Source organism: Brenneria sp. hezel4-2-4 (assembly GCF_013155275.1).
Classification (GTDB): Bacteria; Pseudomonadota; Gammaproteobacteria; order Enterobacterales; family Enterobacteriaceae; genus Brenneria.
This window is the reverse complement of sequence record NZ_JABJXS010000002.1, coordinates 403,223-460,893: the sequence shown is the minus strand read 5'-3', so window position 1 is coordinate 460,893 and position 57,671 is coordinate 403,223. Positions and strand designations below refer to the sequence as shown.

Annotated in this window: 41 protein-coding genes and 1 tRNA gene (2 of these 42 running past the window's edge); 21 read left to right on the top strand and 21 right to left on the bottom strand. The window is 53.8% G+C overall.

Annotation, left to right across the window (positions count from 1 at the left end):
* Together HOY33_RS06035 and HOY33_RS06030 are read right to left on the bottom strand one after the other, a co-directional pair.
* Positions 1-6,058, bottom strand: partial view of a non-ribosomal peptide synthetase gene (locus tag HOY33_RS06035; RefSeq protein ID WP_172289297.1) — the 5' portion only. Its footprint begins 3,503 nt before the window's first position; 6,058 of the gene's 9,561 nt are visible here — the first part of the coding sequence; its start codon is at positions 6,056-6,058; its stop codon lies beyond the left edge, outside the window.
* Positions 6,059-6,919: 861 nt separating this feature from the next.
* Positions 6,920-8,470: an EAL domain-containing protein gene (locus tag HOY33_RS06030; protein ID WP_172289296.1), complete on the bottom strand. Its 1,551-nt coding sequence runs from the start codon at positions 8,468-8,470 to the stop codon at positions 6,920-6,922.
* Between the two features lie 307 nt (positions 8,471-8,777).
* On the opposite strand from HOY33_RS06030, the gene HOY33_RS06025 reads away from it, so the two are divergent.
* The 5 genes from HOY33_RS06025 (at position 8,778) to HOY33_RS06005 (ending at position 15,491) form a co-directional block, all read left to right on the top strand.
* Entirely contained in the window at positions 8,778-10,469 is a 1,692-nt protein-coding gene (locus tag HOY33_RS06025; protein WP_172289295.1) for an ABC transporter ATP-binding protein, read from the top strand.
* Positions 10,462-12,162 carry an ABC transporter substrate-binding protein gene (locus HOY33_RS06020; RefSeq protein ID WP_172289294.1) on the top strand — a complete coding sequence of 567 codons (1,701 nt, stop codon included), beginning with the start codon at positions 10,462-10,464 and terminating at the stop codon, positions 12,160-12,162. The genes HOY33_RS06025 and HOY33_RS06020 overlap by 8 nt, the downstream gene beginning before the upstream one ends.
* A gap of 25 nt (positions 12,163-12,187) precedes the next feature.
* On the top strand, positions 12,188-13,168 hold the full coding sequence (locus HOY33_RS06015; RefSeq protein WP_172289293.1) for an ABC transporter permease: 981 nt from the start codon (positions 12,188-12,190) through the stop codon (positions 13,166-13,168).
* 27 nt (positions 13,169-13,195) lie between these two features.
* Positions 13,196-14,035, top strand: coding sequence for an ABC transporter permease (locus HOY33_RS06010; RefSeq protein WP_172289292.1), 840 nt, complete (start codon positions 13,196-13,198; stop codon positions 14,033-14,035).
* A gap of 127 nt (positions 14,036-14,162) precedes the next feature.
* Positions 14,163-15,491 (top strand): aminotransferase class III-fold pyridoxal phosphate-dependent enzyme, encoded by a 1,329-nt coding sequence (locus HOY33_RS06005; protein ID WP_172289291.1) that lies wholly within the window; start codon positions 14,163-14,165, stop codon positions 15,489-15,491.
* A gap of 39 nt (positions 15,492-15,530) precedes the next feature.
* Here the strand turns inward: HOY33_RS06005 and HOY33_RS06000 are convergent, their stop codons facing one another.
* The 3 genes from HOY33_RS06000 to HOY33_RS05990 are packed head-to-tail and all read right to left on the bottom strand — an operon-like array spanning position 15,531 to position 21,723.
* Positions 15,531-19,367, bottom strand: a complete 3,837-nt coding sequence (locus HOY33_RS06000; RefSeq protein WP_172289290.1) for a response regulator — start codon at positions 19,365-19,367, stop codon at positions 15,531-15,533.
* A 5-nt stretch (positions 19,368-19,372) separates the two neighbouring features.
* The gene (locus HOY33_RS05995; RefSeq protein ID WP_172289289.1) at positions 19,373-19,750 is read right to left on the bottom strand and encodes a response regulator; all 378 of its coding nucleotides are present in this window, start codon (positions 19,748-19,750) and stop codon (positions 19,373-19,375) included.
* Positions 19,750-21,723: a methyl-accepting chemotaxis protein gene (locus HOY33_RS05990; protein WP_172289288.1), complete on the bottom strand. Its 1,974-nt coding sequence runs from the start codon at positions 21,721-21,723 to the stop codon at positions 19,750-19,752. The genes HOY33_RS05995 and HOY33_RS05990 overlap by 1 nt, the downstream gene beginning before the upstream one ends.
* A 325-nt stretch (positions 21,724-22,048) precedes the next feature.
* Between HOY33_RS05990 and HOY33_RS05985 the strand changes: the two genes are divergently transcribed.
* The 9 genes from HOY33_RS05985 (at position 22,049) to HOY33_RS05945 (ending at position 30,108) form a co-directional block, all read left to right on the top strand.
* Positions 22,049-22,125: transfer RNA gene (locus HOY33_RS05985), tRNA-Val, on the top strand.
* 482 nt (positions 22,126-22,607) lie between these two features.
* Complete coding sequence (locus HOY33_RS05980) at positions 22,608-23,426, top strand: UDP-2,3-diacylglucosamine diphosphatase (RefSeq protein ID WP_172289287.1); 819 nt, start codon at positions 22,608-22,610, stop codon at positions 23,424-23,426.
* Positions 23,357-24,568 (top strand): ceramide glucosyltransferase, encoded by a 1,212-nt coding sequence (locus tag HOY33_RS05975; protein WP_253906935.1) that lies wholly within the window; start codon positions 23,357-23,359, stop codon positions 24,566-24,568. Before HOY33_RS05980 ends, HOY33_RS05975 begins: the two co-directional genes overlap by 70 nt.
* A 17-nt stretch (positions 24,569-24,585) precedes the next feature.
* Positions 24,586-25,155, top strand: a complete 570-nt coding sequence (locus HOY33_RS05970; RefSeq protein ID WP_172289285.1) for a DedA family protein — start codon at positions 24,586-24,588, stop codon at positions 25,153-25,155.
* The gene (locus tag HOY33_RS05965) at positions 25,152-25,829 is read left to right on the top strand and encodes a glycosyltransferase (protein WP_172289284.1); all 678 of its coding nucleotides are present in this window, start codon (positions 25,152-25,154) and stop codon (positions 25,827-25,829) included. Before HOY33_RS05970 ends, HOY33_RS05965 begins: the two co-directional genes overlap by 4 nt.
* On the top strand, positions 25,817-25,957 hold the full coding sequence (locus HOY33_RS05960; protein WP_172289283.1) for a hypothetical protein: 141 nt from the start codon (positions 25,817-25,819) through the stop codon (positions 25,955-25,957). The genes HOY33_RS05965 and HOY33_RS05960 overlap by 13 nt, the downstream gene beginning before the upstream one ends.
* Positions 25,958-26,150: 193 nt before the next feature.
* A complete protein-coding gene (locus HOY33_RS05955) occupies positions 26,151-27,056 on the top strand; it encodes a LysR family transcriptional regulator (protein ID WP_172289282.1) in 906 nt (301 codons plus the stop codon).
* 312 nt (positions 27,057-27,368) lie between these two features.
* Positions 27,369-28,502 carry a mandelate racemase/muconate lactonizing enzyme family protein gene (locus HOY33_RS05950; protein ID WP_172289281.1) on the top strand — a complete coding sequence of 378 codons (1,134 nt, stop codon included), beginning with the start codon at positions 27,369-27,371 and terminating at the stop codon, positions 28,500-28,502.
* Between the two features lie 268 nt (positions 28,503-28,770).
* Entirely contained in the window at positions 28,771-30,108 is a 1,338-nt protein-coding gene (locus HOY33_RS05945) for an MFS transporter (protein ID WP_172289280.1), read from the top strand.
* A 150-nt stretch (positions 30,109-30,258) separates the two neighbouring features.
* Here HOY33_RS05945 and HOY33_RS05940 read toward each other — a convergent pair whose 3' ends face one another.
* The 7 genes from HOY33_RS05940 to licT all read right to left on the bottom strand — a co-directional run bounded on the left by HOY33_RS05940 (position 30,259) and on the right by licT (position 40,667).
* On the bottom strand, positions 30,259-31,293 hold the full coding sequence (locus tag HOY33_RS05940; RefSeq protein WP_172289279.1) for a nucleoside hydrolase: 1,035 nt from the start codon (positions 31,291-31,293) through the stop codon (positions 30,259-30,261).
* A gap of 146 nt (positions 31,294-31,439) precedes the next feature.
* Positions 31,440-32,624: an alpha/beta hydrolase-fold protein gene (locus HOY33_RS05935; protein ID WP_172289278.1), complete on the bottom strand. Its 1,185-nt coding sequence runs from the start codon at positions 32,622-32,624 to the stop codon at positions 31,440-31,442.
* Between the two features lie 60 nt (positions 32,625-32,684).
* The gene (locus HOY33_RS05930) at positions 32,685-34,304 is read right to left on the bottom strand and encodes a carbohydrate porin (RefSeq protein WP_172289277.1); all 1,620 of its coding nucleotides are present in this window, start codon (positions 34,302-34,304) and stop codon (positions 32,685-32,687) included.
* A 128-nt stretch (positions 34,305-34,432) separates the two neighbouring features.
* Entirely contained in the window at positions 34,433-36,115 is a 1,683-nt protein-coding gene (locus HOY33_RS05925; protein ID WP_216660412.1) for a sugar hydrolase, read from the bottom strand.
* An 80-nt stretch (positions 36,116-36,195) separates the two neighbouring features.
* Positions 36,196-37,599 carry a glycoside hydrolase family 1 protein gene (locus tag HOY33_RS05920; RefSeq protein WP_172289276.1) on the bottom strand — a complete coding sequence of 468 codons (1,404 nt, stop codon included), beginning with the start codon at positions 37,597-37,599 and terminating at the stop codon, positions 36,196-36,198.
* Positions 37,600-37,640: 41 nt separating this feature from the next.
* Positions 37,641-39,524 carry a PTS beta-glucoside transporter subunit IIABC gene (gene bglF, locus HOY33_RS05915; protein ID WP_172289275.1) on the bottom strand — a complete coding sequence of 628 codons (1,884 nt, stop codon included), beginning with the start codon at positions 39,522-39,524 and terminating at the stop codon, positions 37,641-37,643.
* 297 nt (positions 39,525-39,821) lie between these two features.
* Positions 39,822-40,667 carry a BglG family transcription antiterminator LicT gene (gene licT / locus HOY33_RS05910; protein WP_172289465.1) on the bottom strand — a complete coding sequence of 282 codons (846 nt, stop codon included), beginning with the start codon at positions 40,665-40,667 and terminating at the stop codon, positions 39,822-39,824.
* 608 nt (positions 40,668-41,275) lie between these two features.
* On the opposite strand from licT, the gene HOY33_RS05905 reads away from it, so the two are divergent.
* The 6 genes from HOY33_RS05905 (at position 41,276) to HOY33_RS05880 (ending at position 48,144) form a co-directional block, all read left to right on the top strand.
* Entirely contained in the window at positions 41,276-42,550 is a 1,275-nt protein-coding gene (locus HOY33_RS05905) for an HlyD family secretion protein (protein ID WP_172289274.1), read from the top strand.
* Positions 42,543-44,654 carry a peptidase domain-containing ABC transporter gene (locus HOY33_RS05900; protein WP_172289273.1) on the top strand — a complete coding sequence of 704 codons (2,112 nt, stop codon included), beginning with the start codon at positions 42,543-42,545 and terminating at the stop codon, positions 44,652-44,654. The genes HOY33_RS05905 and HOY33_RS05900 overlap by 8 nt, the downstream gene beginning before the upstream one ends.
* A gap of 243 nt (positions 44,655-44,897) precedes the next feature.
* Positions 44,898-45,038, top strand: coding sequence for a hypothetical protein (locus HOY33_RS05895; protein ID WP_172289272.1), 141 nt, complete (start codon positions 44,898-44,900; stop codon positions 45,036-45,038).
* 184 nt (positions 45,039-45,222) lie between these two features.
* Positions 45,223-45,369, top strand: coding sequence for a hypothetical protein (locus HOY33_RS05890; protein WP_172289271.1), 147 nt, complete (start codon positions 45,223-45,225; stop codon positions 45,367-45,369).
* 806 nt (positions 45,370-46,175) lie between these two features.
* Entirely contained in the window at positions 46,176-47,588 is a 1,413-nt protein-coding gene (gene pykF, locus HOY33_RS05885) for a pyruvate kinase PykF (RefSeq protein ID WP_172289270.1), read from the top strand.
* A 319-nt stretch (positions 47,589-47,907) separates the two neighbouring features.
* Positions 47,908-48,144 (top strand): major outer membrane lipoprotein, encoded by a 237-nt coding sequence (locus HOY33_RS05880; protein ID WP_005970385.1) that lies wholly within the window; start codon positions 47,908-47,910, stop codon positions 48,142-48,144.
* Positions 48,145-48,271: 127 nt separating this feature from the next.
* On the opposite strand, the gene HOY33_RS05875 is transcribed toward HOY33_RS05880, so the two are convergent.
* The 7 genes from HOY33_RS05875 to sufA all read right to left on the bottom strand — a co-directional run bounded on the left by HOY33_RS05875 (position 48,272) and on the right by sufA (position 55,314).
* Positions 48,272-49,324 carry a L,D-transpeptidase family protein gene (locus HOY33_RS05875; protein WP_172289269.1) on the bottom strand — a complete coding sequence of 351 codons (1,053 nt, stop codon included), beginning with the start codon at positions 49,322-49,324 and terminating at the stop codon, positions 48,272-48,274.
* Between the two features lie 303 nt (positions 49,325-49,627).
* Complete coding sequence (gene sufE / locus HOY33_RS05870; RefSeq protein ID WP_172289268.1) at positions 49,628-50,044, bottom strand: cysteine desulfuration protein SufE; 417 nt, start codon at positions 50,042-50,044, stop codon at positions 49,628-49,630.
* A gap of 29 nt (positions 50,045-50,073) precedes the next feature.
* Positions 50,074-51,297: a cysteine desulfurase SufS gene (gene sufS, locus HOY33_RS05865; RefSeq protein ID WP_172289267.1), complete on the bottom strand. Its 1,224-nt coding sequence runs from the start codon at positions 51,295-51,297 to the stop codon at positions 50,074-50,076.
* Complete coding sequence (sufD, locus tag HOY33_RS05860; RefSeq protein ID WP_172289266.1) at positions 51,294-52,634, bottom strand: Fe-S cluster assembly protein SufD; 1,341 nt, start codon at positions 52,632-52,634, stop codon at positions 51,294-51,296. Before sufD ends, sufS begins: the two co-directional genes overlap by 4 nt.
* Entirely contained in the window at positions 52,609-53,355 is a 747-nt protein-coding gene (sufC, locus tag HOY33_RS05855; RefSeq protein ID WP_172289265.1) for a Fe-S cluster assembly ATPase SufC, read from the bottom strand. Before sufC ends, sufD begins: the two co-directional genes overlap by 26 nt.
* Before the next feature lie 78 nt (positions 53,356-53,433).
* A complete protein-coding gene (gene sufB / locus HOY33_RS05850; RefSeq protein ID WP_172289264.1) occupies positions 53,434-54,930 on the bottom strand; it encodes a Fe-S cluster assembly protein SufB in 1,497 nt (498 codons plus the stop codon).
* Between the two features lie 12 nt (positions 54,931-54,942).
* Positions 54,943-55,314 (bottom strand): Fe-S cluster assembly scaffold SufA, encoded by a 372-nt coding sequence (gene sufA / locus HOY33_RS05845; RefSeq protein ID WP_172289263.1) that lies wholly within the window; start codon positions 55,312-55,314, stop codon positions 54,943-54,945.
* 549 nt (positions 55,315-55,863) lie between these two features.
* Between sufA and HOY33_RS05840 the strand changes: the two genes are divergently transcribed.
* Positions 55,864-56,265, top strand: coding sequence for a hypothetical protein (locus HOY33_RS05840; protein ID WP_172289262.1), 402 nt, complete (start codon positions 55,864-55,866; stop codon positions 56,263-56,265).
* Between the two features lie 126 nt (positions 56,266-56,391).
* Here HOY33_RS05840 and menI read toward each other — a convergent pair whose 3' ends face one another.
* Together menI and HOY33_RS05830 are read right to left on the bottom strand one after the other, a co-directional pair.
* The gene (gene menI / locus HOY33_RS05835) at positions 56,392-56,808 is read right to left on the bottom strand and encodes a 1,4-dihydroxy-2-naphthoyl-CoA hydrolase (RefSeq protein WP_172289261.1); all 417 of its coding nucleotides are present in this window, start codon (positions 56,806-56,808) and stop codon (positions 56,392-56,394) included.
* Positions 56,808-57,671 carry the end of an FAD-binding and (Fe-S)-binding domain-containing protein gene (locus HOY33_RS05830; protein ID WP_172289260.1) on the bottom strand. Its footprint extends 2,190 nt past the window's final position, so 864 of the gene's 3,054 nt are visible here — the last part of the coding sequence; the start codon falls outside the window, past its right edge; its stop codon occupies positions 56,808-56,810. Before HOY33_RS05830 ends, menI begins: the two co-directional genes overlap by 1 nt.

Here is a 57,671-nt window from a genome sequence, read left to right as displayed (position 1 = left end):
GATCCACCTTGCCGTTTGGCGTCAGCGGAATACGCTCCAGTCTTACATAGGCCGCCGGCACCATATATTCCGGCAGGCGAACGCCAAGTTGGGCTTTTAGCCCCTCAATGGACGTCGCCTGCGTGGCATCGTCGGCGGTGTAGTAGGCCACCAGACGTTTTTCTTCACCCGAAACAGTTACCACCGCTCCACTCACGCCCTCACAGGCCAGCAGCGCCGATTCGATCTCTCCCAGCTCGATGCGGAAACCGCGAATTTTCACCTGAAAATCGTTACGCCCCAGGTATTCGATGGCGCCGTCGGCCAGCCAGCGTCCCAGATCGCCGGTTTTGTACATTCGCGCGTCCGCTTCATCGGCGAACGGATCCGGCAGGAAGCGTTCGGCGGTCAGATCCGCCCGGTTGAGATATCCCCGCGCCACCTGCGCCCCGCCGATATACAACTCGCCGCTAACCCCCATTGGCGCCGGCTGCCCCTCGGCATCCAGGATATATGTGCGGGTATTGGCGATCGGACGGCCGATATGCAGCACCCGGTCGGCGGCGCAGATGCGCCCGGAGGTCGCCACCACCGTATTTTCGGTCGGGCCATAGTTGTTGACCAGCGTGAAGTTCGCACCCTCAGCCGGTCGGCGGTTCAACCGATCCCCGCCCACCAGCAAGGTGCGCAACGTCGGGTGGTTAAGTCCGCGGGCAAAGGCCAGCTCGGCGACGGGCGTCGGCAAAAAGCCCACATTGATCGGTTGCGCCGCCCACCAATCCAGCAGTTGCCCGGGATCACGGGACACCGCCGGTGACGGCAGCAGCAGACGCGCCCCGACCGACAGCGGCGGCCAGATTTCCCACACCGCGGCATCAAAGCCCAGCCCCGCCACGCAGGATGCGGCGTCCTGCGCCCGCAGGCCAAAGGCCTGACAGTGCCAGCGCACCAGGTTGACGACGCCCCGATGCTCGACCATCACCCCTTTGGGTTGGCCGGTCGAGCCGGAGGTATAGATAATGTAGGCCAGATGACGCGGCGTCAGCCCCAGCCGCGGCGGCGCGATATTGTCCCGCGCGCAGTCGGCCCACGGACACGCCCCGGCGTCGATAGCGATCAGTTGCGTTTCCGGCGGCAGCGCGCCCAATCGAGTTCGCGTCGCGCGGCTGGCGATCATCACCTGCGGCGCGCTGTCCGCCACCATATAGGCCAGCCGCTCCGGCGGCACGCCCGGATCCAGCGGCACATAGGCGCCGCCGGCCTTAAGCGTCGCCAGCATCGCCACGATCAGTTCACTGCTGCGTTCCAACACAATCGCCACCCGGCTGTCCGGGCGCACGCCCTGTTCAATCAGCCAGTGCGCCAGTTGATTCGCCCGGGCGTTCAGTTCGCTATAGCTCAGCCGCCGGTCGTCACAGATCAGCGCCAGCGCCTCCGGCTGTTGCGCGGCCTGCGCTTCGAACAGCGTATGCAGGCAGCATTCGGGCAGGTACGCCATCGCAGTATTGTTGACGTCGACCAGCACCCGTTGGCGTTCGGCGGCCGACAATATCGGCAGCGCCCGCACCGGCTGATGCGGCGCGGCCGCCATGCCGCGCAACAGTCTCTGCCAGTAATCCAGATAGCTCCGCACCGTATTTTCATCAAATAGCGCGGTGGCGTAGTACAGCGTTCCCTCAAGTTGCCCGGCCACCTCTTGCAGATCCAAACTGAGATCAAACTGGGAGGTCGTTATCTCACCGGCATGTATAGACAGCGTCAGCCCCGGCAGTTCAAGCGCGTTACCAGCGGTATTCTGCAACGCCAGCATCACCTGAAACAGCGGGCTGTGCGACAGGCTGCGGGTAGGCGACAGCGCTTCGACCACCTGCTCAAACGGGATATCGGCATGACTCTGCGCCGCCAGCGCCGTGGCTTTAACCTGCGCCAGCAGGGCGTCGGTGTCCGGCTGCTCGGAGAGATCAATCCTCAGCGCCAGCGTGTTGACGAACATCCCGATCAGCGGTTCGATCTCACGACGGTTACGCCCGGCGATCGGCGAACCCATCACGATATCGTCCTGCCCGGACAGCCGCCCCATCAGCGCGCCCCAGCCGGCCAGCAGGGTCATAAACAGCGTACAGCCGTGACGCTGGCTTAGCGCGTTCAGATCCTTTGTCAGCGTCTTGTCCAGCGTGACCGATACGCCGGCGCCCGCATAGCTTTGGGTCTGCGGCCGCGGCCGATCGGTCGGCAGGGTCAGACAGTCCGGCGCGCCGCGCAGCTGTTCCACCCAATACTGCCGCTGGCTGTGCAATACCTCCCCGCGCAGGTGCTGATGCTGCCAGGCGGCATAATCGCCGTATTGGATCGACAAAGTGGGTAAAGGGTCGTTCTGGTCTTGGCTAAGAGCACCATATAACGCGCTGAATTCCCGCATAAACACGCCTAACGACCAGCCATCGGCGATGATGTGGTGCATCGCCAGCCGTAGCCGATGCTCTTGCGCGTTTACCCGCACCAGTTGTCCCTGCGCCAGCGGCCCGGTGGTCAGATCGAACGTCGGCGCAAAGGGCGCAAGATCGCCGTTCTCTCCGTCCATATCAATCCTGCTTAGCGGGAAGCCGCGCTCTTCCGCTTCAATCACCTGCACCGGCACCCCGTTTCGGTTCTCAATATGGGTACGCAGCGCGGCGTGACGGGCCACGATGCGATCCAGCGCCTGTTGCAGCGCCGCCACATCCAGCTTACCCAGCATCCGTACATCGCCGGCGATAACATACGCGGCGCTGGCCGCCTCATCCATCTGCGCCAGAAACCACAGCCGCTGCTGGGCCAGCGACAGCGGCGGCGTCTCGCCGTCCGGCTGCGGTACAATGGCCGGCAGACTCCCCTGCCGCGCCTCCTCCAGCGCCGCCGCCAGATCGCTGAGCGCCGGCCGGGCAAACAGCGTCGCCAGCGTCAGTTCGCGATCCAGTTCAGTGCGCACCCGCGAAATCAACTGCACCGCCAGCAGCGAATGGCCGCCCAGCGCAAAAAAACTGTCGTGACGACCGACCTTGTCCACGCCCAGCAACGATCGCCACAGCGCCGCCAGCGCCTGTTCATCCGCGCTTTGCGGCGCTTCATAAACCTGACGGACAAAGGCCGCTTCATCCGGCGCCGGCAGCGCCTTGCGATCCACCTTGCCGTTGGCGGTCAGCGGTATGTTATCCAGGGCGACATAAGCCGCGGGCACCATATATTCCGGCAAGCGAGCGCCAAGCTGTGTCTTCAGCGTTTCGACGGAGAGATTATGCTCGCCGTCAGCAACATAGTAGGCCACCAGACGTTTATCCTGCGTCTGCGAGGGCGCGCTGACGGCGGCGACCACCGCCTCCCGCACGCCGTCGCAGGCCAGCAGCGCCGACTCGATCTCGCCTAGTTCAATGCGATAGCCGCGGATCTTGACCTGAAAATCGTTACGGCCCAGGTATTCGATGGTGCCGTCGGCCAGCCAGCGCCCCAAATCCCCGCTCTTGTACATGCGGGCATCTGCTTCATCGGCGAACGGATCCGGCAGGAAGCGTTCAGCGGTCAGCTGCGGCCGATTGAGATAACCGCGCGTCACCCCGGCGCCGGCGACATACAGTTCCCCCACTACGCCCAGCGGCAACGGATTACCCTGCGCATCCAGAATATATACCCGCAAATCGGGCAATGGCCGGCCTATCGGGCTTTCTCCCGCTAGTGTCACATCGGCGGCGTCCAGAGAACGATAAGTGGCATGCACCGTCGTCTCGGTAATGCCGTACATATTGATTAACTGCGTGACACTGTCGGCATTCTGCCGATACCAGGGCGCAAGCGTGGCGACCTCCAACGCTTCACCACCGAAAATGACATAGCGCAGGCAATGCGCGTCGCGACTTTCCGCCTGCGCCGCAATCAGCTGGCGGAATACGCTCGGCGTCTGGTTGAGCACCGTCACCTTTTGCCGGCACAGCAACCGATAGAAGTCCTGTGGCGAGCGCGTGGCAGACTGCGGCACCACCACCAGACGAGCGCCATGCAGCAGCGCGCCCCAAATTTCCCAGACCGAGAAATCAAAGGCGTAAGAGTGGAACAGCGTCCAGGTGTCCTGAGGATCGAAGTGGAACCAGTACTGCGTCGACGCCAGCAGACGCGTCACGTTGCGGTGCTCGACCATCACCCCTTTGGGCTGGCCGGTAGAGCCGGAAGTATAAATGATGTAGGCCAGATGGCGCGCCGTCAGCCCCAACGCAGCCGCCGCGATATCCGCGGCGGAGCAGCGCGCCCAGGGTTGGCTGTCGTCGTCCAGCGCAACCAGACTCAGATGATCAGGCAAATCGCCCAGCAGAGGCCGGATCGTCTGGGTGGTGATCAGCGCGTCGGGGGCACTGTCCTGTAACACATACCGCAAGCGCTCTTGCGGATAGCCCGGATCGAGCGGCACATAGGCGCCGCCCGCCTTTAGCGTTGCCAGAATGGCGACCAGCAGGTCACAGCCGCGCGCCAGCGCAATCGCCACCCGGCTGTCCGGACGCACACCCTGCTCAACCAGCCAATGCGCCAGCTGGTTGGCTTTTCCGTTCAATTCGCCATAGCTCAACTGACAATCTTCATAGACCACGGCCACCGCATCGGGACGTACCCGCGCCTGTCGTTCAAACCGTTGGTGGATACAGTCCGGCGACGCATAGACGGTCTGCATTGCATTCCACTGCCTGAGCAGCGCAAGCTCATCGGGCAGCAGCAGCGCGTAATCCCCAATCTGCTTGTCCTGATTATCCGCCGTGGCGGCAAAAAAATGCGCTAAACGACGGAAATGCCAGTCCATATCGTCGCTGCCGTACAGCGCGGCATTCCCACTCAGACACAGTTCCAGACCGCCGCCCGGGCCGCGGTCGAGTACGGTGATGGAGAGGTCGTCCGTGGGGCCGAGGGCCAGGTTATGCACCGTCGCGCCATAACCGCCAAAGGAAAGCTGATCATATTGGAGCGGGATAATATTGATCGCCGTGGCGAACAACATGCCGCGCCCCGCCATCAGATCCAGTTCCGCGTTCAGCGCCTCGCCCCGGTAACGCTGATGCCGGGTCGCGCCATACACATGGCTCTCGGTCTGCCGGAGGCAATCAACCAGCGTGGCAGCGGATGCCAGCTTCAGCCGCAACGGCAGAACGTTGCTGACCATGCCCGGGAAACGCCGCAGCTTACGATTGGACCGGGCCGTTACCGGCAAGCCGAGCAGCAAATCATCCTGTCCGGTCATTCGATACAGGTAGATGGCGATTAACGTAATCAGCAGTTGCGGCAAGGTTGCATCATGCTGACGCGCGACACGGCGCAGCAGATCATCGGTTCGCGCCGGTAAATACTGTTGCTGGCGCACAATATCGGAGCAAACCGCCTGCCTTCCAGCCAGACTGACCGGCGCAGGCCGATCCGCAAGAAGGTCCATCCAGTATCGGCGATCGCGCTGAGCCAGAGACGACGTTTCATAGTCGCTGTCGGCGTCAAGCGCATCCGCCAGCCCGACAAATGTGCAGGCCGGCGGTTCATGGTTTGCGACAAGGGCGGAATAAACCTCGGCCAGGCGGCGAACAAACAACGCCGAGCCGTAACCATCCGTAATCAGATGATGGTCGCAGTGATAGAAAAAGAATCGCTCCGCCGCTGTCTGAATCAGAGCGAAGGAAAAGAGTCTGCCGCATTGCGGCTCGTAAGGTTTATCCAGATCGGCCTGCATCCACTTGGCCGCCGCGCCATCGGGATCGGCGTTCCCACGCAGATCGACTATCGGAAAAGCCCAATCGGGGGTCACACCAACATACTGCCGGGGACCTTGTGCTTCGTTTTTCAGCGTTATCCGCAGGGACTCGGTTTCGGCAACCGTTCTGCGAACGGCGGTTTCAAATATTTTCGGGTCAAGCGAACCCGAAATCTCAAAATATTCGGCAATCTTGAAAACCTTCGCTTTTGCACTGGGGTTAAGGTGCTGGGCAAACCAGATCCCTCGCTGCGCCGCAGACAGTGGAAAAGCGTGTTTATACGAATTGTTTTGCGTATTACGAAAAAATATTTCTTGCTCAGACACAGGATTCAATCCCTATTTATTACATATTTTATTGATATGACAATATTTAATTAATTAGCTTATTATTTATAATATAAAGTTCCAAACCATTCTAAATATTTATATGAGTACATAATCTATTCATCTAATTTATCCGTTTCATCATTCATTTTCGTTTACTTATCCATATAAAAAACAATCAAAAAACTTTTTGATAAAAGCTATCGTCTGAAAATTAAATCCAACGACTGTCATTGCAAACGATTAATAAAACCACAGCGAAAAAAAGCAACCGGATAGTGATTATAAACGCTGCTTTTATTGTTGGATGTTTAATCAGTTTTGGTAGTAGGGAAGGACTATAAGCCTATTGACATTAAATCTCTATAAACCTAAACGGTTAAATAGCAAGCAAAATTTACTGCAATTCAAACTATAACAATATTACAAGGTGTTATTCCCGGCATTCCCTGATTTTCATAAAATCCCTATTACGGTACATACTCCATATTCTATTTTCAATCACTCATATTTTAAAAAAATTTAGGTGGTTAAAATAAAACCACAAGAAAATTAGTTGCCTTAAGGCAAAATCTGAATCCATTTTTTAAATAAATTCATTTAGATGCTGTCTTTTAGGCGAAAAAATCATCAACCGGACATTGTATATTCGTTAATCTTTCACTCTGATTTATACGGTTAAAAAAATACTTCAGCGCTATCATTTTCTTACCTTTTCCGACAATCCGGGTAACATTTATTTACCTGCGCCCTACATGGGAAATTTTTAGCCTCGGAATATTTTGCTAAAGAATTTCGCCGGTTTGAACCGCTTTTTATAAACAAACAGCGTAGTAAGAAAACGTTTGCGTAAATAGACGATTAGATTTTATCGGCCGCGTCGGAAAGATAACGCGCCTTGAGATCCGCGCTACTCACCGGTTTGCCGAAATACCAGCCTTGCCCAACCGCATGTGGGCAATGCTGGCCGACATAGCCGGCCTGTTCAGCGGTTTCTATACCCTCAACCACCACAGTTGCATCGAACATGGCCATCAGGTTAAAGAGATACTCAACCATCTGCGCATTCACGGAATCCGTGCCGATTGCCTCAGTAAAGATCCTGTCGATTTTAATCACATCAAACGGCATTACGGCCAGATAGGACAAGTTAGAATAACCGGTGCCGAAATCATCCAGCGCAATCCGGTATCCCGCATCATGCAACTCGGTGAGCCTTTTGGACATCAAGGTATGATTTGCCGTCGAACGCTCCGTGACTTCCAACATAATCTGTTGTCTGGCAATGCCGGATAACTGCGTGAGTTCATCAAGATAAGACTGAAAATCAGTATCCAATACATCGCTAATATCAAGGTTAATGCTGATGTAAAAGGTTTTACTGGCGGTCAGGATATCCTGTAGATCCATCAACGCCATGCGGGTTACCTGACGGGTAATTTGCCCGATAATGCCCATTTTTTCCGCTACCGGGATGAAAACATCCGGCGGAATCGCCTCCCCTTGGCGATTGGTCCAGCGGATCAGCGCTTCGGCACCGATCATTTTGTTATCGCGCAGACAGACGATGGGTTGAAATCTGACGTGAAACTGTTTATCGCATACGGCTCGATAAAGTTGTTTGCTGAACGATTTGTTCCGCTCGATAAGCAGTATCGCCACCAGCGATAACGCCCCGCTCAATAATCCGCCCAGCAGCGAAACGATCATGCTGATATAAACCGGCAGAGAAAAGATCCCTGACCCGTTGAGGCGAACGTAGATGCAGATGTTATAAACTTGACTGCACTGATACCCCAGTCGGTATTGCTGATACCAGGCGCTGCCCTGCCGCGAATAGGTCTCTTTTGCGCCAAACGTCTGGAAAATATGACCATCGTCCGCCGTGGTTATTAGCGCGCTATAGCCGGGAATGGGAAGGGAGAAACGCTCGAAAGCATCAGGGGACGTGAATACGACGACGTCGTTTTGGCTGGCGGCATCCATTTCCATTCTGGGGTCAATCAATCCTTTTATCGCCCGCCAAAGCCGGGCTCCGCTTTTCCCCACCAGATCGGAAGCCGGCAGTTCGAGCGGAGACGGCAGGATCCCGCGTCCGGCGGTGCAGATCAGTTTGCCATCGTGAAGACGGCCGATATCCAGCAGGTAACGGTATTTGTAGACCAGAAAACGCAGATGAAACAGATCGTCATCCGTACAGGGATCGAATGCCAAACGGCTGGCCTCATCAATCGCCCGTGCGGATTGCATCGCCACGCCGTCCGCCCGAAGAACCAGCGACGCGGAGTAATCACGTAATTTTTGCTGATCGATTTCGGCTATCACCAACTGGCCGAGGAGTAGCATGCACAGCGCGCCGAGCGCGATATTAAAAATCATGGCGACTTTTGCTGTTCTGCTAATCGATTTCATCGCTGCGAACTCCCTGCCGGTGTAAACAATCTGTTCCCTGAACCCCATATCGGCATCTTCACGGCTAAGTTTATCTTTTTATTGGCGTAGTAAAAGTAGCCGGCATCCATATTGTGGCAACCATCATATAATCACGCAGCATAACTAATGCAAAACTATCCTAAAGAACATGCCGCCAATGCGATTAAAGTGATTACGCGTCGCCGGTCTGCTTTCGCGGGCCGACGGCTGCGACCCTCTTTCCCCCGCCCACGATTATTTCAGGGAAACGGGCAAAACGATGCGGCAATTTATTTAAGGTATTTGGATGACGGTATTACTGGATATAAAGGGACTGAGCGTTCATTTCCGCGAGCAGATGGCGGTAGATAATCTTGACCTGCAAATAACCGCGGGAGAAACGCTGGCGCTGGTGGGGGAATCGGGCTGCGGGAAGTCCACCACGGCGTTGAGCATTATGCGGCTGTTGCCCAAACAGGCCACGCTTAGCGGCGCGATCCTGCTGGATGGAACCGCTGTTCTACGTCAGAGTGAAAAGCAGCTGGCCGCAATGCGCGGCAATGTTATTTCGATGATTTTTCAGGAACCGATGACCTCGTTAAACCCGGTATTGACCATCGGGCAACAGGTCGCCGAGGCATTGACCCTGCATCAGCCATTAAGTCGGGCGCAGGCGAAAGAACGCGCGATTGAGATGCTGGCGTTGGTCAGGCTGCCCAATCCCAGAGACCGATTTAACGATTATCCCCATAGCCTGTCAGGCGGCCAGCGCCAGCGTGTGATGATCGCCATAGCCATCGCCTGTCAGCCTCGGCTGTTGATTGCCGATGAGCCGACGACCGCTCTGGATGTCACCATTCAGGCACAAATCCTCGCGCTGCTTGATGAGTTGCGTCGGGAATTAAAGATGGCGGTATTGCTGATCACCCATGATTTAGGCGTCGTCGCCCAATGGGCCGATCGGGTGGCCGTCATGCATAACGGGCGCAAACTGGAAGAAGGCCCGGTCGATGAGGTGCTGGGTAATCCGCAGCACACCTATACGCAAGGACTGCTACGGGCTTCGCTGCATATGGATCAGGAGCGGCATTACCGCCGCTCGCGTCTGGCGGAAATTCATTTCAGTGATAAGGAAGGGTTTACGCTCGCGCCGCCTCCGCTGCGCCCGCTCCATTTTCCTGAGCCGCAGCCGGATACCGTTCCGCTGCTGTCGGTTGACAACCTCACCGTAAACTATAACAGCGACCGAGGCGGCGCCGCGGCGGTTAACGATGTTTCACTGCATATTCAGGCCGGCGAAACCCTGGGTCTGGTGGGGGAATCCGGCTGTGGCAAGTCGACGCTGTCGCGCGCCATTATGCAGTTGGAACCCGTGCAGAGCGGCCAGGTGCGGTTTAACGGGCAGGATTTGTCGCCGCTATCCCGTAAGGCGTTGCTGCCCTGGCGAAAACAGATACAAATGATTTTCCAGGACCCGTACAGTTCGCTCAACCCACGTCACCGCATTGACGATATTCTTGGCTACGCGCTGGCGATCCACGGCATCAAAGATAAACGCGAGCGGGAACGGCGCATTGTGCGCATTCTTGATGACGTCGGCCTGCCCGGCACGGCACGAAATCGCTATGCCCACGAATTTTCCGGCGGCCAACGCCAGCGTATCGGCATCGCCCGGGCGCTGGTGTTACGCCCGCAATTATTGATCTGCGATGAGCCGGTTTCCGCGCTTGATGTCTCCGTTCAGGCTCAGGTGCTTAATTTGCTGGTGGATTTAAAGGCGGAGCTGGGTCTGACCTATCTGTTTATTTCTCACGATCTGGCGGTGGTGCGCTATATCGCCGATCGTGTTCTGGTCATGAACGGCGGACGCATCGTTGAAGAAGGCGATCACCAGCGCATCTGGCATCAACCTCAACATCCTTATACCCGCACGCTGCTAGATGCCGTGCCCGGCAAAAAAAATCATCCACCTCACCCGGAGAAAATGCACTATGCCTAATCACCCAACCGATCCTCGGCGTCCTTCCGACAACACCCCGGAGGCGCTTATCGAATACGAAATCAACCGTCGAAAATTTCTTGGTATCTCCGGCGCGATCCTGGCTTCTGGCGTGTTTGGCGGGCTATGGCCGCGAGACAGTATGGCCGAGGTCGGCAGCCTGCCGAATACCGTGGCCGGCGCGGTGCGCGGCGGTACGCTGGAGGCGGTGGTGCATCCGGAACCGCCCACGCTGGCTTTCTTTATCAATACCTCGACGCCCGGGCGTACGGTGGTCAGCAAGATTTTCGATGGGTTGTTTGATTACGCGCCGGACCTTTCCCCCCGCCCGCAGTTGGCGGAAAAGGTCGCGCTTTCAGATGACGGCTTGAAGGTGACGATCCATTTACGCCAAAACGTCTTCTGGCACGACGGCCAGCCGTTCACCTCGGCAGACGTGAAGTTCTCGGCGGAACATATCTGGCGGCAATATTCCCCCTTCGCCCGCCGGGTGTTCCAGTATCTGACCGCCACGGAAACGCCTGACGACCATACCGTGGTGCTGACGCTCTCCAAGCCCACGCCGGTGGTGCTTAACGCCCTTGATGTGGTCGCGACGCCGATTCTGCCCAAACATCTGTATGAATGCACCGATATTCCCAATAATCCGTATAACAACAAACCGGTCGGCACCGGGCCTTTCGTGTTTAAGGCATGGCAGCGCGGCAGCCATATCTCACTGGAGCGATTTGATAAATATTGGCAGCCCGACAGACCTTTCCTCGACAAACTGTTATTCAAAATCATTCCCGATGTTTCCGGCCGCGCCACCGCGTTTGAAACCGGCGCGATCCAATACGGCGAGCGTAACCCCGTGACCTTCGCCGATGCGGATCGGTTGGCGAAACTGCCTAACCTGACGCTGGATACCGCGGGGTACAATGGTTTCGCCACCTCATTCTGGCTGCTCCCCAATCTGCGCGATCCGATTCTGGGCAACCTGAAGGTTCGCCAGGCCATCGCCCATGCCGTCAATAAAGATCTGCTGGTTAAAACGGTATGGGGCGGCTATGCCAAACCGGCTACCGGCCCGGTATCCTCCCAGCTAAGCACCTTTTACACCGCCGATACCCAGCAATATCCTTTCGACCCTAAAAAGGCGCAGGCGCTGCTGGATGAAGCGGGCTACCCGAAAAAAGCGGATGGCTGGCGCTTTAAACTGAATCATGACTTTATTCCTTTTGGCGACGACTACCGCCGAACCGGCGAATTCGTGCGTCAGGCGCTGCGCGCCATTGGCATCGACGTGACGCTGCGCGCGCTGGATCTGGCTACCTGGAGTAAAAATGTCTTTAAGGATTATGACTACCAGTTAGCCAGCTCCTGGGGGGTAAACTGGACCGATCCGCAGTTGGGCGTCGAACAGTTGTACTGGTCGAAAGCGGAGAGCAAAGGCACCCCCTGGACCAATGCCTCCGGCTATGCCAGCCCCGAGGCCGACCAAATTATCGAAGCGGCGCAAATCGAGGTGGATCCGCAAAAGCGTGTGGCGCTCTATCATGCATTGCAGCAAATTGTGCAGCGCGATCTGTCGCAGATTAATATTTTTGAATTCCAGTGGTTTGGCGTCTGGGCCAGGAATCTGCGTAACGTGACGGACACGTTCAACCATAGCCAGAATAATTTTGCTCATGTCTGGCTGGACAAAAAATGAGGCGCGATAGCAGGAAAATGACACGATGAGCAAACGGCTTCTTTTCAGGTTGCTTCAGTTAGTTGGCGTCGTCATCGCCGTGGCGGTGCTTAACTTCTTCTTGCTGAAGGCGCTTCCGGGCGATCTGGTGGATGTCATCGCCAGCGAAAGCGGTAGCGCCGCGCCTGAACTCATCCAGCATCTGCGCGAACTGTACGGGCTGGATCGCAACCTGTTCGCACAGCTCATGGCCTATCTGGGAGAACTGGCGCGGGGCAATCTGGGGTTCTCGTTCCGTTTCGGCGAACCGGTGCTGGATCTGATTCTGGACCGAATGCCCGCGACCCTGCTGCTGGTGGGCGCCGCGCTGATCCTGTCGGTGACTGTCGGCGTTCTGCTGGGCATCGCCTCGGCACGGCGGCCGCACGGCGCGGCTGACACGGTCATTTCCGCGCTTGCCACCATCGGCTATTCGGCCCCGATGTTCTGGGTCGCGCTCATGCTGATCGTACTGTTTGCCGTTAAGCTGTCATGGTTGCCCGCCAGCGGCTGGCAAGATATCAATGCCGGATACACCGGTTTGCGTCAACTGTGGGATATAGCGGCGCACCTGGTGCTGCCGGTGCTGACGTTGGCGATTTATTACATGGCGGTCTATGCCCGGCTGTCCCGCGCATCGATGATTGAAACGCTGTCCGAGGACTTTATCCGTACCGCGTGGGCCAAAGGCGCGCGTGAACAGCGGGTGCTTTTCCGCCACGCGCTGCGTCATGCGTTGCTACCGGTGATCACCATGTTGGGATTACAGAGCAGCGCCCTGCTGGGAGGCTCGATCGTGGTGGAAACCGTTTTCGCCTGGCCGGGACTGGGGCAACTGTCGTTTGACGCCATCCGTAGCCGGGATATCCCGGTATTGCTGGGCGTATTGCTGTTCAGCAGCGTGCTGGTGGTGTTATCGAATCTGGCGGTGGACATGGTGCATGCCTGGCTCGATCCGCGGGTACGAATCGTTAATCGCGGGCGTTGAACGCCGGCAAGATAAACAGGAAAGAGAATGCGTTGGTTACTACAACCCTCGGCCACGATCGGCCTTACCATCCTGCTGGCTGTACTGACGGCTGCCGGTGCGGCGAGCAGGCTTTTCCCCGAGGACCCTATGAATATGGTGGGCGTTCCCTATCTGTGGCCGGGGCAGGACGTTCAGTTCCCGCTCGGCACCGACCTGATGGGACGGGATATTCTGGCCGGACTGTTTCACGGCGCCCGCGTATCGCTGCTGGTGGGCATCGCCTCAACGGTGATGGCCCTACTGATCGGCATCGCCGTCGGTGTGGCGTCCGGTTTTTACCGCGGACGGGTAGACAGCGTGCTGACCGGGATCACCATGCTGTTTCAAACCATTCCGGCATTTCTGCTGGCTATCATTCTGGTGGCGGTATTGCAGCCGTCCATCGCCACCATCATTTTCGCCCTCGGCATCACCTCCTGGACCAGCATCGCCAGACTCGTGCGAACTGAATTTCTGGCGTTGCGCGAACGGGAATTCGTCCGCGCCAGTATTTCTCTGGGCGCCGGCGATATGCATCTTATCTTTCGTGAAATCCTCCCCAATGCCTGGACGCCGGTGGTGGTTTCCACCGCGCTGCTGATTGCCAACGCTATCCTGTCCGAAGCCGGTTTATCTTTCCTCGGGCTGGGCGATCCCAACGTGGTGAGCTGGGGGTCGATGATTGGCACCGGGCGGGATGCGCTGCGCACCGGATGGTATATGACCGCCCTCCCCGGCGTGGCCATTATGCTGACGGTCATGGCGCTTAACCTGCTGAGCGACGCATTGCATACCGCGCTCAACCCGCGCTTGCGGCGCAGCGGCTCGACGTTGTCTATTATGTAGCCATGCCTGCATCGTTCGCCGCATGACTTCTTTGAAAAACGGTATGATAAGCCAGGCTGGTTGTCAGATGATTTAGCCGGTAATCCGACCAAGGTGTTTAACCCCCGAATAGAGCTAGGTACGCGCCATGTCCAAACAGCAAGAAGATGCGAGTAAGCTGATTAACGATAATTTCTGGATCCCCTTTACCCCCAATGGTGACTTTCACCAGGATCCGAAATTATTCACCGGAGCGAAAGGCGTTTACTATCAGGATGCCGCTGGCAACCGCGTACTGGACGGCGCCTCCGGTCTGTTTACCTCCGCGTTGGGGCACGGTCGCCCTGAAATTGCCGAGGCGGTTTATCAGCAGTTGCTGACGCTGGACTACACGTCCAGCTTTTATCGCAGTCACCCTCTGGCGTTTAAAACCGCCCATGAACTGGCGAAAATATTACCGCCCCGGCTTGATCGCATTTTTTTTGCGAACTCGGGTTCAGAAGCGATCGATAGCGCGCTGAAAGTGGCGCTTGCCTACCAGCGCGCGCGTAAACAAGGTTCACGCACGCTGTTTATCTCCCGCGAGCGCGCCTATCATGGCGTCAACTTTGGCGGCGTTGCCTTAAGCGGGCTGACCAACAATCGTCGACAGTTCGCCGGTAGCTGGCCGCAGGTTGTTCACCTGCGCCACACCTGGCTGGAAGAGAATCGCTATAGCCGGGGTCAACCGGAACACGGCGCCTATCTGGCCGACGACCTTCAACGCCTGATTGAGTTACACGGGGCAGAAAATGTAGCAGCCTGTGTCATCGAACCTATCGCCGGCTCCACCGGCGTGCTGGTGCCGCCCAAAGGCTATCTGGAGCGTATTCGGCAACTGTGCGATCGCTATGATATTTTATTGATTCTGGATGAAGTGATCTGCGGATTCGGCCGCACAGGCAAGGCGTTTGCCAGCCAGACGTTTAATATTCGCCCGGACATTATCACCCTTGCCAAAGCGCTGACCAACGGCACACAACCGATGGCCGCCGTCGCCGTAGACCGCCGCATTTATGATGAAATTATTAACGCCGCCGATGAGCTGAGCATTGAATTCTTTCATGGCTACACCTGGAGCGCCCACCCAGCCGCCTGCGCCGCGGCGCTGTCTACCCTACGGCTATATCAGACCGATGACGCTTTCGCGAAAAGTGACGCGCTTAGCCCCTACTTTCTGGATAGGCTGTTTGAATTACAGGGCATACCGGTTATTACCGATATCCGCGGGTTCGGGCTGCTGGGCGGCATTGATGTGCGCCCGGCGGAGAAACCCGGCCTACGCGGTTATCGGCTACAAAAGAAGCTGTTTGAGCAAGGGCTACACCTCAAATCGACCGGAGATTCATTGATTATCGCCCCGATCCTGCTTTCAACACGCGGGCAGATTGATGAGCTGTTTGCCATTCTTCAGCGGGTATTGAGCGAAGAACAGTAAGCGCGCGATAGCCGTTTACGCCGCGAGAGGGATACGGCGTCACGCCCCATGCCTCTCTTCCAACCATGCCTGAACGATGGCAATCGCGGTATCCGTATCGAAGGCGTCCATCGCGTCGCATAATGCCTGCGTCTGCGGGCCTAAATCGGCGCCATGACGCGCCAGCAGCGCATCAAACAGATCCAGCGCGGCCATGTCGTTGGTCTGCAAAGCCGCGGCCAGCTCCGCCAGATCCGATTCCAGCACGCGGTTATCCGCGGTAATCAGATCGTCCGCGCGCGTTTCAACAACGCCGTCATGCCGCAGTAACCACGCCTGTTGCGCCGCCAGCGCTTCATCCAGCGCCACAGGCAGACCGGCGGCCTGCCGCGTCAGCGCCTGACGTTCAGCGCCGTTCCCGACGCCCTGTTCGATGGCGGCGCAGGCCGCCGTCAATCGGCGCGCGCCGGTCGCGGCGGCAGTGCTCTTGAGTTGATGGGCGGCATCGCGCGCGTCGGCCCATTCGCCTTCCGCCAGACTCCGGGTGATGCGCGCGACCAGACGCCGGGACGCCGGGGCAAAGTCATGCAGCAGTTGCGAATAGAACGCCCGATCCTGACCCAACCGTTGCAGGGCGTCGGCGACATCCAGCAGCGCCGCATCGCCTGGCGACGACGGCGTCGCATCCGCTTCAGGCGCCGGCGCGACGTCGGCGCGAACCGTTCTTCCGGTATGGCGCAGAATAATGTCGACCAGTTCTTCCAGATGGAACGGTTTGCCGATATGACCATTCATGCCCGCCTCAAGACAGGCGTCCCGATCCGACGGCATGGCGTTGGCGGTCATGGCGATGATTGGCAGCCGATCGAAACTCGATTCGCTGCGGATAGCCTGCGTGGCCTGCAAGCCATCCATCACCGGCATCTGCATATCCATCAACACCAGATCGTAGGCGTCCGGCGCCGCATCCAGCGCCTGAATACTCTGCAACCCGTCGCTCACCACGCTAATCCGCGCCCCTTCGCGCGCCAAGAGTCGGATCGCCACATCCTGATTGATTTCGTTATCCTCCACCAGCAACAGGCGTATCCCGGCCAACCGGCATGGCTGCGTCGGCGAATCGGACTGCGCTAATCGACTGCGCCGCTGAATCGCATGTTGGATCATGGAAAAGCTGATCGGCTTGTACAACATCGGCATGCCGTCGTGCGGCGGTCTGGGGCTGGATGACAATAGCAGGATCACCGGCCCCGGCAGGCCCGGTTCGGCGCGTAACCGCGCCAGCAACGGCTGATAGCCCGGCGCATCCACGCTCAGCAGCGCCAGTTGCGGCGGCGCTTCGTCATCCAGCGCCGCCAGCGCGGATGCAGCATCGACACAGGCCGCGACCTGCCAGCCGCCGCAGCGCTCAAGCAGCTTGCCGATCGCCGAGCGGGATAGCGGATGCGGCTCCAGCAGCAGCGCCCGTTTCCCCGCCAACGCTGGCGGCAACACGCCATCTTCCGCCTCATCCCATCGCTGTTCATCGCTCTGACGGGGCCGCGCTAACGCAACATCAGCAATGTCTGCCGGGAATTTTTTCACCGGCTGCAACCAAATCTGGAACCAGAAGCGGCTGCCGCGCCCTATTTCGCTCCGTACCCGCAGTTGTCCGCCCATCAGTTCCACCAACCGGTGGCTGATGGTCAGCCCCAGCCCGGTGCCGCCGTAGCGGCGTGAAATAGAGGCTTCCGCCTGATTAAATCCGGTGAAAATGTGTTTGATGGCATCCTCGCTGATGCCGATGCCGGTATCCTGCACCGCGAACTCCAGCAACACGCCCTGTTCACTGTGCCGCAGGCAGCTTAACTGCAACCGCACCTCGCCTCTGGCGGTAAACTTCACCGCATTGCCGCCCAGATTGATCAGGATCTGTTTGAGCCGCAGCGCGTCCCCCAACAACAGCGGCGGAACGGCGGGATCCAACTCATACACCAGTTCCAGCCGTTTGCCGCCCAGCGTGCCGGACATAATGGTGGAGACATCCGCCAGCAAATCCGCCAGTTTGAACGGCTCGGTATCCAGCAGCATCATGCCGGCTTCCACTTTGGAGAAGTCGAGAATATCGTTGAGAATGTCCAGCAGCGAATGTGCCGCGCCTTCCATCTTGCGCAACAATTCGCGCTGTTCAGCGCTGGCGCCGGTGTGTTCTATCAGCTGCATCATGCCCATGATGGCGTTCATCGGCGTACGAATTTCGTGACTCATGTTAGCCAAAAAGCGGCTCTTGCTGCGCGAGGCGGCATCGGCCTCTTCCAGCGCCTGATGCAGGTCGGTGACATCGATCCAGAACAGCACCCGCATACCGTCCGAGGTGGTGACGCCGACACGTTTGATGCAGCGCCCGTCGCTCAATTTTATCTGCTGGTGAAAGGTGGGCTGAAACCACAGTTCGCGCTGCTGGCGCCGCCAACCCTCGGCGTCGTCGTGCAGTTCCGGCGTGATAGCGGCCTCCACCGCCAGTTCCAGCACCGCCTCGGCGGAGATACCGGGCTGTATCCGATGCCCTCTATCGCCAAATATCTCCCGGTAGCGGTCGTTGCACAGCACCAGCCGTTCATCGGCGTCATACAGCACAAAAGCTTCATCCAGCGCATCCAGCGCCGACCTCAGCACCCGCTCGCTGGTTTCGACGCGCAGCCGCGCCTCCACCTGAGCGCTGACATCCTGCATCGCTCCCACCAGCCGGTACAGTTTGCCTTGCTGATACTGCACCTCGCCGCTGATGTTGACCCAAATGGCGCGCCCGCCCATCAGCACAAGCCGCACCTCAAATGAAAAAGGCTCGCCGCTCTCCATCGTGTGGCGCACCTGCGCGCGATAGGCCGACCACTGCTGCGGCATCATGCGCTGTATCAGCGCCTGCACTCTGTCCAGATTCATCACCCGCTCGGACAGCCCCAGCAGATTGCACGTTCCCCGGGTGAGGTGCAGCTTCCGGTTTTCCGGGAGATAATACCAACCGCCCACGCTGGCGATCTTGCCGGTACGTTCCAGCATATCGAGGCTCAGTTTCAGGTTGGTGATATCGGAACGGATCGACATGTATTTCACCGGGCGGCCCTTTTCCCCCAGCATCGGCGCAATCACGCTGTCCAGCCAGTAGAGCGAACCATCCTTGGCGCGGTTGCAGATCTCGCCGTGCCAGATGCCGCCGCGAGAAACGGTGCGCCACATTTCGCGCCAGAACGGTGCGTCATGCGTGCCGGAAGTGAACATGCTGTGGCGCTGGCCGATGACCTCCTCGGCGCGGTAGCCGCTAACCGTTAGAAAACGGTCGTTGACCTTGGTGATTCGGCCTTGCAGATCGGTTTCGGTGACGATGGCGTAACGATCGAGGATATCCAGCACCGCCTGGCGGTCACGCAGCGCGAGCTGCGTCATTTTTCGCTCGCGACGCTGTTGGTCGATGTCCACCTGCACCACCAGATAACCGGTGAATGAGCGACCCGACAGCGCGCCGCGCCCCAGCTTGCGCAGCGGGTGCAGTTCCACAATCATACAGCGCTCTTCGCCGCGGGCCAGACGGAACATCAGGTCGATACGCAGCTCGCGCCGTCCGCTCATGGCGCTGTCGATCGCCGCCACCGGCGCGCTGTCCGCCACCCGTTCGCTCAGGAAGCCGAACCAGTCGCGATCCGTCAACGCCGCGCCGCCAAAGCCGGTGATTTCGCCATAAGCCTCGTTGACCCACGCCACCCGGCCATCCGGCCGCAGCAGGCAGGCGGCGTCGCTGCGCAACCGCATCATACCGACCATCTGGCTCATATAATCCCAGTCACGACGGCGCACGTGGCGCCAGTACAGCACCAGCGCCGCTACCGTCGCCGCCATCCCCCAGCAGAAAACCGCCGTCATCGCATTCAGCCTTTGTCCAGTTGCGCCAGCGCCGCCTGCAACGCTGTCTGAGAAAGCGGTTTTTCCAGAAAGCCATTGGCGCCAAGGGCAAGGTAATGACGCCGTGTCTCCTCGCCGTTGTGCCCGGAAACCATCACTACCCGCAGATGCGGCCCGCCGCTGCGCCGCTCCTGCGCCCGCAGGGCGCGCAACGTCTCTTCGCCATTCAGCTTCGGCATATTGATATCCAGCAGCATCAGGTCAAACGGCTGTTGTCGCACCAGTTGCAACGCCTTTTCACCCTCGCCCGCCAGCGCGCCGGAGTGCCCCAACTCACGCAACAGCCGAGCGGCGATGCGCAGGTTCAGAACATCATCATCCACCACCAGTACCCGCAACCCCATTACGCGCGGCCCGACAGCATGCGGATCGCCTGTACCAGTTGCTGTCCGGCGTCATACAGCGGCTGGTTGCTGGCCAGCTTCTGTTCCGCCTCACTCATCTTCTTGCGGTTAATCAGTTCCGCCACCGTACCCACCTCGGCGTGAAACGCCCGGTGCGCGTTAACCAGCGCCTCGTACTCCGGCGTTCCTCCCAGCCGCGCTTTACCCGGCCCATTCAACCAGGCTCCCAGCGCGCAGCTGTCGTCGCGCCCCGCTTTCGGATCCAGCGCCAGCTTACGATTGATGGCGTTACGCAGCGTAACGCGCCACTGCTGGTGGCTGGTGACGGCATGCTCGAAATCGATATGGCTCCCCTCACCGCTCATGCCGCTATTCCAGCTACGTCGCAACTCGCCGGCATCCACCTCAGCCAGCGTGGTATCGCGTTCGGTGAGACGGAACACCCGGATAGTGTTATGCACCAACTCCACCTGACGGTTAAGGGCGTTGGCCGCCGAGGCCAGATCATCCACCATCGTGGCGTTCTGTTGGGTGATGGTATCCAGGCTGGAGACTTCGTCATTCACCTGCCCGACGCCGGCGGACTGCTCCCGGGCGGCGGTATTGATCTGATCCAGCATACTGCTCACCAGGCCTACCGCGTCGGTCACCTCCCGCATACGGGTCAACGCATCGGCGGCACGCTTACCGCCCTCTCCGACCCTGGCGCCGGACTCTTCAACCAGGCTGCGTACTTCTTTGGCCGCGCCGGCGGTACGCTGCGCCAGCGACTGAATTTCCGTCGCCACCACCGCGAACCCTTTGCCCTGCTCGCCCGCACGCGCGGCTTCCACCGCCGCGTTCAGCGCCAGAATGTTGGTCTGGAAAGCGACCCCTTCGATCACCTGAATGATATCCTGAATGCGCTGCGACGACTCTTCGATCGCCTGCATGGTACGCACCACGCCCTGCACCGCGTCATCGCCGCGCAGCACCGCCTCGGCAGTGAGCCGCGCGTGTTGAGCGCCGTCGTTGGCCAGTTGGGTGGTCTGCTGAATGGTGCGATAGATTTGCTCCATCGTCGCGGCGGTCTGCTCCAGACTGCCGGCCTGAGAGTCGGTGCGCGTAGCCATGTCCTTATTGCCGTTGGCGATCTCCTGAGTACCGCCCAACAGGTTGGCGACTTCGTGGCGCACATCGCGCACCACAGTGCGCACCGAAACATTGAGCTGCGCCAGCGCCAACTGAATCTGGGCGATTTCACCACGGCCGGTGACCGGCACAAAACGAGTCAGGTCGCCGCCGGCCATCAGGTTGGCGACCGCCACCACCTGACGCAGCGGCGTCACCGTCTGGCGCATCAACAGCCAGGCGACCAACGCCGCACTGACGGTCGCCGCCAACGCCGTTCCCCACAACGGCGCGCCGGCGGCCTGCGCCAGCAGCGGCCCGCCCGCGGCCAGCATGCTCAAAAAGACGATATGCCCGCACAATCCGGGGTTGAACCCGCGCGCCAGCCAGCCTGTCAGCGTGCGACGCACCAGTTGGCCCCGATGCAGAGCGTGGCGGCGGCGTCCCTGATCCGCCTCCTGACGCATGATGGCGTATAGCCGCTCGGCAGCGGCAATCTCCTCATCCGGCGCCCGCGATCGCACCGACAAAAAGCCGACGGTACGTTCACCGTCGCGCACCGGCGTTACGTTGGCCCGCACCCAGTAATAGTCGCCATTCTTGCGCCGGTTTTTCACCAACGCCGTCCAGGGCAAACCCGACTTGATCGTGGCCCACATATCACGGAAAGTTTCCTGTGGCATATCGGGATGACGTACGATGTTGTGCGGCTGGCCCAGCAGTTCCTCACTGGTGAAACCGCTGACGTTAATGAAATTGGCGTTGCAGTAAGTAATACTTCCTTTTAGATCGGTAATAGAGATAAGTGTTTGATCCCCAGGGAAAACATAACCATTCTGGGTGACAGGCAAATTTTTTCGCATTCTTGGAACTCGGTGATATTTCGTAACTGATGTTACCTTTATCGGAAACTATCACTCAATTCTTTAACAACGTTGAGATTTTTTGTTATCTATTATTCCAACAAGCACACCTCGCCACCGGCGGAATAAATCGGTCAGATTGGTGAACAAGGCACGTAACAGGTTAAACATTCGGCATCTGAAAACAGCGACTGAACAAAGGACTTGCCATCTATCCCGGACGAGTCCATAATAGCGTCCGTTCCAGCCATTGGGACAAAGAAAAGCATTTTAATCAAACGGTTAGTGTTCAAGACAGCATCCGTTGAAATGCAGTATTTCCTGTACGACCGTAGCTCAGTTGGTTAGAGCACCACCTTGACATGGTGGGGGTCGGTGGTTCGAGTCCACTCGGTCGTACCAATTCAAATTCCACAGACTTCCACTAAGGTCTGTAGGTCGTTGAAAAGAGGTGAAAACCTCTCCTTTTGTATCCATTGATAGCCAACCCTAACCTGCGTATCGGGAATCACGATCGCGGCGCTTTCAGTCTTATCCGCTCGCCGGGCAGAAATCCGATCATTTTATTTTCGCGATTATCGCCAATTATCCATTCCCGTCACGTCATGCTTCCCTGAGCTAAAATAAACCGGCGCCGTGTGCGGCCCAGGCGAAATTGTCGTTAAGATTTCCTTAAGGAATCATCGGCAAGATACCCATTCATGCTCACTCTAGGTTGCGTTCTTCCAGCTCGAAACACCAAGGTCTTACTCAGACCCGCATGCCTAACTGCCGGCTCCATTACTTTGGGTACGCCCTCATTTAGCATCTATAGTGGTACATAACAACGTATTATCTGAGCATTTTTGGCTGTCTGTAAATCGGAGCCTATACTTGGAGGCATTATGTCACACGATAGTCTTCTCCTTTCCCCGATACGCTATCGCAGTCTTTTTCTCTCAGACCTGCATCTGGGATCGCGGGGATGCCGCGCAGATAAACTGCTGGCGTTTCTCCGGCTGCATGAAGCCGATCATATCTATTTGGTGGGAGATATCTTTGACATCTGGCATCGCCGCGCAGTCCACTGGACACGACACCATGACCTTATCATCGATTTGCTTTGCCGCCGCGAGCGGCAGGGCGTCAAGATAGTGCGCCTACCCGGCAATCACGATCCGCTTAGCCTGACGGGACGATGCGTTCACCCGCTGTTGACCGCCATCGCGCCGACCGCCAACCCGGTCATCCACAAGGCCGCCGACAAACGCCGCTATCTTGTATTGCATGGCGATTGCTGCGATTTCTGGCCCGGCCGTTCTCATGCCGTCTCACGTCTGGGCAGCGGCATCGACTGGTATCTGCGCCGCCGGCAGGGGTTGCCGGACTCCCAGCGCGCGGAGACATCCGCCCCGCTCCATCGCCTGATAAGCAGGGTCGGCTCGCTGCTGAGAGTCGGCAATCACATCGAACGGCGTCTGATAGATCTGGCCAGGCAAAACGACGCTGACGGCATCATCTGCGGTCACCTGCACAAACCTGCGCTGCAAATGCGCAACGGTATTCTGTATGCCAACTGCGGAGACTGGATTAACAGCCTGAGCGCCATTGCGGAAGACACTCAGGGCAGGTTCAGCCTGATTGACTGGAGCAGTTGCCCGTCATCCCTGCCATTATTGCCCGTTTCCGTTTCAGAACCCGACAGCGAGACCGCTACCGCATGACGCTAACCGCCAATTTTGCCGCCGTCATCTGCGCGACGCTCACCGTCATTCAGTTTGGCTCCCTCGGCCTTGCCCTGTGGCGTCTGCGTCGTCCGCTGAAAAACAAACACCCGCACGGCGAGTATCCCTTTATTGCGCTAACACGCCCTCTGTGCGGACAGGACAATTTCGAAGAAGAGACGCTGCGTTCAACCTTCCTGCAAGACTATCCCGCTTACGAAATCCTGTTCTGTGTCGCTTCCGAAAACGATCCGGTCATCCCACTGGTGAAAAAGGTTATCGCTTCCTACCCCGGGCAGCCGGCGCGTTTGCTGATAGGCGAAGACAATATCTCCGGCAACCCCAAGATAAACAATCTTAACAAGGCCTGGCTGGCCACCCGTGCGGACTGGGTGGCGATGGCCGACAGTAATCTGCTGCTGCCGACCGATTATCTGCGCTCCCTGATAGATGTCTTTGACGACCACACCGGGCTGGTCAGTTCTCCCGCCGTCGGCGTCCGGCCGCAGAATCTGTGGGGTTCGGTGGAGGCGGCGATGTTCAATACCCATCAGGCCCGCTGGCAGCTCCTGGCCGATTTGACCGGAACCGGCTTTGCACAGGGGAAGACGCTCTTCTGGCGCCGCGATGTACTGGAAAATGGCGGAGGTCTGGCGGCGCTTGGCGCTGAACTGGCGGAGGATGTCGCGTCAACCAAACTGGTACGCCGCGCCGGACTCAAGGTACGGCTGCCTCCGCGCCCTTTTCCACTGCCGATTGGACGCCGTAGTCTGAGTGCGGTCTGGAGCCGGCAGTTACGCTGGGCACGTATCCGCCGCTTTGGTTTTCTGTGGCTGTTCGTGCCGGAGATATTGCTGGGATCGCTGCCGGCGCTGGCGGCGGCAAGCTACCTGTCGGCGACAGGCGTGCTTCCCTGGGCAGTACCGCCGGCGCTCATGGCGTTGTGGTATGCTGGAGAATGGGGACTGGCAAGAGCGGTCGGGTGGCCGCACCGGCTGCAAGACGTTCTGGCCATGGCGATCCGCGATCTTTTACTGCCCGCGCTGTGGTTATGGTGCTGGACCGGGCGCAGCTTCGTCTGGCGTGGTAACGTACTGGATGCCAAGCCGCTGCCCTCAGGCAACCAGCAACCCAAAGAGTGAGAAGAGAAATTACCGGCATGCTCGATCTACAAACTATTGAGGCACTCATCAAAGCGCATGGGCTGATATTGCTTACACCGCTGGCAGTCATCGAAGGCCCCATTGTCACCGTTATTGCCGCTTACATGGCCCGCCTCGACTACTTCAGTCTGAGCGCGGTGTGTATGGTGGTCATCCTTGCCGATCTGGCCGGCGACACGGGATTTTACGCCCTGGGTCGCTGGGCGATAAATTCCGACGGCCATCCGCCGAAATGGCTGACCCGCCTGGGACTGAGCCACGCCAGGCTAGAACAGATGGTCGACAGTTTTGACCACCGGGGCGGCAGGTTACTGGTGTTCGGTAAGCTTACCCACTCAGCCGGCGCGGTTGTTCTGGCGGCAGCCGGCATGGCGCGCATGCATTTTGGCAGCTTTATGCTCTATAACACCGTGGCCACCATTCCCAAAAGTCTGTTTTTTGTCGCGGTCGGCTGGCTCTTCGGCCATGCCATCGAACAGGTCGATCACTGGCTGGTGTATGTCTCTCTGGCGCTGCTGATTCTGCTGGTTGCATGCGGCGTGCTGTGGCTGAGGCAGAAAAAATGATCTCCGTAAGCTGTATCATCCCGGCGCGGAACGAAGCCCGGAGGATCGGAAGCGTACTCGACGCGGTGACGGGCCACCCGCTATTGTCCGAAATCATCGTGGTGGATGACGGCTCCACCGACGGCACCGCCAAGCTGGCGCAGCGGCAGGGAATAACGGTCATCAGGCTCCCGGAAAACCGGGGCAAAAGCCGGGCCGTGGCCGAAGGTATTGCCGCCGCCGCCGGCACTCATCTTCTGCTGCTTGATGCCGACCTGATCGGGCTGACGGCTGATGACATCACCGCATTAATACAGCCGGTACGGCGACAACAGTCCGATGTCACGATCAGCCTGCGACGCAACAGCCCTTTAATCTGGCGGATAATTGGTCTTGACTATATTTCCGGGGAGCGTGTATTTGCCCGCGCCCTGGTTGCGCCATACCTGGATGAATTACGTTCGTTGCCACATTTCGGGCTTGAGGTATGGCTCAATCGTCTCTGGATCGATAAAAATGTACGCATCCGGGTCGTAAAGTGGCGGTCTGTCATTAGCCCTTACAAAGCCGCCAAAATGGGCTGGCTGCGCGGTCTGCGCGCCGATGCCGCCATGATGCGTGATATTTTCCGCACGATTTCCCTGCGTGAGTGCCTACGGCAGATCCGCGCCCTGCGACGCAAATGCCGGCATTAATCCACCTGACAGGAAAAAACAGGCCGGACAGCGATTTCCTGATCGCACGCTGGCTCACCCGTTTTATCTTCATCGGCGCCGCCCGATTTTATCGGCAAATTCAAGGTGGTAACCGTCCGGCTCTTTAACCGGACCGGCGTTCTAGCATTATTCATCATCGCGTCGGTCCAACCACCGGTACGATTCATGCCGGAGTGCATAACGATGCTGTAAAAGTGTCCGGCGCGCCACAGTTTTGGGGTGACGCCAATGGTATGGTAGGCGCAAAGATTGATACTTTTAATTTCATAAATAGCATCGATTAATGCAGGAATTGACTCAATGTTTGAATTATCTCAATTACGCTGTTTCACCGCCGTCGCCACCGAACTCAGCTTCCGGCGCGCAGCGCAGCGGCTCAACATGACGCAGCCGCCATTGAGCCGGCAAATTCAGATGCTGGAGCATCAATTGGGCGTTCAGCTATTTGAACGCTCAACCCGCTCGGTTAAGCTCACTGCGGCAGGCCGGGCGTTTCTCACCCAGGCCAATCCGTTGCTTGAGCAAGCCCATCACGCCGCTCAAATAGCGAAGCGCGTCTCACTGGGCGAAATTGGAAACGTCACGCTCAGCTTTGTTTCCTGCGCCATTTACGCCTACCTGCCGACGGTGATTAACCAGGTAAGACTGAAATATCCGCAACTCAATATCCAGCTTAAGGAGATGTCGTCTTCAGAGCAGCTTAATGGGTTGCGAACGCGTCAGATCGATATTGGCGTTATCCGCGCTTATCCTTTAGATGCGGATTTTAATAGTGATATCTTAATCAATGAGCCATTTTTACTGGCCATTCCGGCCGATCATCCTTTAGCCGAGATCGACAACATCATTCCCGCCGCCTTACTGCATCAGCAACCGTTTATTATCTATTCACCTTCAGGTTGGCAACCTTTTTATGAGTTGATTGCCGGTACGTTTCACCGTTGCGGCATTCAGCCCAATTATGAACACAGCGCCGGTTCCACCTCTGCGATACTGTCCATGGTAAATGGCGGACTGGGTCTGGCGTTGGTGCCCAGCGGTAGTGAGCAATTCCGCCTGCCCAACGTCGTGTTTCGTAAACTGGATATGCAACAAGAATTACGCAGTGAGTTGCGCCTTGTGTGGCGTAAAGACAGCGATAATCCGGCGCTTTTTATGTTAGCGGGCATTTTGCGAGAAAGTGTCGGCGTCAACTGTAATCATTAAGTTTAAACGTAATTAATGATTATTCCTTGGTGAATGAAATTCGGTTTTTGCTTCTGATTGATTGGCTATTTTGCTGCTATAATTCGTATCCCCAAAAATCACTCGTCTTCCTGACGCGATAATTCTCGTTTCGTCCCCAATCATTTTCTATTTTTTAAATATCCGGACATCAGATATTTTTATTATTTTTTATTCCTACGAGAAACATTTATTTAAAACGCGCATAAATCCATGCCTAGATTGGATTAGACAATCAGTCCAAGGGAATAGAAGATAACTTTCCCTACTCCCTACTGATTAAAAGGTTTGTTTATGGAAAACATCGACCGTATTCGTTGCATTAAACTTTCATCCGTCACGGTTCCTCTTAAGAGCGCGGTCAGCGATGCAAAAGTGCTGACCGGACGCCAAAATGCCCTTAAGGATGTATCGCTGTTGTTTGCTGAAATAAAAACCGAGCAAGGCTTCAGCGGATTGGGTTTCACTTACACGCTGCGCAAAGGCGGTCCGGCACAGTATATCTATGCCAAAGAAATCGCCCCGGTGCTGATTGGCGAAGATCCCAACGATATCGCCCGCTTGTGGAATAAAATGGTCTGGGCGGGCGCCTCGGTTGGCCGCAGCGGGCTAGCAACCCAGGTGGTGGCGGCATTCGATACGGCCCTTTGGGATATGAAATCCAAACGCGCCGGCTTATCTTTGGCTAAATTGCTTGGCGCGCAACGTGATGAAGTGCGCTGCTACAACACATCCGGCGGTTATTTGCAGGCTTCGGTGGAGGAAATCATTGAGAAATCCGCCAAATCGTTGGAACACGGCATCGGCGGGATAAAAATGAAAGTGGGTCATCCAGACCGTCGCCTTGATCTTCAACGGGTTGACGCCGTGCGAAAACATCTGGGGGATGATGTTCCGCTTATGGTTGACGTCAATCAGCAGTGGGACCGCGTTACCGCGCTTCGTATGGGACACGTGCTGGATCAGTATAATCTTCAGTGGCTTGAAGAGCCTCTGGATGCATACGATGTCGAAGGACACCGTTTACTTGCCGACAAGCTGGACACGCCGGTCGGAACCGGCGAAATGCTAACCAGCGTCAGAGAAGTGGCTGACTATATCCAAAAAGGGGCGATCGATCTCGTAATGCATGATGCGCCGAGGGTCGGCGGTATCACGCCATTTCTAAAAATCGCCCAGATGGCGGAAGATCGTGGTCTGATGATGGCGCCGCACTTCGTCATGGAAATTCATATTCATCTTGCCGCGGCTTACGCGCATGAAACCTGGGTAGAGCATTTCGAGTGGCTGGAGCCGGTATTCAACGAGCGGCTGGAGATTCGCGACGGTCATATGATTGTTCCCACCCGCCCCGGATTAGGTCTAACCTTGCATGAACAAATTTCCGGCTGGATTGATGCTCAAATTGAAATAGACCAAAGGGGATAAAAATATATTGATAAAATATATTCGTTAATTCCTTATCTCACTATCTTGATACACGTTTATTTAACTCAGCGCGTAAATTTATTATTGCGCTGATTAATTATATAAGCGTGTTAAAACCAGATAGTCCCTTAAAAGTTTCCAAACCTCAACCACGCTTTATCTATATATTACATCCTACAATTTACTGTTGTTTATGGAAAAACAAAAAAATCAAATTCAGCGATGTTTATAGTATGTATGAGGTGATTTAATTTCAAGAGGCATTTTTATGAACACCGACCCTACACTGCTTCGCAAGGAAAACAGTCATATACGTTACATTGTATTATTGATTATATTTTTAATTACCAGTGTTAATTACGCCGATCGCGCCACGTTGTCTATTGCCGGCAGCGCCCTGTCCAAAGACCTGGGGCTGGATCCAGGTCATATGGGACTGATATTCTCCGCTTTTGGCTGGGCTTATCTGGTGATGCAAATTCCCGGCGGCTGGCTTTTGGATAAATACGGTTCTAAAAAAGTTTATACCTACAGCCTTTTCTTGTGGTCATTGTTCACTTTTCTGCAAGGGTTCGTAGAATTCGTCCCATTGGGCTATGCGGTCTTTTCGCTGTTTTTTCTACGCTTTATGCTGGGCTTTTCCGAAGCGCCGTCATTCCCTGCGAATGCCCGTATCGCCGCGGCCTGGTTCCCGACGAGGGAACGAGCCACGGCCTCATCATGTTTTAATGCGGGACAATACTTTTCTTTGGCATTGTTTTCACCGCTGCTTGGCTGGCTGACTTTTGCCTGGGGATGGCAATATGTTTTTATTGTGATGGGCATCATAGGGTTTGCATTAACGATAGTTTGGGTTAAATACATCCACAATCCCTCCGAACATCCCAGTATCTCACAAAAGGAACTTGACTATATAATCCAGGGCGGCGCCCTTGTTGATATGGATTCCAATACCAACAAGAATAAATCGCAGGGTCCAAAGTGGCATTACGTTAAACAAATGCTGACTAACAGGATGCTTTTAGGCGTATTCCTCGGGCAATATTTCATCAATACCATTACCTGGTTTTTTCTCACCTGGTTTCCTATCTATCTGGTTCAAGAACGTGGGATGTCAATTCTAAAGGTCGGATTTGTCGCATCTATTCCGGCAATATGTGGCTTTGCCGGGGGGATACTGGGCGGATTAAGCTCCGACTGGTTGCTTAAACGTGGTTTTAGCCTTACGGCCGCCCGGAAAATCCCTATTGTTCTCGGGATGCTGCTGGCGACCTCGATTATTTTATGCAATTACACCGATAGTGAAGTATTGGTTGTTACGTTGATGGCTTTATCCTTTTTTGGCAAAGGATTCGGCGCTCTGGGCTGGCCGGTAATTTCAGATACGGCGCCTAAAGAAGCCGCCGGCATGTGCGGCGGATTATTCAACGCATTCGGGAACGTCGCTTCCATCGCCACGCCTTTGATCATTGGATATCTGGTAAAAGAATTACACTCTTTTAATGGCGCATTAATATTTGTGGGGGCCTCGGCAATAGCCGCCATGCTCTGTTATTTATTCGTCGTCGGTGAAATCAAGCGGGTAGAACTCACCGGCAAACCATAGAACAAGGTGAAATTTGAGATAAGTAAGTCAGGCATATCTCCCCTATATTCGCGGGAAGGTATGCCTGATGACAATGAACCACTTTTTGCAAAACGTCCAACACCCCCGCGCTATCCGGCGCATGGGGGCGTAACGACGTTAACGAAAATGCTAGTGCTTCGCGCCATAGGCCAATGCCAGCTTGGCGTAAAAGTCTTCCAGCGTGAAACGCGTATCCACCGCGTTATACACCCGGATCTGGCGTGCATTCGGTTGTGGAGCATAGGTGAGATCGTCATTTAACTGCGGCGCGTCGCGCAACGTATAGTTGTATTCGTGATCGTCCAGCAGCAGAGACACCGAGGGATTGTCTCCCAATACCCACACTTCGCTTTTCGGCCAGGGCACATCTTTGATGATCTTGGAAATCATCGTATTAAAATCGATCATTTGCTGCCACAGGTATTCCCCGACTTCACCTTGCGGTTTGACCCGGGCGGCCAGCTCCGCCAGTGAGACCCGAACCGACATATAGACGTTGTGCGGCACTTGCCACAGCGGAACCTGCGATTTAAATACGTCGTTTGCGGCAATCGGATCGTTGAACATATTGTATTCCCAGCCGCCCTTCGGATAAGGCATGCCGCCGATCCATACCACCGTCATCCTGGAAGCAATGCGGGGTTCCGCGCGCAACGCGGCGGCGACATCGGTGATGGGCCCCATGACCAGCACAAACAGCGGATGGCTGTCTGTTTTCAGCGCTTCCTCGATCAGCATTTTTGCGCCTTCGCTCAATTCCGGCGTGGTTTCTCCCTTTTGCAGCGCCTGCGTTGCGCCGCGATAGACCGGAATGGCGGTTTTCCCCATCACCTTCATCAAATGCTGCAACTCTTTATAGCTTTCCATCATGCTGTTTTCAGCATCGCGCTGCATCATCGGCGCCGTTTGCGAATAGTGAGCGGCAATCAGCCCTTTGACGTTCATGGTCGGCGTCAGCACCGCATGCGCCACGGCAAAATCGTCGTCTGCCTCATTCTTGGCATCAGTGCTGATAATCACGCGAACCTGCTTGTGCGGCGCGACATCAAAAGGCAGCGTTTGCGGCGCGGCGGAAACGGAAAAGGCGCTGCACGCCAATACCCCCGCCGCCAGGCTGCGGCCCGTATTGGCGATCCAAAGAGAAAAGCGATTGTTAATAACCATAGTCAGGTTCATTTCCTTGATAGTAAGTAGATAGTTATCGGCAAGTCATCTGTTCTTGGCCGCCTGTTTGAGTCGTCATACGTTCAGGCCGCTTCCCCGCCGAACGTGGGAAGCGATGCCTGACGCAATGAGCCAATATCCGAAAATCATTTGAAAAGTTTCTGCACAAACTCGCTATAGGCAGGACGCCAAACATCCATTTCATGTCCCAACTGCGGGTAGGAAATAGAGTCAAACCGCACCCCTTGCTTTTCAAGCATGGTCTTTAATCCGGCGATATCCTTGCCTGTCACACCATCCGTTTCCCCGATGACAACGGTGAAATTCTTCAGTTGGCGGTTAATTTCCTCCGGCCGTTCGAGCTGTGCGGAAACGTTGGCATTCGGTACGGTTTCCGTGGTGACGCCGCTGAAGGTCGCCAGCCAGCCGAAATGCGCCAGATGGCTCATCCCCGAGACCAGCGCCTGATAGCCGCCCTGCGACAACCCGGCCAGCGCCCGGCCGTCGGCGTCCTTGCGAACATTAAACCGCTGACTTATTTCAGGAATAATGTCATGGATAAGTTCTTTATCCGCTGCCAATGCATTACGCGGATAGAAAACTTTACGCCGCTCCTGTGGCGGGAAATCTTCAGGTATCGCCTCCGGGATATCCGTTTCGGTATCGGGAATGACCACCAGCATCGGGACTATCTTTTTCTCCGCCAACAGGTTATCCATGATTTGCGGGATCCGTCCCTGAACGACGGCGGACGCGCCGGTGTCGCCAAACCCATGATAGAAATAGAGCACCGGAAGCGGTTCGGACGCTTCGCTATAGCCGGGCGGCGTCCAGACAAACATCTGCCGCTCGGATTTCAGCGTCTTGGCATGGTAGGTTACGGTTCTTAGCTCGCCATGCGGCACCTGACGCACATCCAGAATGCTGCCCGGCACCAGGATCAGACTGGTGTTCACCTGACGCTGTGGTTTGGTGAAAGCGCTTCCCGTATCAATGCTGCGGAACCCGTCAACATTGAAAAAGTATTCATATAAATTGGGTTGTTGCGGCGGGGTCTGGAAAGACCAGACTCCGTTCTGATCTTTGGTCATGGCATGCGAGGCAAGACTTTCTGGCGTCGCCCCGGTGAATACGCTGACTTTTTTCGCCGTAGGCGCAAATAACCGGAACGTAATACTGTTATCCGGGTTAACCCCGGTCACGTATTGACTGACCGGGATAGCCATTTGCGGATAAGCCGGAAAATCCGCCGGCAACGCAGATGCATTTATGGCTCCCCCCGCGAGCACGCAAAAGGCCAGCAGCGAGAGCGAGGGTTTTTTCATTTTCATCAGCACAATTTTATCCTCTATTCTTGTGTTTCTTATTCATCACACGATGTGAATAAAAGATTACCACCAGACTTCCGCCTGTACGCCAACGGTGAACTGATCGCTTTTCTCATCGTTGAATGTCGCACTACTTATCTCGTTATCCTTTATCTTCAGATAAGTGCCGTAGAAACGAATTTCCGGCCGGGATGTCAGAATACTGGTATCCACTTTAATGGCGTGATAAAGCGTGGTTTTATAACCGGACTCCTGGTAACTTACCCCACCGGTTTTATTGGTTTGGGTAAAGTAGCCCAGTTCAACACCGGTCTGGTTGTATTCGTCCCATATATAGGCCGGACGAGCCACCGCGCGAATACTTTCGAAATCGGTATGCGCCCCGGTGTCATAGCTGTAGATATCGTTCCCTTTGGTATACACCAACGCATGAGCCATGATGACATCAGGCAGCAAATAGTTCTCTCCTTGCGAGAGAACACGCCAAGCGCTGCCGGAGTGGTCGCCATAATAATTACCGTTATAGCTATAGACAGGGTTGGCATCCGAAACAAAGGAGAGGCCACTGGCAATAGAATTATTCGCCCCCTGTACCGTGAATTCATTGAATCCGCCGCCAGAGAAATTCTGGCGTAAAATGGCGCCGGCAATCCAGGAGTCTTTCAGTTTGTAATATTCGCCGGAATTTTCATTGCTCTTATTCGTGTCATTCTTGTTGGCAAATGAGTATTTACCCAATACTTCCAAAGTCGCGCCATCCCATAATGGCATGTCCTTATAGCGGACATCGATGGAATTTACATTCACCTGTTGCTTATTGCTGCTGGTACTATAATTGCGGGCGTATGCATCCGTATCCGCTCTGACCACAGCCATATTCAGTTTACCTGGTCCCAACTGCCAATTTTCAATCCCCACGCCAGCGGCCGCGCTTTCCGCACGATAGTTTTTCCAGTCCAGCAGTTGAATTTCATACACAGGTAAAGCGTGTTTACCTACCCAGAAATCCGCTTCCGGCGCGAAGGGCAGGAACCCTTGCGTAGTAACGTACATATCGGAAAACGCCAGCACATTTTCCGACTCCGAATCAAACCATGCACTGCCGTACTGCATGCCGACGTTACCGTCCAGCAGCACAACCGCCGTTACTTTTTTACCATTCTTATTGTCATAAACTTTCTGCGACAATTTCAGATCAAACCAGCCGCTGTGTTCGTTGCCGAAACGCCCCAGAGAGCCGATGGCGTAAGACTTCGGCGCACCGCGATTGGATGTCGCCCAGCCAGACCGGAAATAACCATTATAGCTAAACCCAATATCATCTTTGATATATTTACTCAAATCATCCAACGTCAATTCTGGAGGCGTAGTCGGATGAGAAGCTGCGGCTGAAGTTAGCTTATCCCACTTATTATTGTTATTAGCATTTTCCGCTGATTTTTCGCTTGCAGGAATGGCGATACGCTCTTTGCCCGTTAGTTTCGCGCCATTCGTTACGGCTACCGTTTGCTGCTTATTCGCTATGGTTTTATATTCCTGTAATTCTTTTTTCGTAGACTGTAATTCCTGCTCCAATAACGCCAGACGTTCTTCAACCGTTAATGATGCGGCGATAGCACTATTAGACAACAGTGCTGATGCCATTAATAATACAATAGGTTTTAGAGAGTGTTTTTTACGCATAATATTTTCCAAGTAGAATACAAGGTTAAAAAGTAAAAGGAATATTCGATACTATTATTAGTACCTGTCCTAAATTTTAATAAAACCGTTTTTACGGTAGTCTTATTTAGTTAATCGCTGCGTCGATTCTATTTCCTGAATTGGTTGCGAATAAAATAGCTTGGCGTACAGCTCCAGGCGTGACAATAACTGTTGATTTGTTTACTGCCATAAGGAGAAGCCTGAGGGTTCTCAGGATCAAATGCCTCCCAGAAAGTATCCGCACCCGCTTTTATCATTCCTCCCCAGTAATTTTCGACCAGTTTTTTAGCTTCGGTGGTTAATCCACTCTGCACCAGCGCATCCACCATATGATGATATAAATAAGGCGTCAGCGGCCGTATGGCTTCAGAAGTCGCCATCACTTTGCGTAAACAAACGGCGGCGTCTTTTTGCGGTAATACATTGGCTAATGCCATCCATATTTGCGAGGCCCAGGATATCTGTCGGTTTTTACCACTGACGAATAATTGCAATGTCGAGTCGTAAAATACTTTTCTGGCCGCATCGGTCAATTGGGTTATTTTCCCGACCATGTCGTCCATATTCTCCGTCGGATGAATCTCCTTTCCTAATTCCACTAAACGCTGACAGCTATAAATCAGCACGCCCTGCATCGCCGCCTGCTTATCCATCCCTTGTGATGCGGATTCCTGATCTTCCCCGGCATTCCAGTCAATAAACACGAAGTCTTTTTCCGGCGCCACAAAGAGGCCTTGCGGATTGACATGCTGCAACAGCAATTCAATTTGTTTTTTCGCAATAGGCCACAGTTCAACCACCGTGGATTTATCCTGACTGGCGCGGAGGTAATCCAACAGAACGCTGCCAAACAGCGCCGCATAATCCAGCAATACCACCTCGCCTATTCTCGGCTCGGGTTTTTCATAAACGCATGCCGTCACATAGCCATCGTCGCGTTGCAGGCCGGCAAACAGATAAAGACAACGGCGCACCAGATCCGTGTTGTTGAAGCTGACATAGTTAGCTAATGCCTGTAGGCGCAGATCGCCCAGCCACAATCGCCGATCTCGCTTGGGGCCATCTTCGAAGACCGTCTGCATACATTCATGCAGCGTCCTGACGCTGACTCTATCGATATCCCGCCACAATGGACTGTCGTACTTAGCCGGGACTTGCTTGTCTTCGCCCGCCGATGACACGGCCTGAACCTGAAAATCACGGAATGTGACGTCGAAATTGGACGAGGTGGCAATCACATCAATTTTCACATAGCGAAAAGCCTGCCGACGGGCGATCCTGACCGGCGTGGGAAGAAAATCGACGTTGATAATCTCTTCCGGCAGCCAGGCGGCGCTAATCCAGCCGTTGTAGGGATAAAGCGATTCCGCGACATCGGTGACCACTTCACCGAAGGTCAAGCGCAAGCGGGCCGGAGAATCACAGGAAATGCCTTTCCAATCCAATAAAAACGTCAGGAAGCCGGTGTAATGATCGCCGAAATCGACAATCACGCTGTCCCCGGTTTTAAACCTGCGCTGCGCCAACGCCTCTATGTCGATGGTTTTCTGCATGACATAGCCCAGCATGGCGTTGTTGTCCGCTTTCGGCTCCACAACGGCCAGCGCCGGATAGGGAACCTCCGGCAAGGCCGGGGTCAGGGCTTCAGCCAATTGCAGGTAACGCTGCGCCGGCGTCGAGGCGAGCGCCCGTACCGGTGAACTGGCTTTCGCCTGCGCGCTTGGTAGCGGCCATGCTTTGATGCAGGAAGCCACCACAGCGGCTTTAATCAATAGCTCTCGTCTATTCATGTCAATATCCGTTCAGCAATGATAAGAACGTGAAATCGTATAGCCGGCAAGCCAGAACGCCTGCCGGCAAGAGGGTAAAATCACCCCTGTTTAAGGGTGTTACCGTTGCTGTTAATCACATCGCGATACCAGTAAAAACTTTTCTTTTTCTTCCGCTCTAACGTGCCATTACCCCGATCGTCGCGATCGACATAGATAAAACCATAACGCTTCGACATTTCCGCTTTCGATGCGCTCACCAAATCGATCGGTCCCCAGCAGGTATATCCCAGCACCTCAACGCCGTCTTCCAGCGCTTCGCCGACCTGAACCAGATGGTCGTTAAGGTACTGAATACGATAGTCATCGTTGATGCTGCCATCGCTTTCAAGCCGGTCTTTGGCGCCTAACCCGTTCTCGACGATGAACAACGGTTTCTGATAACGGTCATACAGCACATTCAGTAGGATGCGCAGCCCTTCAGGATCGATCTGCCAGCCCCATTCCGAACTTTCCAGATGCGGATTCGGCACCATATTCAGGATATTGCCGCGCGCCTTTTGGTTAATCTCATCATCCGCCGTCACGCAGCCGGTCATGTAATAGCTGAAGGAGATGAAATCCACGGTTTCTTTAAGCGCCGCACGATCGTCATCGGTTATCTGCAACTCAATGGCGTGCTGTTTAAAGAAACGCTTCATATAAGCCGGATAGCCGCCGCGCGCCTGGACATCGCCAAAGAACATCCACTCTCTATTCTGTTGCAACGTTTCCAGCACATCGGCGGGTTTACAGCTCAACGGATACAGCAACCCGCCCAATAACATGTTGCCGATTTTGGCGTCGGGAATAATTTCATGACAGGCTTTGACCGCTTTCGCGCTGGCCACCAGTTGGTGGTGGATCGCCTGATAAATGGTTGCCTTATCACTCTCTTCTTCCGGCAAACCGACGCCGGTAAACGGCGCGTGCAGCGACACATTGATTTCGTTAAACGTCAGCCAATATTTAACCTTGTGCTGAAAACGCTGGAATACCGTACGCGCATAGCGTTCAAAGAAGGCGATTACCTGACGATCGCCCCAGCCGCCATAGTTTTTCACCAGGCCGTATGGCATTTCATAATGTGACAGGGTAACTAATGGTTGAATGCCGTATTTCGCCATCTCATCAAACAGACGGTCATAAAATGCCAGCCCGGCTTCGTTTGGCGTTTCCTCATCGCCTTGTGGGAAAATTCGCGTCCAGGCGATCGACGTGCGCAGACACTTAAAGCCCATTTCGGCAAACAGGGCGATATCTTCCGGATAGCGGTGATAAAAATCGATCGCCACGTCCTTTATTCCGCTGTCGCCCTCGGTTCTCTCCACAACCTCGCCGAAAACGCCCTGCGGTTGCAAATCTGAGGTGGATAATCCTTTACCGTCCGTTAAATAAGCGCCCTCTACCTGGTTAGCCGCAATCGCGCCGCCCCATAAAAAACCGTCAGGAAAACGATGACTCATCTCTACTCTCCTCCCCAATTCGGGTATTAAATGTTCGTTTCTCAACGCACTAACGTTAATAAAGGCGCCTGTTCCTGCACGGTGTTTTCCGCTACAGGCACCACATCAATGTAGTCGTCGCTGTTGGTGATAATGACGGGGGTCGTGGTGTCATAGCCCGCCGCCTCAATAGCCTGATAATCAAACTCCACCAGCAAATCGCCCTGCTTTACCGTATCGCCGGTTTTAACGTGGGCGGTGAAGTACTGACCGTTCAGTTTTACGGTATCGATCCCGACGTGAATCAACACTTCAGCGCCATCGTCAGACGCCAGGCCGATCGCATGGTTGGTTTTAAACAGCGATGCGATAACGCCATCGATCGGTGAAACCACGCGCCCAACCTGCGGTTTAATGGCGATGCCTTTCCCCATCAGCCCGCTGGCGAACGTCTGATCGTTAACCTGTTCCAACGGCAGCGTCTCGCCACGGATAGGGCTGCCGATCGGCTGCTGGCGGACTAACGCCGTAGGTTGCGGCGCGGCTTCAATCACCGGGGCTTCCGGTGCGGATTCTTTTTTGATGCCAAACAGATAGCTGGCCAGCGCCGCGAACACAAAAGCGACTGCCGTGCCGATGATCGCCGCCCATACGGTGATATCCATCCCGGTTGATGGGATCATTTGCGTAAAGGCGAAGATACTGGGCAGCCCGAAAGAGTACTGTGTGGTGCCGAAATAGCCGGCGATGGCGCCGCCGAGCGATCCGCCGACGCAACCGAAGATAAACGGACGGCGCAGGGGCAGGTTTACGCCATAGATGGCCGGTTCGGTGATGCCGAATATCCCCGCCGGAAACGCCGAACCGGCAATGCCTTTCAGCTTCGCGTCCCGAGTGCGTAAGGACACCCCCAGCGCCGCGCCCGCCTGCGCCAACACCGCCGGCGTCAGCACCGCAATCAGGGTGTCATGCCCCAGCGCGCTCAAGTTGTTGATCATCAACGGTACGAATCCCCAGTGCAGGCCGAACATCACAAAGATCTGCCACAGGCCGCCCATAAAGCCGCCGGCAATCGTTTGATTGGTGCTGTAGATCATCTGATAGCCATGAGCCAACTGATGGCTCAGCCAGGTGGTCACCGGGCCGATAGCTAAAAACGTCAGCGGCACGGTGATGAGCAAGCACAACGCTGGCGTAAAGAAGTTGCGGATATTGGCGTGCAGTATCGCGTTAAGCGGTTTTTCCAGCCGACAGGAAACCCATGCGGCGAAAATAATCGGAATAACCGACGAAGAGTAATTAATAAAGGTAATGGGAATAATACCGAAGAAATGTAGCGGCTGGTAATCTGCGGCCGACATGGCATTAAATTCAGCGATCATGGTCGGATGCACCAGCGCGCCGCCAATTGCCATCGCCACAAAAACATTGCCGCCAAATTTTTTACCGGCGGTATAACCAAGAATAATAGGGAAGAAATAAAATAATGCATCGCTGGCGGAAAATAAAAGCTTATAGGTTCCGCTGCTTTCCACCAACCAGCCACAGGCCAGACATAATGCTAAAAACCCTTTTAATAAACCGGATGCGGCCATAACCCCCATTAACGGAGTAAAAATACCGGCGATAATATCAATAAAGCGTGAAAGGATATTTTCCTTATTACTGCTTTCCTGATTGTCCGCATTAGCGTTTTCGCTTATACCCGATACATCAAGCAGATCCTGATAAACCTCGCTGACATGGTTGCCTACCACCACCTGAAACTGACCGCCGCTTTCGACCACCATAATAACGCCGGGGTTGTTTTTAAGAGCAACCACATCCGCTTTTTTGTCGTCTTTTAATTTAAAACGCAGCCGTGTCGCGCAATGTATTACGCTATTGATATTTCCGCGCCCGCCAACACCTTCAAGTATCTCACTGGCTAATGTCTTGTATTTCATTGCCTATCCTTAACACTCAGTAACTACACCGATAAATCAGGACGTTACAGACGTCCAATGCTATTTTTGAGACGAAAAAAAACCCAAACCATTTTTCTCGCCACCACGGTGGTCATTAAGAAAAAAACGGTTTAGGTTTTGCCTGTATCACTCATATTCAGTGTTACAGTAACAATCCTGATTTTAGTAAATCCGATCCTGCAATAGAGTTTATTCGCCGTCGTAACGCTAATGCAAGTCGATTATATCAACATCATTGTGATTATGTGATGAAAAGCAAATTTCTCACATAATGTTTTACTGTTTTTCCAGCAACTCGGTTCTCACTCTTTCAATATGGATCGTCAGAAACATCAACTCCTCTTTGGTCAATATATAGCGGTATTGCTGCTCGACATGACTTTGTATTTTCTCCGCACAATGATAGGCAAGTTGGTATTTTTCTTTAATGACATCATGTAATGATTCATCATCACTGAATACCGTATTCTTGCCGATCAGCCGTTGCGCAAAAAACTTCAAATGGGTAACGAAACGATGATAACTTAATGCCTGTTCATCATAATCCAGGTTCAACTGATACTTCACAATATTCAGTATCTCCTGCATGATTTTCGTAATATGGATCACTTCCGGCATTTCGCTGTCAAGCTGGGCATTGACTAAATGTAACGCAATAAAACCGGCTTCATCCTCGGGTAAACGAACGGCCAGACGCTGCTCGATAATATCCAGCGCTTCTAAACCAACCGCAAATTCTTTCGGGTAAAGCCGCTTAATTTCCCACAGCAATACATTGCGGATATTGACGCCTTGCTTATGGCGCTCTATCGCGAAATGGCAGTGATCCGTCAACGAAATGTAGATGCTGTTTTGCAATTTTCCCGGCAGACGCTCTTTCGCCAGCAAGATGATTTTATCCGCCGTGGTGATCACGTCCAGCGGGATTTCCGACAGCAGTTCCCGCAGGCGCGATGTCAACTCCCCGCTTTTCATGACAAACACGCGCTCAATCAGCGATTCGTCCAACCGATCGCCAGTCTGTTTTTTAAAACCAAGCCCCCGGCCCATCACAACCGACTCATTATTATTTTCGTCGATAACCGTTACGACATTATTGTTGAGTATCTTGGCAATTTTCATCATTCATACCCTGGAAACAAAAAAACCAGACACCCGCAGAGAGAGCGGATATCTGGTCTTGCCTGCTTGCGCAGTAACAATCCTTAATGCCTGTCAAGGTACCACTTGCCATCGTCTTATCAACAGCTCCTGAACAGAAACGTGATACGGATCGACATAATACATTTTATTTACATCTCTTTTTCATTGCTCACTAAAATAGTGACCCGCGTCACATTATATCGCCTTTGAATGTATGAGGCGGTCATTGACTGAAAGTCATTCTCAACGCTGTTGCGCAACAAAACGCGTAAAAACGACAAATCAGCGCATTTTTTGCGTAAACGCGCGAATGCTCTAGTCGTCTTTTATGCATAGCATAGGCAATGCTGATGTCGGTTTTTAATAATCACACACTCTGGAGTCACTAAAAAATATTTGTACCATGATAAAATTTATAAGCTCCTTATGAATAATGGTTATTAATTAATTGGCAATAAATAATAACCGCAGTGAACTAAACTTCATTTTCACCCCATGCTTGCGCAACTCCTGAAATAATGAAATCATGATAATATCTCAAGAAGGATCGCCGCCTTTCTTAGTATTCGCCAGTGGGAGATTATCTTTTGTTCAGGCAGGAAGCATTAGAAAACAAAAAATTGAAATGGCAAGGAAGAGCTATTTTGCTCTCTGTTATTCCCGCCTGGATAATTATGGTATTTTGCGCCCTTTTCCTCGCAATATTCATCATATTCATTACCCAGGGCACCTATACGCGCCGGGTTAACGTCAGCGGCGAAATAACAACCTGGCCGCGCACGGTCAGCATAGGTTCAGGCGTGCAGGGGTTTGTAGTAAAACAGTTTGTATCCGAAGGACAGAGAATAAAAAAAGGCGATGCGGTTTATCAGATTGATGTTAGTAAAAGTACCGTCGACGGCGTAGTGAGTGACAATCAACGACAGGATATCGAAAACCAGTTGGTGCGCATCGACAATATCATTTCACGACTGGAACAAAGCAAAAGAACCACCCTGGAGACATTGGAAAAACAAAAAATACAATATAGCAATGCATTTAAACACTCATCTGAGATCGTCCGCCAATCAGAGGAAGGAATAAGGAAACTCAAACAGTACATGGACAGCTATCAGCAGTATCAGGAAAAAGGGTTAATTAATAAAGACCAATTAAGCAGTCAGATAGCATTGTACTATCAACAACAAAATGACTTATTAACCCTTAGCGGCCAAAATGAACAGAACGCTTTACAGATCACCACTCTGGAAAGTCAGATTCAGACCGACGCGGCGGAATTCGATAACCGTATATACCAAATGGAGCTTCAGCGCTACGACCTGCAAAAAGAACTGGTGAATACCAACATGGGCGGAGAAATCATTATTCGCGCCTCATCGGAAGGAAAAGTAGATTCATTAAGCGTAACGGCCGGACAGATGGTCAATCCCGGCGACAGTTTATTGCAGATTATCCCGAACAATATAAAAAGCTACTATTTAGTCGTTTGGACACCCAATGACGCGGTGCCCTATATCGCCGTTGGCGACAGCGTCAATGTGCGTTATGAAGCGTTTCCCGCCGAGAAATTCGGCCAGTTCGCAGCAACGGTCACCATGGTGTCGAAAACGCCGGCGTCTCCACAGGAAATGCAAACCTACCAGGGGGCGCCCAAAAGTACTCAAACGGCATCCATTCCCTATTATAAAGTCGTTGTGAAACCGGAAAAACAGGCTATCCGTTATGACGGCAAGTACATGCCCCTTGAGAATGGGATGAAAGCGGAGATCACGCTCTTCTTGGAAAAAAGGAAAATTTATCAGTGGATGCTTTCGCCATTCTACGACATGAAACAGAGCGCTGCGGGGCCGGCAAATGGATAAGACTTTATTCAAAACTCTCCTCGGCAAACTGGATTTAAAGCTGCGCCGCCGAATTCCGCTGGTGCATCAGACTGAATCATCGGAATGCGGACTGGCCTGTCTGGCGATGATATGCGGATATTATGGTAAGAACATCGACCTGATAGCGCTAAGGCAACGCTTCAACCTCTCCGCGCGCGGCGCCACTCTGACTGGGATAAATGATATTGCCGAACAACTGGGCATGTCCACCCGGGCGCTGTCGCTGGATCTTGATGATATCAACGCGTTGAAAACGCCGTGCATTCTGCACTGGGATTTTAATCACTTCGTGGTGCTGGTGAGCGCCACGCATCGCCGTTTTGTACTCCATGATCCGGCGCGCGGCCGGCGCACGGTCGGTCTGGCTGAGATGTCGCAATATTTTACCGGCGTGGCGCTTGAGATCTGGCCAAGCAGTCAATTTACCGCGGAAACGGTGAAAAACCGGGTGCGCCTGGGAACGCTGATCCGCAGCGTATATGGCATCAAAGGGGCGCTGACAAAGATTTTTTGTCTTTCCGTGGTGATTGAAACCATCAATTTGGTGGTGCCGATAGGCACACAACTGGTAATGGACCACGCCATCCCGGCGGGAGATAGCGGCTTACTGACGCTGATATGCGCCGGTCTGTTGTTTTTTATTCTGCTGCGCACCGCGGTAAGCACGATGCGCGCCTGGTCGTCGATGGTCATGGAGACACTGATCAATGTGCAGTGGCAGGCGGGGCTATTTAACCATTTGCTGCACCTGCCGCTAGGCTATTTCGAACGACGCAAGCTAGGGGATATTCAATCCCGTTTCGATTCGTTGGACAAACTACGCAAGACCTTTACCACCAGCCTGGTGGGCGCGATCATGGATGGCATTATGGTGGCGTGCGTGCTGGTAATGATGGCGCTGTACGGCGGCCGCCTGACCCTGGTAGTGCTGGGATTTAGCGCAGTGTACGTCCTTATCCGGTTATTCACATACGATCGCTACCGTCAACTGTCGGAAGAGTCGCTGATCAGAATCGCGCGCGCCGGTTCGTTTTTTATGGAAACCTTGTATGGAATAGCCACCGTCAAAATGCAGGGGATGAGCGGCCGACGAAGCAGCCACTGGCTTAATCTGGAAATCGACACCATCAACACCGGAATTAAGGTGACTAAAATGAACCTGCTTTTCGGCGGCCTCAATACCTTTATTTCCTCCTGCGATCAGGTGATGATTCTATGGCTGGGGACCAGCCTGGTCATTGATAATCAGATGACCATCGGCATGTTTGTGGCGTTCGGCGTATTCAGGGAGCAGTTCTCCGAACGACTGGCGTCGTTGACCAACTTTCTGCTCGAATTACGTATGATGAGTTTGCATAACGAGCGTATCGCCGATATCGCCTTACATCAGCGCGAACCGCAAAAGATGGATACCCGCTATAAAGCCGAAATGCGGCCGATATCGCTGGAAATCCGTAATCTGAGTTATCGCTACGACAGTCAATCCAAAGCGGTATTCAGCGGTTTGAATATCAGCATAGCGCCCGGTGAAAGCGTGGCGATAACCGGCCCGTCCGGGACGGGGAAAACGACGCTGATGAAGGTGCTGTGCGGACTGTTTGCACCGGAGGCCGGCTGCGTTATGACCGACGGCGTGGATATACGGCAACTCGGCGTAAACAACTATCGCAAAATGATCGGCTGCGTGATGCAGGACGACCGGTTATTTTCCGGCTCGATTATGGAAAATATCGGCGGATTTGTGGAAGAGATTAATGAAGAGTGGATGGTGGAATGCGCCAAAGCCAGCAACATCCACGACGCCATCATGGAAATGCCGATGGGCTATGAAACGCTAATAGGCGAATTGGGCGAAGGGCTATCCGGGGGGCAGAAACAACGTATTTTTATTGCCCGTGCGCTGTATCGCAAGCCAGGGATTCTGTTTATGGATGAGGCGACCAGCGCGCTGGACAATGAAAGCGAGAACGATGTAAACCAGGCAATTAAACAACTAAATATTACACGAATTATTATTGCGCACCGAGAGTCGACGATAAAATCCGCAGACAGAGTAATCAATCTCCAGGCCGCTCAGCTATAAATAATATAAATGGACTTTATTTTTTAAGATAAATCACGTGACGATGATTGATTGATTCATTAGGGAATTAAGTATTAGTTTTTTTATTTTTTGCCAAGAAAATATAGTATATGGAATTATCGCAAAATAGATACACGCTCATAATGAGATAATTTTATAAAAAACCGAATAACGCATTTAACCTCTTGCTTTGTTTTTAAATACATCTTATATTATACTTTATTAACCGAGAGGAAATAGGGGATGAAAAAGAAAAGTAGTATACGTGAGCTGAACCTTAAAGAAATGAAAGCCGTTTCTGGTGGTGTGGGAATCAAATTCATTAAAAACAAGCACGGTGTAAACATTCAACTTTACCCTACTAAACATGTTGTGAAAGGCTGATAAATAATTTTTTAATGCTCAGCACTCTCCATAAACCTACACGCCATCAGGATTATGAGGTTATAGGCTGTTCAGTCGTAAAGTTATATTTAGCATAAGTGATTGGAAATAGTATCGTTAGCCCATTAGCAATGGTCTAACGATATAATTTACCTTAATCTTTATTAATCGAGAGGAAATGAAAATGAAAAAGAAAAATAATCTGCGTGAACTGAACCTTAAAGAAATGAAAGTCGTTTCTGGTGGGATCGGAGTTAGATGGAATACTGTCAAGGGGGCTCATGGCGGTTATGTTCAATGCTTTATGGGCTCAAAACCTGGCAAGGGCTAATTAACACCGAATTATAAATATTGACTATACAAACCGCCCTTTATTCATCCAACCGAATAAGGGCGGTTTTATTTTTATCAGTTGAAAATATGCGATGAAATATTTCCACACTCCATCGCCTAACATCATAAACAGCAACCTCCCGATTCACTTACCCTTCTGACCCGCGTACAACCGTAAAAGCCGTCCTGAAATTGCGGGCAAATGCCGCATACTTTTCGCCAGAAAAATACGTTTATCCGCGCTGATGTCACTATCCTGAAGTAGCGTAAATGCCACTTATCGGGTTCTTCTCAACCTTGTCCAAGCAGAAACGTGATACGGATCGACAGGAAACATTTTATTTACATCTTCTTTTCATTACTAAAGAAAAAGGTGATCCATGTCACTCTATGACGTATTGAGCTTACCGATACCGCCCTTGCGCAGCGGTGATTTTTTGGGCGGTTGCGCAACAAAGCTCGGTAAAAGACACAAATCGTCAGTTTTTTTGCGTAAACCGGCCAAAATATGCAATTTGATGCCTACAACCAGCTTGTTTCTCATTGACTAATAACTATAATACGGAACGTTGTTTTAATTGAATGGTTTCAGCTAAGTAACGTGCCACTATCATTAAAATTATTATCAAAGGCATCGCTTGCCCTTATCCCGTTGATTATGCGCGATAATCGGTCATGTGCTTCATCGTCTATTATACTTATCTCTTTCAGACTGTTTTCAAGTACATTCTTTCCGGCGGTAAACCTATCGCAACCACCGGTTCAATCGTTTTTTTATCCACCACAACTTGTAGAAGCTATCGTATGAAAAAGACAAAAATTGTTTGCACCATCGGGCCTAAAACAGAATCAGAAGAGATGCTGAGCAACATGCTGAACGCCGGCATGAATGTTATGCGCCTGAACTTTTCGCACGGGGATTACGCTGAACACGGTCAACGCATCAAGAATCTGCGCGCAGTGCTGGCAAAAACCGGTCAGCAGGCAGCCATTCTGTTGGATACCAAAGGGCCGGAAATCCGTACCATGAAGCTGGAAAACGGAGCGGATGTTTCTCTGAGCGCCGGTCAAACGTTTACCTTTACCACCGACCAAAGCGTCATTGGCAATAAGGAATGCGTTGCCGTTACCTATGCGGGCTTCACTGAAGATTTGAGCGTCGGGAATACCGTACTGGTTGATGATGGTTTGATCGGCATGGAAGTCACGGCCATTAACGGCAATCAAGTCGTCTGTAAAGTGTTAAACAATGGCGATCTGGGCGAAAACAAAGGGGTTAACCTGCCGGGCGTCTCTATCCAGTTGCCGGCCCTGGCGGAAAAAGACAAACGCGATCTGATTTTTGGTTGCGAACAAGGCGTTGACTTTGTTGCCGCCTCCTTTATCCGTAAACGTTCCGACGTTGAAGAAATTCGCGCGCATCTGAAAGAACACGGCGGCGAACACATTCAGATCATTTCTAAAATTGAAAACCAGGAAGGTCTGAATAATTTCGACGAAATTCTGGAAGCTTCCGACGGCATCATGGTCGCGCGTGGCGATCTGGGGGTTGAGATCCCGGTTGAAGAAGTTATTTTCGCGCAGAAAATGATGATCGAGAAATGTAATCTGGCGCGCAAAGTGGTTATCACCGCGACGCAAATGCTGGATTCGATGATCAAAAACCCGCGCCCTACCCGCGCGGAAGCCGGCGACGTCGCGAACGCCATCATTGATGGCACAGATGCCGTCATGCTGTCTGGCGAAAGCGCCAAAGGGAAATATCCGCTGGAATCAGTGACCATCATGGCCACCATCTGCGAACGCACCGACACCGTCATGAAACCCCGTCTGGAAAGCATCAAAACCGTCGGCAAGCTGCGCATTACCGAAGCGGTTTGCCGCGGCGCCGTCGATACCGCCGAGAAGCTGGATGCGCCTTTAATCGTTGTCGCCACCAGCGGCGGTAAATCCGCCAAGTCCATTCGTAAATACTTCCCGAACGCGCGGATCCTGGCGCTGACGACCAATGAAGTGACTGCCCGCCAGTTGCTGCTGAGTAAAGGCGTCGACACGCTGCTGGTAAAAGAAATCGCCTCTACCGATGATTTCTATCGTATCGGTAAAGAAGCGGCTCTGAACAGCGGTTATGCTCAGGAAGGCGACGTTGTGGTCATGGTTTCAGGCGCATTAGTGCCAAGCGGCACCACCAATACCGCATCGGTACACCGCCTGTAAATCAGCGCGTCGCGTACAACGTTAAAAAAGCGCCGTCACCGGCGCTTTTTTTATATTCAGTGGTGACCAAACTTATTCTGGCAACCCAATAAATGCTTTTGTTTAACACCGCATTTCAACGCCCAAAAGCTCAGAGTTTTCCGATGGAAATGCGGCTGTTTTCCTTACTTTTTTCATTGTTCTGTAAAACCCGCTGCTTCTTTGAGCGAACAAGCAAAATTAAGCATGTTCTCATCAAAAATTTATTCTCATTAGAAAAAAGTTTGTGTAATACTTGTAACGCTACATGGAGATTAACTCAATCTAGAGGGTATTAATAATGAATCGTACTAAACTGGTACTGGGCGCGGTAATCCTGGGTTCTACTCTGCTGGCCGGTTGTTCCAGCAACGCTAAAATTGACCAACTGTCTTCTGACGTTCAGACTCTGAACGCTAAAGTTGATCAGCTGAGCAACGACGTGAACGCAATCCGCTCTGACGTACAGGCTGCTAAAGACGACGCAGCTCGTGCTAACCAGCGTCTGGACAACCAAGTTCGCACTTACAAAAAGTAATCGAACTGGTTAAGTAGTGAAAATGGCGCACAGTGTGCGCCATTTTTTTTGCAAATTTTCACTTCACATTGCTTGCGTTTATCAGGGCGCGAATAGCGTGCGCCCCGCATGGCTTCGAATCCTGTCGTTACTGAACCCCCGCCGCTGGGTGAGTAACCGGCTCCGGCGATGAGAGAGCCGTAATTGGCGCGCCCTGTAGCGTCTCAGCGCCCTCAGAGGCCGACTGTATGGGTTCCTGATAGGTATTAATGTCCTGACCGACATTAACCAGTATCGGCATTCCGGAACGGCGGAAGATGGCTTCGGCTACGGTTTTAGCGTCGGTATCTTCTGCATCGGTGAATTTTTTGGTTTTGGCCGTAATCGCGATCGGCATTGTCTGCGGATCGTCTTTATCCGACTTGGACAACGGCTGATGCACTTCTATGTAACGTTTACCGTCCGGTTCCACAGAGGTCTTAATCGCATCATTGATGATTTGTACGCGCGTACCGGTGGGCACATTGTCAAACAGCGCCTTGATATCATCAGGCCGCAAACGAATACAGCCCGAACTGACGCGCATACCGATACCAAAATTGGCATTGGTGCCGTGCAACAGGTAAACGCCGCCGTGCGCCGCGAGACGCAGGGCATGCAGCCCCATCGGATTATCTGGCCCCGCCGGTACAACCGCCGGCAGCGTAATACCCTGCTCTTCAAGATAGTGCTTGCGAATATTTGCCGTCGGCGTCCAGGTCGGGTTAGCCCGCTTCTCACTGATGGTGGTAGTCATCAATGGCGTGTTACGCCCCAGTTGCCCAATCCCGATGGGATACACGATAACGGTATTCTTGCCTTTCGGATAATAATAGAGCCGCAGTTCCGCAAGGTTAACCACGATCCCTTCGCGCGGCGTATCCGGCAGCAGCATCTGCGTCGGGATGGTTAATATCGAACCGGCGGTCGGCAGGTAAGGGTCGACTCCGGGATTGGCTTCCATCATGTTCAATAAGCCAATTTTGAAATCGGCGGCAATCGCTTCCAGCGGGCGCCCGTCATTGGGAACCGTATAAGCGATATTCTCACCGATAAGACGACTGTTTGGCGGTGGCAATGGATATTCCGTCGCACTGGCGGCTGCGCTGCCTGCCAGATACGTGGCAAATACCATACCAAGTAAAGTTAACGCGCGTTTCATACGAAGTTTCCTACATCATGGCTCTGGTGTCGGTTTAACAGACGATGCCTGGTTCTCTTGTCAGAGACCAGTATCCGCTCCTGCTATATTAGCATTGTTGTAACAAAATAATATTTGATTTAAAAATCAATGTATTGATATTCAATTCTTTACAAAATCAACGCCAGAATAAAATTGCGCCGAAAATAAATCTACGGGACTAATTCTGAAATATCAGAATGTTAAGCTTATATAAAAACAAAAAAGCGCCAGGCTTGCCGACCCGGCGCTTTTTCTGTCGAGATCACCGATGAGTAGCCAACGCTAGAATAATCGCGCCGCGTGCGCCCGGATCGCCCGTAGCATGGCTTCCAATCCCTGCGAGCGGGACGGCGTCAGATGCTGACTTAATGCCAATTCCTGAAAGAAAGGACGCACGTCCAGATCCACGATCTCCGGTGCGGTCAGCCCCTGATAAAGACTGAATACCACGGCAATCAGCCCCTTCACGATGGCGGCGTCGCTGTCGCCATGCAGCGTGACCAGGCCGCGATCGTCACGCTCCATGACGATCCACACCTGACTTTGACAGCCTGAAATCAAGTTTTCAGCCTGCCGCCACGCATCCGGCAGCGTTTCCAGACGGGCGCCCAGCTCAATGATATAAAGATACTTCTCTTCCCAATTATGACAGCGCGAAAAATTACGGATTAATTTCTGCGGATCCGGCAGACTTGCCATTTTTTCCTCCCCGGGCAACAAAACGTCTGTTAGTTACCCAGTAATCGATGGATACGTTGCAACCCGGCGACCAGCCGGTCAATTTCTTCGCGTGTAGTATAAACGGCCAGCGCCGCGCGGCACATACTGGAAACACCATAGTGTTCCATCAGCGGCATCGCGCAGTGGTGACCGGTGCGAATCGCAATTCCATACTGATCGAGGAAACTTCCGACATCATAGGCATGGTGCTGCCCCAGATTAAACGCAATCACGCCCTGCCGCTCAGCCGGCCCGTACAGCGTCAGATCCGGCACCTGGGTCAAGGCTTCAAGCGCATAACGCATCAGAGAAGATTCATAGCGCTGGATCGACTCGCGCCCCAGCGCCGTGACGTAACTCAGCGCCGCGCCCAACCCCATGATGCCGGCGGTATTCGGCGAACCGGCTTCAAAACGCCAGGGGGCGTCCGCGTAGGTGGTGCCGGTGCGCAGGCTAACCTGACGGATCATCGCTCCGCCGCCTTCCCACGGCGGCATCGCCTGTAACAGCGCGCTTTTGCCATACAGCACGCCAATCCCTGATGGGCCGTAGATTTTATGTCCCGAAAAGGCAAAAAAGTCACAATCCAGATCCTGCACATCAATCGGCTGATGCATAATCGACTGGGCGCCATCCACCAGAACCACCGCCCCGACGGCTCTTGCCTGGGCGATAATCTGTTTAACCGGGTTCAGGGTGCCCAGTACGTTGGAAATGTGGGTGACGGCCAGCAGGCGGGTGCGCTCGTCCAGCAATGCCGGAAGCTTAGCCACATCCAGCGTCCCCTCTGCCGTCAGCGGCAATACGCGGACTTCAATGCCGCGCGCTTGCGCCAGCATCTGCCAGGGAACGATATTGGCGTGATGCTCCATCTCGGTGATAACCAGGTTGTCGCCGGGCTGGAGGAACGTGCGTCCATAGCTGTTCGCCACCAGGTTAATGGCTTCCGTCGTGCCGCGCACAAAGACGATCTCTTCTGCCGACGCGGCGTTAATGAACGAAGCAATCTGTTCGCGCACCGCTTCCATCGCGCTGGTGGCCTGTGCGCTAAGGGTGTGAATGCCACGGTGAACCGCGGCATACTCATGCTGGTAAAACGCCAGTTCCCGATCGATCACCGCCTGCGGTTTTTGCGCGCTGGCGGCGCTGTCCAGATAAGCCAACGGTTGCCCGTTCACTTCTGTCGCCAACAGCGGAAAATCGGCCCGAATCTGTTCGATTGGATAACTCATAGCTCTGCCTTTAATAAATCGTCCTGCGCGTTCGGCAGGCGCAGCGCGATACGCTTCAAGATCACCTCTCTTAATGATTCATCGGCAATGGCTTCCGTCAGTTCCGCGGCAAAAGCAAAGATAATCATCTGTTGCGCATCCTGCTGGGTAATGCCGCGCGAACGCAGATAAAACAGTTGCTCATCATCCATACGGCCGATGGTGGCGCCATGACTGCATTTCACATCGTCGGCATAGATTTCCAACTGCGGTTTGGTATCCACTTCGGCCAGCCGCCCCAGCAGCAAGTTATTGTTGGTCATCTGACCGTCGGTTTTCAGCGCGTGGGGGGCGACTTTGATCATACCGTTAAACACCGCTTTGGCGCGATCGTTGACAATGGTTTTATGCAACTGGCGACTTTCACCATAACCCTGATTATGTTCCAGATAGGTGCGGGTATCGCAAACCTCGCTGCCGACAGGCAGGATAAGGCTATTCATCACCAGATTGGTGCCTTCACCGTTAAGCTGGGCGCTGGTGTTGTGGCGCGTCAGGCCCGCGCCCAACAAAAAGCTGTGGCTGCGAACCTGCGCATCACGCGCCAGCACCAAATCATTATGCGCAAAGTGATAGCCGGCCGCCGCTTCAAACGCCAGTTTGATATGGCTGACCCGGCTGTTTTCCGCGGCATTGATGGTCAAGCGCGCGCCGGTAAAATGCGCCTGTTCGTCCAGACTGACATAATGTTCGATAATCTGCGCGCCGGCGCCGCGCTCGACGTCCAGATGATGACGGTGGTGCACGGTATTCAACTCGGACGCCGGCGTCCGACCGCTGCCGATATGCAGCAAATACAGCGGTTTTTCCGCCTGTTGACCGGCGCTCAAGCGAATCAACAGGGTTTCCACCGCCAGGCTTTCGGTCAGGTGCAGAAACACGTCCGGCTGGATTGCCGCCGGCAGTTTGTACTGACCGCGATCCCCATTGGTTTCGACCTGATAAGGCCCCCACTGCGTATCGCTAAGCTCGGCATTGAACACCCCGTCAATAAACACCAGACGCCAGCAGTCGACCGGCAGCGCCAGCGCATTCAGCGTTGCGTCGTCAACCTGCGGCGTGCCGGCGGCAACAAATTCGTGCGCCAGCAGACCGTCCAGCGGCGTATATTTCCAGTGCTCATGTTTGCGATGCGGCAATCCCAGGCGCAGCACTTCCTGCCAGTGCCGGTGGGCCTCTGCCGATCGCCGGGTACTGTAGGTTTCAAACAGGTTATGCCACTGCCGTAAGGCTTTTTCCTGTTTCTGTTCGATGCCTGCTTTGGCAGCGGTTTTATTGTTGGTCGGTAAGCCAGCCATAGCCTTGCTCCTCCAACTGTTTCACCAGCGAGAAATCGCCGGATTTCACGATACGCCCTTGATACAGCACGTGAACGTAATCCGGCTTGATATAATCCAGAATGCGCTGATAGTGCGTAACGATAATAAAGGCGCGCTGCTGGTTGCGCAGCGAATTCACCCCGTTGGCGACAATTTTCAGCGCATCGATATCCAACCCGGAATCGGTTTCATCCAGAATGCATAAATCCGGCTCCAGCGCCGCCATTTGCAAAATGTCGTTACGCTTCTTTTCGCCGCCGGAGAACCCGACATTGACGGAACGGGTCAGCAAGTCCGCCGGCATATTCAGCAACTGGATTTTCTCTTCAATAAAGTCGGCGAAATCAAAACGATCCAGCGGCTCCAACTGCCGGTACTTACGCACGGCGTTGACCGCGGTTTGCAGGAAAAACTGGTTGCTGACGCCGGGGATTTCCACCGGATATTGAAACGCCATAAAAATGCCTTCACCGGCCCGATCCTCAGGATCCAATTCCAGCAAATCCTTGCCTTTAAAACTTACCGAGCCGTCGGTCACTTCATACTCTTCACGGCCCGCCAGCGTAGCGGAGAGCGTGCTTTTCCCTGAGCCGTTCGGCCCCATAATGGCATGGACTTCGCCCGGCTTAACCTGGAGGTTAAGACCCTGGATGATCTCTTTGCCTTCGACACTGACTTTCAAATTTTCAATACTTAACATGCTCTATCCTTCAGGCGTCTTACACCTTGTGACGCTCATCATTTTCGTGACCGATGAAAAGCATCGGTAGCCGACGAATTAACCCACACTATGTTCCAGGCTAATCGCCAGTAATTTTTGCGCCTCTACGGCAAATTCCAGCGGCAGCTCAGAGAAAACGTCCTTACAGAAACCATTGACGATCATCGAGATGGCGTCATCTTCGCTGATGCCGCGTTGCAGGCAGTAAAACAGCTGATCGTCGCCAATCTTCGAGGTCGTCGCTTCATGCTCCAGTTGCGCCGTGTTGTTTCGCACTTCCACATAGGGGAAAGTGTGCGCCCCGCAATCGCTGCCAATCAGCATGGAATCGCACTGGGTGAAATTACGCGCGTTGGTGGCGCTCGGCATAATCTTCACCAGCCCGCGATAGGTGTTTTCACTGTGGCCGGCGGAAATCCCTTTGGCGATAATGGTCGAACGGGTATTTTTACCGATATGAATCATTTTGGTTCCGGTATCCGCCTGCTGACGGCCATTGGTGAGCGCCACAGAGAAAAACTCGCCGACCGAATTGTCGCCGCGCAAAATCACGCTGGGATATTTCCAGGTGATGGCCGAGCCGGTTTCCGATTGCGTCCACGACATCTTGGCATGTTCGCCGGCGCACAGCGCCCGTTTGGTCACGAAGTTCAGGATCCCGCCTTCGGCCTCCGTACCGGCAAACCAGTTCTGCACGGTGGAATATTTCACTTCGGCGTTTTTATTGATGATCACTTCAACCACGGCGGCATGCAGCTGATAGCTGTCGCGCACCGGGGCCGAACAGCCCTCAATATAGCTGACGTAGCTGTCGTCATCGGCAATCAGGATCGTGCGTTCGAACTGCCCGGTCTTCGCCGCGTTAATGCGGAAATAGGTGGACAACTCCATCGGACAGCGCACGCCTTTCGGCACATAGACAAAGGTGCCGTCGGAGGCCACCGCCGCATTCAGCGCGGCAAAGAAGTTGTCGTTCGACGGCACCACGCTGCCGAGATACTGACGAACCAACTCCGGATGCTCTTGAATCGCCTCGCTGAAGGAACAGAAAATAATCCCCTGCTCCGCCAGTTCATGCCGGTAGGTCGTCGCCACGGAAACGGAGTCAAAAATGGCGTCAACCGCCACCGACTGGCCTTCCCGCACCGGCACCCCCAGTTGATTAAAGGCGTTTTCCACTTCGCTGGTCAGGTAATTATTGACGTCGGTAATGCCCGATTGCTGCGTCGCGCCCGGCTGAGAGCCGCAGGTATCATCACAACTGCCGCAGGACGGCGCGGAATAATAGCTATAATCCTGATAGTCCAGTTCCTTGTAATGGGCTTTCAGCCAGTGAGGTTCTTCCATTTCCAGCCACGCCCGATAGGCGTTAAGCCGAAACTCCAGCATCCACTCCGGCTCATTGCGTTTCGCTGAAATCGCCCGGACAACGTCTTCGTTGATGCCGTGCGCCAGTTCATCCGTCGCCAGTTCGGTGAAGAAGCCTTCTTTATAACGCCCGTCACCCATCCAGATCTGAACATCATCAGGTACATCTACTGTGCTACGTGCCATAATTTTCATCACTTAAATGCCGAAGCTCTCGCCACATCCGCAGGCATGCTGAGCGTTGGGATTATTAAACTTGAACACCTGATTCAGCCCTTCACGGACAAAATCAAGCTCGGTGCCATCAATAAAAGGCATCGCCTTTAACGGTACATAAAGCCTTGCGCCGTCGCGTTCGAACAGTAAGTCATCCGTCTCGGGTTCACGCACCAGATCCAGCACATAGCCGAACCCGGCGCAACCGGATTGCTTAACGCCAAGCCGCAAGCCCTTTACGGCGGCATCCTGCTGCATTAAATTTTTTATCTGTCCTACTGCGCTATCCGTCAGCGTCAGTCCTTGCCAGACATTCTCATCCAGAGAAAAAGTTCCTACATTTTCCGTTTGCATACGGCATACCTCATTACGTTTGGTACCAGTTTCAGGCTGGTTTCCCCTAATGTTAGTGATAATAGATATAGCTTCAACCTCTTGTTTCGCAGGGCTATTCGTAACATTTCATTTTCAGCGGCGATAACCGCCCTGACGCATTCGGCTAATCCGGCCGAAATCGCGAAAAAAATCAAAGCCAACAAGCTGATAAATAAGGACTAATAGACACTCCGACCATGCTATCTCATGCGCGGAAATTATCAATTCATTATCATTAGTATAACATTCATCGAAGATACCTATTTATAAAACAGGAGAAGTTAATGATGATTTAATTTCATCGTCGGCCAATTTTTGCGCCGAACCGTCGCTGACGCGACGTCAAAAACTTCTCCCGGAAGTTTTTTGGGGCATGCCGTCCCTGGCCGCCCCCTTGCGGCCGTCGCTGATGCGACGTCAAAAACTTCTCCCGGAAGTTTTTTGTCGGTAAGCGCGTTTTCCCCATTGATCCAGACTATTTTTATAAATATGATAATGATTATCATTTACTATTCAGGATTGAGAACCATGCTTTCCGTGAATGCCTGGCTGCAATATCAGATTGACGAATATAAATTTCAAATCCGGGACGCCACCGTGGATTTCTATATGGCGGAGGCGCGCCTGAACCGACCGGGCAGCCATCTCGATCATCTGAGACGCTATCATAACGCCTGTATGGAGATGGTCGATTTATGTCTGAGAAATGGCGATGACGACAGCTATTTACACGCCTTGGTAAAATTGCACAACCGGCTGATTAAAGAGATAAATAATGAAAAGCGCTGCCACCTCTTCCGGGTTCAGAGTTACTACTTTGCGCGCAATACGCTGAAGTCGATCTGCCACCAGTTGAGCATGCAGGGATCGTGGGATAAAGCCACCGCCTTTCAGACCGATTTCGTTAAACGGGTAGCTTTTTTACCCTGATCATCGATAGCGCGTGACGACTCAACTCGCTGGCGCAAACAACTTTATGCCCGGGCGATCTGAATCGGAGTTAACCGGCCGTGCCCGACACGCCGCTCGTCTGTCGACCGGTTGATTGACGCCGTGCTACGGGGTGATCACCGCGGTTGTCAGACGCGACGTGCAGCACAGGCGATTCTGACCGTCGAAAATATCAATCTGCCAGACCTGATTGCGCCGCCCGGTGTACAAGGCGCGACACACGCCGCGCACTTCACCGTCAACCACCGCGCGCAGATGATTGGCATTGACTTCCATCCCCACCACCTGCTGTTCCCCCTCGGTGCACAGATAGCCGGCCACCGAGCCAAGCGACTCGGCCAGCACCACCGAAGCCCCGCCGTGCAGCAAGCCAAACGGCTGGCGGGTGCGATGATCCACCGGCATCACCGCCTCCAGATGATCGTCGGCTATCCGCGTGTAGCGGATGCCAAGATGACCAATCATACATCCCTGACTTTGCTGATTGAGTTGTTCGAGGGTCATCGGCCGTTTCCAAAGCATCAGATAATCTCCAGCAAGGCCTGTAACGGATGACGCAAGCCGCTACCTTCCATGCGCTTCACCTGACTACGGCAGGAATACCCGGTGGTCAGGCAACGCTTTTGCGGCAACTTCTGCAACGCCTGTTGCCAGGACAGCGCATAGATCCCCTGCGAATTCACCAGATTCTTGCTTTCATGCCCATAGGTTCCCGCCATGCCGCAACAGCCGACGCTGACGTTTTCCAGCCGGGCGCCGAAGCGGGAGAAAATATCCGCCCACTGCTGGGTACTGGCCGGCAACGCAGTGGTTTCCGTGCAATGCCCGAACAGATACCAGGATTCGCCGGTGGCGGCCTGCGGTGTTTTTTCCGCCAGCGAGGTCATCAGCCACTCATGCACCAGTTGCACGTTAAAGTCACCCCGTTTATCCCCCAGAATTTCACGGTATTCGTCGCGGTAACACAGCACCAGCGCCGGATCGACACCGACCATCGGCATGCCCAATTGCGCCACGCGATTGAGAAAGTCGGCCGTTTTGGCGGCGGTTTTCGCAAAGCTGTGCAAAAAACCTTTAATATGCTGCGCCTTGCCGTTCGGCGAGAAAGGCAGCAACACGGGTTTCAGCTTCAGTTTTTCCACCAGATGAACAAAATCGGCCACCACCTGCGCATCATAATAGCTGGTAAACGGATCCTGCACGATTAACACATATTGCCGGCGTTGCTGCGCGGACAGTTTTTCCAACTGTTCCAGCGTGGTGGTACTGGCGCGGTGGCCGGCAAACTGCTGGCGCAACGACGGAGAAGACAACAGCGGCAGATCGACCATGCCGATCTGTCTGCGGCTCAGCGCATTCACCCACGGCATTTTCAAAAAGAAGTT

Coding starts and splice junctions, on each gene's coding strand:
- HOY33_RS06030 (WP_172289296.1), bottom strand. CDS start 8,470: ATGAAATCGATTAGCAGAACAGCAAAAGTCGCCATGATTTTTAATATC.
- HOY33_RS05955 (WP_172289282.1), top strand. CDS start 26,151: ATGTTTGAATTATCTCAATTACGCTGTTTCACCGCCGTCGCCACCGAA.
- bglF (WP_172289275.1), bottom strand. CDS start 39,524: ATGAAATACAAGACATTAGCCAGTGAGATACTTGAAGGTGTTGGCGGG.
- HOY33_RS05995 (WP_172289289.1), bottom strand. CDS start 19,750: ATGGGGTTGCGGGTACTGGTGGTGGATGATGATGTTCTGAACCTGCGC.
- HOY33_RS05840 (WP_172289262.1), top strand. CDS start 55,864: ATGCTTTCCGTGAATGCCTGGCTGCAATATCAGATTGACGAATATAAA.
- HOY33_RS05895 (WP_172289272.1), top strand. CDS start 44,898: ATGAAAAAGAAAAGTAGTATACGTGAGCTGAACCTTAAAGAAATGAAA.
- licT (WP_172289465.1), bottom strand. CDS start 40,667: ATGAAAATTGCCAAGATACTCAACAATAATGTCGTAACGGTTATCGAC.
- sufS (WP_172289267.1), bottom strand. CDS start 51,297: ATGAGTTATCCAATCGAACAGATTCGGGCCGATTTTCCGCTGTTGGCG.
- sufE (WP_172289268.1), bottom strand. CDS start 50,044: ATGGCAAGTCTGCCGGATCCGCAGAAATTAATCCGTAATTTTTCGCGC.
- HOY33_RS06010 (WP_172289292.1), top strand. CDS start 13,196: ATGCGTTGGTTACTACAACCCTCGGCCACGATCGGCCTTACCATCCTG.
- HOY33_RS05950 (WP_172289281.1), top strand. CDS start 27,369: ATGGAAAACATCGACCGTATTCGTTGCATTAAACTTTCATCCGTCACG.
- HOY33_RS05945 (WP_172289280.1), top strand. CDS start 28,771: ATGAACACCGACCCTACACTGCTTCGCAAGGAAAACAGTCATATACGT.
- HOY33_RS05880 (WP_005970385.1), top strand. CDS start 47,908: ATGAATCGTACTAAACTGGTACTGGGCGCGGTAATCCTGGGTTCTACT.
- HOY33_RS06005 (WP_172289291.1), top strand. CDS start 14,163: ATGTCCAAACAGCAAGAAGATGCGAGTAAGCTGATTAACGATAATTTC.
- HOY33_RS05960 (WP_172289283.1), top strand. CDS start 25,817: ATGCCGGCATTAATCCACCTGACAGGAAAAAACAGGCCGGACAGCGAT.
- HOY33_RS06025 (WP_172289295.1), top strand. CDS start 8,778: ATGACGGTATTACTGGATATAAAGGGACTGAGCGTTCATTTCCGCGAG.
- menI (WP_172289261.1), bottom strand. CDS start 56,808: ATGCTTTGGAAACGGCCGATGACCCTCGAACAACTCAATCAGCAAAGT.
- sufB (WP_172289264.1), bottom strand. CDS start 54,930: ATGGCACGTAGCACAGTAGATGTACCTGATGATGTTCAGATCTGGATG.
- HOY33_RS05875 (WP_172289269.1), bottom strand. CDS start 49,324: ATGAAACGCGCGTTAACTTTACTTGGTATGGTATTTGCCACGTATCTG.
- sufD (WP_172289266.1), bottom strand. CDS start 52,634: ATGGCTGGCTTACCGACCAACAATAAAACCGCTGCCAAAGCAGGCATC.
- HOY33_RS05930 (WP_172289277.1), bottom strand. CDS start 34,304: ATGCGTAAAAAACACTCTCTAAAACCTATTGTATTATTAATGGCATCA.
- HOY33_RS05925 (WP_216660412.1), bottom strand. CDS start 36,115: ATGAATAGACGAGAGCTATTGATTAAAGCCGCTGTGGTGGCTTCCTGC.
- pykF (WP_172289270.1), top strand. CDS start 46,176: ATGAAAAAGACAAAAATTGTTTGCACCATCGGGCCTAAAACAGAATCA.
- HOY33_RS05920 (WP_172289276.1), bottom strand. CDS start 37,599: ATGAGTCATCGTTTTCCTGACGGTTTTTTATGGGGCGGCGCGATTGCG.
- sufA (WP_172289263.1), bottom strand. CDS start 55,314: ATGCAAACGGAAAATGTAGGAACTTTTTCTCTGGATGAGAATGTCTGG.
- HOY33_RS05935 (WP_172289278.1), bottom strand. CDS start 32,624: ATGAAAATGAAAAAACCCTCGCTCTCGCTGCTGGCCTTTTGCGTGCTC.
- HOY33_RS05990 (WP_172289288.1), bottom strand. CDS start 21,723: ATGCGAAAAAATTTGCCTGTCACCCAGAATGGTTATGTTTTCCCTGGG.
- HOY33_RS05890 (WP_172289271.1), top strand. CDS start 45,223: ATGAAAAAGAAAAATAATCTGCGTGAACTGAACCTTAAAGAAATGAAA.
- HOY33_RS06000 (WP_172289290.1), bottom strand. CDS start 19,367: ATGACGGCGGTTTTCTGCTGGGGGATGGCGGCGACGGTAGCGGCGCTG.
- HOY33_RS05940 (WP_172289279.1), bottom strand. CDS start 31,293: ATGGTTATTAACAATCGCTTTTCTCTTTGGATCGCCAATACGGGCCGC.
- HOY33_RS06015 (WP_172289293.1), top strand. CDS start 12,188: ATGAGCAAACGGCTTCTTTTCAGGTTGCTTCAGTTAGTTGGCGTCGTC.
- sufC (WP_172289265.1), bottom strand. CDS start 53,355: ATGTTAAGTATTGAAAATTTGAAAGTCAGTGTCGAAGGCAAAGAGATC.
- HOY33_RS06020 (WP_172289294.1), top strand. CDS start 10,462: ATGCCTAATCACCCAACCGATCCTCGGCGTCCTTCCGACAACACCCCG.
- HOY33_RS05980 (WP_172289287.1), top strand. CDS start 22,608: ATGTCACACGATAGTCTTCTCCTTTCCCCGATACGCTATCGCAGTCTT.
- HOY33_RS05970 (WP_172289285.1), top strand. CDS start 24,586: ATGCTCGATCTACAAACTATTGAGGCACTCATCAAAGCGCATGGGCTG.
- HOY33_RS05900 (WP_172289273.1), top strand. CDS start 42,543: ATGGATAAGACTTTATTCAAAACTCTCCTCGGCAAACTGGATTTAAAG.
- HOY33_RS05965 (WP_172289284.1), top strand. CDS start 25,152: ATGATCTCCGTAAGCTGTATCATCCCGGCGCGGAACGAAGCCCGGAGG.